Below are 57,671 nucleotides of genomic sequence, written 5' to 3' on the forward strand. Positions count from 1 at the left end.
CCTTTACGGAACCCAGGGAGATGAAGATTATACCAATCTTTTTGAGCAGGTAGGAGAGAACAGTGCAGAGGCTGTTTTTGAGATTCAGTATACCGGAGAAGAAGGTGCTGGTTTTGGATGTCTTCAGTGTAGTGAAGGTAACGTTGCGGTAGGATTCCAGGGAATTAGAAACTATTCCGGGCCGTTGTTCGAATCAGGATATAGTTTTAATGTTCCAGTTGAAGAAGTGTACAACCTTTTCAGCGAAGACGATATAAGAAGAGATTATTCCATTCTGGATATCGAGGCCTGGGCTGAAGAGACCGGAGCTACCTATATTGAAGGTTACAAGCATACCGGGTATTTCAACCGTAAATATCTTCCAAGAAAAAACGATAATGCCGGTGATCCAAACCTGACTCAACCTAATAACTACAGAGCCATTCGTTATGCCGATGTTCTGCTTATGGCAGCAGAGGCATTGAACAGAGGTGGTATCAATGATGAACTTGCCAGTACTTACCTGAATATGGTTCGTAACCGTGCAGGTCTTGATGATGTTGATGCAACCGGTTCAACATTAACAGAGCTGATCTTTCAGGAGCGCAGACTTGAAATGGTTGGAGAGGGTCACAGGTTCTTTGACCTGGTAAGAACCGGTCGTGCAGCAGAGGCTATAGAAGGTTTCCAAACCGGAAAGAACGAATTATTCCCGATCCCGCTGGAAGAACTTGAATTCTCTAACGGATTATGGGAACAAAATCCTGGATATTAAAAAAACAGCATTATGAAGAATACTATAAAACTATTTTTATTTATCACTCTCAGCGTCCTTTTCATAGGATGTGAGAGTGATGATGACCAGATGGTAGATTTGAGCAATCTGGCGGCGCCTTCCAATCTTGGAGCAAGCTTCCAGATCACTCAGGATAATTCCGGACTGGTGACCATAACTCCTAAGGGAGAAAGTGCCAACACTTTTGTGGTTGATTTTGGTGATGGTTCAGAAGTTTCGGCGGAACTTAAGCCTGGACAAACCATCGATCACGTTTTTGATGAAGGTGATTACGATGTGGTCGTTACGGGTAAGAATCTTAACGGGGTAACGGCTGAGGGAACTCAGGCGCTGACTGTTTCATTCAGGGCTCCTGAAAACCTGGAAGTGGATATTCAGAAGTCGGCAGACGATAACTATACTTACACAGTTTCGGCTACTGCAGATTTCGCTGCGATGTTCAATGTGTATTTTGGAGATGTGGAGGACGAAGAGCCAACTCCAATGATGATTGGAGAAACTGTTTCTCATACTTACGATGCCGTTGGTGATTATGATGTTAGAGTTGTTGCGCTTAGTGGTGGTGCCGCTACCACAGAGCTTACTCAAACCATTCAGGTAAGGGATCCTTTATTCCTGCCAGTAGACTTTGAATCTCCAACTAAAGATTACTCTTTCTACAACTTTGGAGGTGGCGATGGCCTTTTTGATCTGGTGATCGATAATCCCGATCCAACAGGAGTGAATACAAGTGATAAGGTTGCTGAGTATACAAAACCAGCTGGTTCTGAAGTATGGGCGGGAACTACCATTAACCTGGATGAGGCTATAGATTTCTCGTCACAAAAATATATCGCTGTTGATGTATGGTCTCCAAAGGCCGGAATTCCGGTGATATTTAAAATCGAAAATATCGATAATGCCGATCTTTTTGTTGAATCTGCCGTAAATACAACGGTTAGCAACGAGTGGGAAACACTCGTATTCGATATGACCGCGGCAGATATGTCTATTGATTATGCGAAGCTTGTATTGTTCTTCGATTTTGGAACTCCGGGAGACGATTCAACTTATTATTTCGATAATATTAGGCAGACCACCCTCGAACCTATCAAACTACCTCTGGATTTTGAATCTGAAAATGCAACCTACGAGTGGGGTGGATTTGGTGGAGCAACTGGCTCTGTAATTGATAATCCAGATATGTCTGGTATTAATACCAGTTCCATGGTAAGTACTTTAAACAAGTCTGATGGAGCTCAAACATGGGCAGGAATTTCACTTAACCTGGAAGAACCTGTAGACTTCTCTAACGGAACTACCGCAAAAATGAAAGTTTGGTCTCCAAGAGCGGGAACTCCTATTTTATTCAAATTAGAAAAATCTGATTCAGCTCCTGATGCTAACGGAAACCCTTCGGTTGTTGCTGAAGTTTTTCAATCTACAACTGTGGCAGGAGAATGGGAAGAGCTAAGCTTCGACCTTAGCACTTTTGGAGCATTTGATGCCTCTATAGATTATGACAGGGTGATCGTATTCTATGATTTTGGAAATACAGGTCAGGGAGAGGATTTCTATTTTGATGATATTAAAATAGGAGATACTTCATACATCTCTTTATTCAGTGAATTTGGCGATGATGTGACAGTTGATACCTGGAGAACAAGCTGGTCTGCGGCAGATTATGAAGAAGTTGAATTTGACGGCAGACTAACCAAGCATTATTCAAACCTGAATTTTGTGGGTATTGAAACTGTGGCGAATACTGTAGATATTACAGGAATGACTCACTTCCATGTAGATGTTTATACCGATAATGCTACCACATTCAGGGTTAAACTGGTAGACTTTGGACCTGATGGTGCTTTTGACGGGGGAGATGATACAGAGCACGAAGTTGTCTTTGAGAATCTTGCCCAGAATGAATGGGTGAGCCTGGATATCCCATTATCTCAGTTTGAAGGACTTGCAAATAGAGAAAATATTGCTCAGTACATCTTTTCTGCAGTACCGGCAGGAAGTGCAAACGTCTATGTAGATGAAATTTATTTCCATAACTAGAACAAAACGATAAAAATGAAAAACATATTTTTTAAACTATTATTCATGATCACTCTTTCGGCAGGATTTATTTCCTGCGAAGAGGATTATGATATCGGAGAGATCAATGCTCCTTCTAACCTGACCGTTACGGCAGAAGTAGTAGGGCAGTCTGATGATAATCCACGAGGCGATGGTAGTGGAATGGTGAACTTCACTGCATCGGCAACCGGAGCCATGACCTATAAATTTGGTTTGCCAGATGGTGATGAAGTAGTTCCAAGTGGTTCATTTAGCAAGCCTTTTTCATCTTCTGGAAACTATACAATTCCGGTAATTGCATATGGGCCAGGAGGAACATCCACCTCAACTACAGTTAACGTAGACGTATTTGTTGCATATGAACCACCACAGGATCTTATTGACAAACTTGTTGGAGACGGTTCTAAAGAATGGAGGATCAAAGCTTCGGCGCCAAGTCATTTTGGTCTTGGACCAGTTGGCGGATCGGTACTTGCTGAATGGTATGGTGCGGGACCTAACGAGAAGGCAACTGCAGGAATGTATGATGACAGGTATATCTTCAACGAAGATGGAACTTTCACGCACATCACCAATATTAATACCGAGGACGATTCAGGTACTGTATTCGGAAGGGTTGGACTTATTGATGAATTAGGATCCAGCGGAGGAACCGTTGAAGGTGCAGATGTTCTTAACCTGCCATATTCGGACTACACTGCTAATTGGGCTATTATCGCCCCTGGAGGTGTTGAGACGATTGCCCTTTCAGGTACCGCATTCATAGGATACTATACAGGGGGAGATCACCAGTACCATATTTTTGATAGATCGGTTCCCGGAGAACTAATCGTTCGAACTACCGATGGTAATAATGAATTCGACTGGTGGTTCATCCTTACTTCCGATGACGGAAGTGGAGCCGGCGATGGTGACGGAGGAGCAGAATTCCAGACTGAATTTGATGATCTTCTCTGGGAAGCTACTTTTGATGATGATACATCTCTTGATACCAGCGTATGGAACTACGAAATTGGAAACGGCGACAATGGTTGGGGAAACCAGGAAGCTCAGTATTATACAGAGAACAATACATCAATAGTTGACGGGAATCTTTTGATCACCGCGAAAAGAGAATCTGAAAGCGGATTCGATTTTACTTCATCTCGTATCACTACCAAGGATAATTTTGAATTCACCTATGGAAGGGTTGAAGCCAGAGCCAAACTTCCTGAAGGTGGAGGAACCTGGCCGGCGATCTGGATGCTTGGAAATAACTTCGACGAAGTGGGATGGCCCGCAACAGGAGAGATCGATATCATGGAGCACAAAGGGAACGATCCCGGAGTGATCCATGGTAGCCTTCACTATCCAGGTGCTTCAGGTGGTGATGCCGATACTGGAACCACAACAATCGAAAACCCATCGTCAGAATTCCATACCTATACCATGGAATGGTCTGCAGAAAGAATCGTATTTCTTGTAGATGGTGAGGTTTATCATACTTATGAGAATACCCCGGATTCTCCATACAATAAAGATTTCTTCCTTATCATGAATTTGGCTATGGGAGGAACCTTTGGTGGAGACATAGATCCTGATTTTCAGGAATCTTCTATGGAAATTGATTATATAAGAGTATTTCAGTAATCGTTTTGTTTTTGCTCAATTGTTAGATTTCCGGGGGTGTGATTGCTCCCGGAATTTACCCTTTTAATTATGAAAAAAATATTCAAGATCGTTACATTCCTTATTGTAGGAACCGGAAGCCTTTTTGCTCAGTCAGATGGGATTTCCAGTTCAGTGATGGATGTAGAAACCAAAGTAGACTCAGTATTGCAACTTATGACCCTTGAAGAAAAAGTGGGTCAGATGGTGCAGTATAATGGAAGCTGGGACTTAACCGGTCCGGCTTCGGGGACTGATAACAAACAGAAGGAAGAAAGGCTGAAAAAGGGTCTTGTGGGCTCCATGCTCAATGTCATTTCTGTGGATGCCACACGTGAAGCACAACGTTTGAACATGGAAAACTCCCGAATGAAGATCCCTCTTATATTCGGTTATGATGTGATACATGGTTATAAAACCATATTTCCTGTTCCCCTTGGAGAAACTGCTAGCTGGGATCTTGAAGCCATGGAGAAATCTGCCCGTATCGCAGCACTGGAATCGGTTGCTGATGGTATTAACTGGACTTTCTCTCCTATGATTGATATTTCAAGAGATGCACGTTGGGGCCGTATTATGGAAGGCTCTGGCGAAGATCCTTTTCTTACTTCCAAGGTTGCTGTTGCGAAAGTAAAGGGCTACCAGGGAGATGACCTTTCCCATCCCAGAACGATCGCGGCTACCGCTAAACATTTTGCAGGTTACGGTCTAGCAGAAGGGGGAAAGGATTATAACGCGGTTAATATTGGCGAGAATGAACTTCATAATGTTGTTCTACCTCCCTTTCATGCGGCTGCCGAAGCCGGGGTAGCTACATTTATGAACTCCTTCAATACTATCGATGGTGTTCCTGCTACCGGAAGTGAAAACCTTCAAAGGGATATCCTGAAAGGAGACTGGGACTGGAAAGGTTTTGTGGTTTCTGATTGGGGATCTATCGCAGAAATGGTTCCTCATGGTTTTGCACGGGATAAGGTACATGCCGCAGAGATTGCAGTAAAGGCAGGGAGTGATATGGATATGGAAGGTGGAGCCTATGTTGCCGGACTTCAAAAACTGGTAGAGGAAGGAAAAATCGATGAATCTTTAATAGATGATGCGGTGAGAAGGATACTTCGTGTGAAGTTCAAAATGGGACTTTTTGAAGATCCTTATCGATATGCAGATGAAGATCTGAATAATTCGATATCCTATGAAGAACATAGAAAAGAGGCCAGAGACATTGCCAGAAAGTCCATTGTGCTTCTAAAGAATGAGAATGACCTGCTTCCAATAGATAATTCAGTTAATAAAATTGCGGTTATAGGGCCCTTAGCCGATGATAAGGACAGTCCTATTGGTAACTGGCGTGCCCAGGGAGAAACCAATTCCGCTGTTTCAGTTCTGGAAGGATTGAAGGCCGCTGCAGCCGAAAATACTGAAATCACCTATAGTAAAGGAGTTACTTTGGGGGAGGGAGAACGCAGTTTCCTTTTTCCACTTGAAATTAATGAAACAGATAGATCGGGAATCTCTGAGGCTGTGAAAGCAGCCAAAGATGCCGAACTTGTGGTTATGGTTCTTGGGGAGGATGCTTTCCAGTCTGGAGAAGGCCGCAGTCAGGCATATGTAGGCCTTGCGGGACTGCAAATGGAATTGGTGAAGGAAGTTCAAAAAGTAAATCAGAACATTGTCCTGGTACTTATCAATGGCCGTCCGCTTGAAATTACCTGGGCTTCTGAGAATATACCTTCTATCGTGGAAGCTTGGCAGCTTGGTACCGAAAGTGGAAATGCCATTGCCGATGTTCTTCTGGGGAAATATAATCCTTCAGGTAAACTGCCGGTTTCTTTTCCACGTGCGGTGGGACAGGAACCATTATATTATAATCATTTGAATACGGGAAGGCCCTATAGCGAGGAGCATGTGACCTATGCACATTATACTGATATTGAAAATGGCCCTTTATATCCTTTTGGTTATGGTTTAAGCTATACCGATTTTGAATATGGAAAACCTGAACTTTCTTCTTCCAGTCTTAATACAGGTGAAACTGTGACGCTTAGTGTTGAGCTTACAAATACTGGAAACGTTAAGGGTAAGGAAGTGGTTCAGCTATATCTGAGGGATCTTGTGGCAAGTCTTGCCAGGCCTGTAAAAGAACTGAAAGGCTTTAAGCTTGTGGAGCTTAATCCCGGTGAGACCAGAACTGTGGAATTCCAAATTGATGAAGAAATGCTTAAATTTTACTCCGCATCTGGAAAATGGGAAGCCGAAACCGGGGAATTTGAACTTATGCTCGGTGGAAATTCTGAAGATGTAAAGTCAGTAAAATTAAATTACAGCAAATCATGAAAGAATTTTCAAAATTAGTACTGTCATGTGGATTACTTCTGGGAATTGTCTTAACAGGAAAAGCTCAGGAAAAGGTGATCTTCGAAGAAGATTTTAACGGAGATAGCCTGGACATGAGTTCCTGGAGCTACGAAGAAGGTGATGGATGCCCGGATATTTGTGGTTGGGGTAATAACGAGAGACAGGTCTATGACAGGGAGTTTGTGGAGGTTAAGGATGGTAATCTTGTGATTACTGCAGTTAAGAAGGCTGATGAGTATTATTCTGGAAAGATCATTTCCAAAGACAAGGTGGAATTCAAATATGGCGTGATAGAAGTACGGGCAAAGTTAGGAACCGGAAAGGGCATATGGCCTGCTTTCTGGATGCTGGGTGCAGATATCAGTGAAGTTGGATGGCCAGCCTGTGGGGAGATCGATATCCTGGAATACGTTGGGAAGGAACCCGGGATGGTCTTTACTTCTTTGCATACTCCTGCCAGTCACGGAGAAACCATCAATACAAAAAAGACCAGGATCGAAGATATCGAAGAAGGTTTTCACACCTATAAAGCCGAATGGACGAAGGATTATGTTGAATTCTTTGTAGACGGGAACCAGGTGTACAGGTTCACTCCGGAAAAGTATGATGATGAACATTATCCCTTCAGAAAGGATTTTTACTTTCTCATCAATATGGCTGTAGGAGGTACTTTTGGAGGACCGGAGGTAGATGATTCAATTTTTCCGGTCAAATACTATATAGACCATATTAAAGTAACCCGGTCGAATTAGTCAAAACAGGCGGGACCTTCTATCTGAAATTTGGGCTTGGATTAGCGTTTCTAATACTTATTTCAAAGGTTCCGCTTTAATTTAAATTTCTCTTCTCTATAAAGAACTTTTTCAGAAGGGATCCACATTCATTTTCCATCACTCCCGATTTCACTTCGGTCTTTGGATGTAACTCCACTCCAAATTTGCGGTATCCGCGGTGCGGATCGGAAGCTCCGAATACAAGTTTAGGGATCTGACTCCAATAAAGAGCTCCGGCACACATCTGGCAGGGTTCCATGGTGACATACATGGTGCAGTTCAGTAGATATTTTCCCCCAAGAAAATTTGCGGCAGCTGTGATCGCCTGCATTTCGGCATGAGCTGTAACATCATTGAGGGTTTCGGTAAGGTTATGCCCCCTGGCGATGATCCTGTCGTTTATCACTACTACCACACCCACGGGAATCTCCCCTTTTTCATAGGCCGCTTCGGCTTCTTCCAAAGCCTTTTTCATATAATATTCATCATTAAAAGGAGAAAGCATGTGTGGAATTTTCATGAAAGATATAAATTTTGAAGATTCCGGGCAGCAGTCATATCCCTAATTAAGATTTCATAATGTAACTTTGCCGGGTATGGCCGAAAAGATCCTGAAAAATATACACAGCCCGGCAGACCTGCGGAAGCTTTCTAAAGAGGAATTGAAAGTACTTGCCAAAGAACTGCGTCGCTTTATTATTGATATAGTAGCCACAAAGGAAGGGCATCTTGGTGCGAGCCTTGGTGTTGTTGAGCTTACCATCGCCCTGCATTATGTCTTCAATACACCTGAAGATCTGCTGGTATGGGATGTTGGTCACCAGGCCTACGGGCATAAGATCCTCACCGGGCGCAAGGATATTTTTGATACCAACCGGCAGCTGGGAGGTATCAGCGGTTTTCCCAAAAGAAGTGAAAGTGAATATGACACCTTCGGGACCGGGCATTCTTCCACCTCGGTTTCGGCGGCCCTTGGTATGGCTATCGCTTCCAATCTTAAGGGAGAAACCGAAAAACAGCATATCGCCGTGATCGGTGATGCCTCCATCGCCAGCGGGATGGCCTTTGAGGGTTTGAATCATGCCGGTGTCACTAAGGCAAATCTGCTGGTAATCCTTAACGATAATGCTATCGGGATCGATCCCAGCGTTGGAGCTTTAAAGGAATATCTCACCAAAGCCAGGGTGGGTTATAAACCTGCCAGTGATAATATTATTGAAGCTTTGAACTTCAGGTATTTTGGCCCTGTTGACGGTCATGATCTGGAAGGTCTTCTGAAGGTCCTCGGGGAGATGAAGCAGATAAAGGGACCTAAGTTCCTTCATGTGATTACAAAAAAAGGAAAAGGACTAAAAAAGGCCGAGGAAGACCAGGTAAAATATCACGCGCCGGGAAAATTTGAGCCTGAAACAGGAGAATTATTAAAATATGAAACCGACGGCCTTCCATTAAAGTACCAGGATGTCTTTGGTTTTACATTGGTTGAACTGGCCGAAAAGAATGAGAAGATCATTGGGATCACGCCGGCTATGCCTACGGGTAGTTCCCTGAAATATATGATGAAAGCTTTTCCCGAAAGAGCTTTTGATGTAGGGATCGCTGAGCAGCATGCGGTCACTCTTTCGGCAGGGATGGCTACACAGGGCTTTGTGGTCTATTGCGCGATCTACTCCACTTTTCTGCAAAGAGCTTATGACCAGTTGATCCATGACGTGGCACTTCAGAATTTGCCGGTGATCTTCTGCCTTGATCGTGCGGGCCTTGTAGGTGAAGATGGAGCCACCCATCACGGGGTTTTTGATATTGCCTATGCCAGGGCCATTCCTAATTTGATAATAGCAGCACCTAGGAATGAGGTCGACCTTCGAAACCTGCTTTATACGGCCCAGCTTGGACTAAAAAACCCAATGATTATTCGCTATCCCCGCGGCCGTGGCGTGTTGAAGGAATGGAGAAAACCTTTTGAAAAAATAGAGATAGGAAAGGGAGAATGTCTTAAAGAAGGTTCAGAAATAGCAGTGCTTAGTATCGGGAATATGGCAGGAAACGTTTCGAAGGCCATCGATGAAATTGGGGAAAAAGAGAAGATCGCTCATTACGATATGCGTTTTGTTAAACCGCTTGATGAAGAATTACTCAGAAATATTTTTAAAAAGTATCAGAAAATAGTTACCGCAGAGGACGGAGTCAAAAAATCTGGATTTGGAAGCGCCGTCCTGGAATTCGCTGCAGAGGCCGGTTTTCAAGGTAAAATATACACATTAGGTATTCCTGATGAATTTATTGAGCAAGGAAGTGTGATTCAATTACAAGAAATCGCAGGAATTCACGTTGAAGGAATAAGGCAAAAGCTGGAATCTATGATATGATTTTTTTATTTTTGCAAATCTGAAAACCTAAATTATTAATGAAGTTCCAAATCCTACTCTTATTTTTCTTCTTTACATCACTCAATTCTTTAGCTTCTGATTTTAAATATATTGCAGTAAATGATACTACTGCAACTGCTGCCAAGGATACTACGGTTTCCGATACCATGATGATGTACTGGACAGAGAAGAATACTTTCGGGGTTAATCTTAGCGAGGTGGCTTTCGTTAACTGGAATTCGGGAGGTAATAATTCGGTTTCTGCTTTATTCTTTTCAAGCTTTGAAAGGAACTTTGAAAAAGACCTTACCATGTGGAAAAATTCAGCCTCTCTGCGATATGGACTCAATGCACAGGAAGGTCGTGAAGTAAGGAAGACCGAAGATGAGATTCGGTTGAAATCTTCATTCGGTTTCAGAAAAGACAGTACCTCTAACTGGTATTATTCAGGAAAATTTAGCTTTAACACACAGTTTTCTAACGGATATAAATATCCAGATACCGAGGTGCCGATTTCAAAATTCATGGCACCGGGCTATACTTTTCTGGGTGCGGGTACCGAATACTCCGATCCCGTGGAAGATCTAACGGTGTATCTTTCTCCTATAACCTTTAAGTCTACCTTTGTACTGGACCAGCGGCTGGCCGATGAAGGGATGTTTGGGGTGGAACCGGCTGTTACCGATGAGCTGGGAAATATCCTGAAGGAAGGTGAGAATCTGCGAACGGAATTTGGTTTTCTTGTCACCAGCGGTTTCAGCAAGGAAGTTTTCGATAATATCGATCTTGATAATCAGCTGAGTTTATATTCAGACTATCTCAATAACTTCGGAAATGTTGATGTTGACTGGCAGCTGAACGTTAATATGAAGGTGAACGACTTCGTGAAGGCCAATGTGGGCTCACATATACGTTATGACGACGATGTGAAATTCAAGGAAGATACCAATGGCGATGGGAAACTTGAAACTTCCGGCCCCCGGCTTCAGCTGAAGCAGATGCTTGGTGTTGGAGTTGTTTACGAATTCTAGGTTATAAACTCTGTCCCTTATATTTTTTTACCGAAGCCACGGTCATCCCATCAGTGAGTGAAGCCGTATAGGAACAGATCCCTATCAGTTTCTCGTATACTGAATCATTATTCTGCAGATGTTGTAACTGTGGCACCGATTTCAAAACCAGTTTGGTGAAATTTGAATCTTCATCATTGTTTTCCGGTAGAAGGGCTTTGGTGTAAATGTCAAGAAGATAGGAAAGCATGCGATAGCCGGCAATTTCCTTGCTTATCACTTCCTCGCTCTGGTATATCTTTTCTATGCTTATCTTGATAATGTCTTTTATCTGGGCCTCATAACTGCTCTTGTCAAAAAGAGATTCATGGAATTCTCCCTTCAGGATCGCATCCTCATTTTTCAGAAATATTTCGGCCGCTTCACCAATAAGGGTGTTTATGGCTAAAGACCTGAGATAGGCAAGCCTGTCGGCTGTATTGGTAAGACCATTATATTTTGAGGTATTGATATTGTCCTTAACCAGTTTAATAAGGTATTCCAGGGCATAATCCTCGTCTATAAGGCCCAGGTTTATCCCATCCTCAAAATCGATGATGGTGTAACATATATCATCGGCTGCCTCTACCAGGAACGCAAGTGGATGCCTGCAATATCCAATGTCTTTTCCCTCTCTAGTCTTTTTAAGTCCTAACTCCACCGCTACCTCTTCGAAGAAGTCTCTTTCGCTTTGAAAGAAACCAAATTTCTTGTCCTCTATATTTCTTGAGGGTTTATGCGGGAGGGATTCTTTTGGGTACTTCGTAAATGCACCGAGAGTGGCATAAGAAAGTCTTAAGCCACCTTCGATTCCCGGGCGATGTTCGGTAAGTATTTTGAAACCGTTAGCATTACCTTCAAATTTCACGAGATCCTGAAACTCTTTTTCACTAAGCTGATCTTTAAAACGTTTTCCGTTCCCATGACTGAAGTATTCCCCAATGGCCTTTTCACCCGAATGCCCGAATGGCGGATTCCCGATGTCATGCGCTAAAGCTGCCGCAGCCACAATAGCTCCAAAATCGTTCATCTGGTATCCGAAAGTATCCCGAAGATGGGGGTGCTTTTCAAGCAGTTTCTGGCCGGTAAGTCGTCCCAAAGATCTTCCCACTACCGATACTTCAAGACTGTGAGTAAGACGGGTGTGCACAAAATCGGTCTTTGAGAGCGGGATCACCTGTGTCTTATCCTGTAGGCTCCTGAAAGCCGAAGAAAAGATGATTCGGTCATAATCTACTTCAAAACCCAGCCGGGTTTCGTTCTGTTCCTTTCTAAGTCTTTTATGTGTATCTCCGAATCTTTTAAGCGATAAGAGTTGTTCCCAGTTCATTTTAGTTGGTAGTTATCTGTGATCTGCAGTAGTGAATTTTGCTTGGCTAAAAATAAATAAAAAAGACGCCTTTGAAAACTTTCGGCCCTTCATCCTGAATTTATTTCGGCAAACAGAAAATTGAAATGAAAAAAGGGAAGTAATGCCTACTTCCCCCCTTCAATTCAAATTTGAATTAGCCAAAATTTTAAGATCCGCACATCAGGCAGTCGTCACCTTCACCTTCTTTGGACTGAGCGATGATGGCTCTGAGTTCCTCGGGTGTAAGGGCCCCCTCCTCTTCGCTTTGTTGAGAAATTACCGGTTTTGACTGAGCCTGCATTTTTTCAGCCGCTCTAGCCGGCGCCTGAGTTTCGGTCTTTACAGGTTCTTTTTTAGTTTCTTTTTGCAGCGTAAACTTAATGGCGTCCACGGCTGCTTTGGTGCGAAGATAATACATTCCTGTTTTAAGTCCGCTTTTCCATGCATAGAAATGCATAGAGGTAAGTTTGCTGTAGTTCGCATTTTCCATGAACAGGTTAAGGGACTGAGACTGGTCTATAAAATATCCTCTTTGCCTTGACATATCAATGATATCCTTCATGCTCATTTCCCATACGGTCTTGTAAAGATCTTTGAGATCCTGAGGGATGATATCTATATTCTGTACCGATCCGTTATTACGCATAATGGCATTTTTGACATCTTCTGTCCACAGGTCTCTTGCTACAAGATCTTCCAGCAGGTGCTTGTTCACCACTATGAATTCTCCTGAAAGTACCCTTCGCGTATAGATGTTTGAGGTGTAGGGTTCAAAAGCCTCGTTGTTACCAAGGATCTGGGAAGTAGAAGCCGTTGGCATTGGTGCAAGCAACAGGGAGTTTCGCACCCCGTTCTTCATTACCTGTTTTCTGAGTTTAGCCCAATCCCATCGTCCGCTAAGCTCCTCATCTTTGATTCCCCATAGATTATACTGAAATTCTCCCTGGCTTATAGGTGAGCCTTTAAAAGTGGAATATGGTCCTTCTTCTTTTGCCAGTTCCATGGAAGCGCTCACAGCAGCGAAATATAATGTTTCAAAGATCTCCTGGTTAAGCTTCTTTGCTTCGTCTGAAGTGAATGGCAGTCTTAATTTGATAAAAGTATCTGCCAGCCCCTGAACTCCGAGTCCAACGGGACGGTGGCGCATATTTGAATTCTCAGCTTCCTTTACAGGATAGTAGTTCCTGTCGATCACCTTGTTCAGGTTTTTGGTAACTCTTTTTGTGATCTTGAACAGTTCCTTGTGATCAAATTCTTCTCCCTTAACGAACATTGGCAGCGCGATAGAGGCAAGGTTGCATACCGCTACTTCATCTTCGCTGGTATATTCGAGGATCTCGGTACAAAGGTTAGAAGACCTGATGGTTCCAAGATTTTTTTGGTTGGACTTACGGTTGGCCGCATCTTTATAAAGCATATAAGGAGTTCCGGTCTCGATCTGTGATTCCATGATCTTTTCCCAAAGTTCGCGGGCCTTGATCGTTCTACGACCCTTATCTTCGGCCTCATATTTTTCATAAAGCTTTTCGAATTCTTCGCCGTAAGTATCAAAAAGCCCCGGGCATTCGTTAGGGCACATAAGAGTCCATTTTCCATCTTCCTGAACCCGTTTCATGAACAGGTCGGGCATCCACATGGCGTAGAAAAGGTCACGTGCACGCATTTCCTCTTTTCCGTGGTTCTTCTTGAGGTCGAGAAAATCAAAGATGTCGGCATGCCATGGTTCCACATAAATGGCGAATGAACCTTTTCTCTTTCCTCCACCCTGGTCCACATAACGGGCGGTGTCGTTGAAAACTCTTAACATGGGAACAATTCCATTAGATGTCCCGTTGGTTCCCGAAATATAAGAGCCTGTAGCACGTACGTTATGAATTGAAAGTCCAATCCCACCGGCCGATTGTGAGATCTTTGCAGTTTGCTTCAGGGTGTCATAGATACCATCGATGCTGTCATCCTTCATTGTTAGCAGGAAGCAGGAAGACATCTGTGGTTTTGGAGTTCCTGAATTGAAAAGTGTTGGGGTAGCGTGTGTAAAATACTTTTTAGACATCAGCTCATAGGTCTCTATGGCTGCATCCAGGTCGTCTATATGTATCCCTATGGAAACCCGCATAAGCATATGCTGTGGACGCTCGGCGATCTCCCCGTTAAGTTTCAACAGGTAGGATCTTTCCAGGGTCTTGAATCCGAAGTAATCGTATCCAAAGTCACGGTTATAAATGATCGTGGAATCCAGTTTTTCGCTGTTATCCATGATCACCTTATAGACTTCATCTGAGATGAGCGGAGCTTTTTCACCTGTTCGGGGATTCACATACTCATAAAGATCGGTCATTACCTCAGAGAAGGTCTTCTTGGTATTTTTATGCAGGTTAGAGACAGATATCCTCGCAGCAAGCTTTGCGTAATCAGGGTGGGAGGTCGTCATGGTAGCGGCGATCTCGGCAGCCAGGTTATCCAGTTCACTGGTGGTCACATTGTCATAAAGGCCTTCAATGACCCTCATCGCCACTTTTACCGGGTCTACCAGTTCGTTAAGCCCGTAGCAGAGTTTTTTAACCCTGGCGGTAATTTTGTCGAACATAACGGGCTCCTTCCTCCCGTCTCTTTTAACTACATACATACGCTACAATTTTAGGTCAGGAACACAGGAATCTTGAAATAAGGTACTGAGGGTCCCTGCCGGGAAAAAACCCGGAGTTGGAAAATCTATTATTTCGGGTGAAAAATTAAAGTTCAACATGCGCCGCGTTGGGGGACACGGCGCAGTTGCGCTTTAGAAATCAGCATCGAAGCTGATCTCATCTGATTCTTTATCTTTATTCATCACACCTGCCTTCTGGTACTCACTTACGCGTTTTTCGAAGAAATTGGTTTTACCCTGCAGGTTGATCATATCCATGAAATCGAATGGGTTGGCCACATTGTATACTTTTTCGCATTCCAGTTCTACCAGGAGCCTGTCTGTCACGAACTCAAGATACTGTGTCATTAGTTTGGAGTTCATACCAATAAGACTAACGGGGAGTGACTCAGTAATGAATTCTCTTTCTATATTCAATGCATCAACGATGATCTCTTTTATTCTTTCTTTTGGCACCTTGTTCACAAGGTGATTGTTGTGAAGGTGAACGGCAAAATCACAATGCATGCCTTCATCTCTCGAGATTAGCTCATTAGAGAAGGTAAGTCCAGGCATGAGTCCGCGTTTCTTCAGCCAGAAGATCGAGCAGAAAGCGCCAGAGAAGAAGATGCCTTCAACTGCTGCAAAAGCAATCAGTCTTTCTGCAAAAGAGTCTGACTCTATCCACTTAAGAGCCCATTCCGCTTTTTTCTTGATGGCAGGAAATACTTCAATGGCTTTGAACAGCTTGTCTTTCTCCTTGTCGTCTTTTACATAAGTATCGATAAGAAGCGAGTAAGTTTCAGAATGGATGTTCTCCATCATTATCTGGAAGCCATAGAAGAATTTGGCTTCAGAATACTGAACTTCATTCACGAAGTTTTCTGCCAGGTTCTCATTTACGATCCCGTCTGATGCCGCAAAAAAGGCAAGTATGTGTTTTATGAAATAGCGCTCGTCAGAATTAAGCTTGTGGTTCCAGTCGTTAAGATCCTGGTGAAGATCTATCTCTTCTGCAGTCCAGAAACAAGCCTCCATTTTTTTATACCAGTCCCAGATATCATGATGTTTTATCGGGAAGATCACAAAGCGATCTTTATTATCCTGCAAAATGGGTTCCGTCTGCGCCATATTAATTTGTTTGTTGGTCTTAGTTAGTTTTGGTGAAAAGTGTTTAACAAATATTTAAAAATGAGACATATAATGAAAGAATTTGGCGCAAACGTTTTCAACAAAGTTTTCAACACGCAGTTTTTCTTTGTTTTCATACTTTCCTGTTAAAACACATATTTAAATAACTGAAAAACAATTAATTATAAGTTGTTAATAATTTTATGACCAAAAAAATCAAAACTGTTATTCGGAGAGATTAACAATGCCTCAAAACAGTCTGAAACAGGTGGGGGAGAAGGCTTATTTATAAGTGAAAACCGGCAAATTATTGCCGGTTTTCCAGAAAACAGAATTACCTAATTCCTTGGTTGGTCCACCTATAAAATTTGTGGGTAGATAATCCAATTTTTAACTGATCTTTTAAACTTATCCGGGCCATAGGCCTGGATTATTTTTCTTCTTTACGGGGGATAAAAAAAGATCGGGGATCCTTTTCGACAATTTTCCTCTTCTGAGGATCGGAAGACATTAAATATAACAAATTCCAGGCAGAAAATTTAATTTAAGACCTGGAAATTGATCTATTTGGAGTCTTTGGGTTTAGACATGCTTGCAGCCACTTCTTCAAGTTCTTTATACCAGTCTTCGCCATATTTTCTGATCAGGGCGTCCTTTACGAATTTATAGATAGGTACCTGGAGCTCGGCTCCAAGGCTGCAGGCGTCATCACAGATCTCCCAGCGATGGTAATTAACCGCCGAAAATGAAGAGTATTCCTGTATCCTTACAGGGTAGAGATGGCAGGAGACCGGCTTTTTCCAGTTTATTTCCCCTGCATTATATGCTTCCTCTATCCCACAAAGCGCTGTGCCTTTATCGTCAAAGGTCACGTAGGCGCAGTCGGCATCATCGATCAAAGGGGTCTCTAATTCCCCATTCTCACGGGTGATATATACTCCCTGCCTTTCAATAGCTTCAATACCTTCTTTTCTAAGGTAAGGTTTCACTTTGGGGTAGATTTCTTCCATAATAGCCTTTTCTTCTGGCTCCACAGGAGCGCCCGCCTCACCGTCTATACAGCAGGCTCCTTTGCAGGCTGAAAGGTTGCACACAAAATCATATTTGATGATCTCTTCAGATACTAAAGTTTTTCCAAGTTGAAACATGTTGCAAAGATAAATTTCTGCCTCTTAGAACGAAGAAAAATGGGATAGAAAATTCACATAAATTTAACCTGGTATCCCGATTGTCAATCAGATAAGTTGAAGTACTTTTGCCCGCAATTTTAAAACGGGGTGCTATGTTTAACGTGCTGGATTTTAGGGAGGTATTTACCGCCGGGATGGTGCTTTTTGCAGTGATCGATATCATTGGAAACATTCCGATAATTATCGATCTCAGGGCTAAAGTGGGACATATTCAAAGTGAAAAAGCCTCTATTGTGGCTGGGATCATTATGGTTGTCTTTTTATTTGTGGGGAAGGAAATCCTCAGGCTTATCGGGATCGATGTAAATTCCTTTGCCGTTGCGGGTTCGTTTATCCTGTTCTTCCTGGCCCTGGAGATGATACTCGGGATAAGTCTTTATAAGGATGATGCGCCAGAGACGGCTTCTATAGTGCCGCTCGCGTTTCCGCTCATTGCGGGTGCCGGTACAATGACCTCGTTGGTTTCCTTGCAGGCTGAATATGAAATGGTAAATATCATTGTGGCTATCATTATCAATATTATCTTTGTGTACGCGGTCCTGAAATCTTCGGCCAAGATCGAAAGGTTTCTGGGTAGTCAGGGAATTAATGTAATAAGAAAGGTTTTTGGTGTGATATTGCTCGCTATCGCAGTGAAGCTGTTCGCCGAGAACATTCAGAGCCTTTTTTCATGAAGTATTTTATTTATACCATAATATTTTTAGCCCTTGTATTTATTGGGATAAGTGTGAGCGTACTCGATTTTCAGAATCTTACTGAAGGAGATAGCGGTAATGCCCTTGTTGTGATACTCGCAAGTCTTTGCGTGATCGCATTGATGGCGATCCTGCTGGTTTCAAGGAGCATATCTAAAAAGCATAGTTAGAAGTTATGGATTTCGATGTGCTTATAATAGGGGGAGGGGCTGCAGGAATGTCCTGTGCCCTGGTCATAGGTTCGGCTATGGAAAAACCCTACGCAGAAAACAAAAAGGCGGGAATTATCCTGCATCAGAAAAGTTCGCATTTACAGTCGGCACTGCTTAAAAATGTCTTTGGGATAGAACCTGGGACCCATGGAGGTGAGCTGCTTAAAAAAGGCATGTCGCATCTGGAAACCTTGTATCCCCAGGTGAAGACAATCACAAAGGAAAAGGTGAAGGAAGTGGTGGAGTTGGATGAAGGCTTCAGGGTGATCACCAATAAAGCGGAGTATACTTCGGCTAAAATTGTGGTGGCTGTTGGCTATACAAGTCCTTTCCGGATATCCGGACTGGAAGACTATCTTATCCCTCATAAAAAGGCCAAGCTTTCCAAGAACAGGATACAGCTTAAGAACGAGGATCATCTGGTAAAACCGGGACTTTATGTGGCCGGTACTCTGGCGGGATGGCGTAGCCAGTTTGCAATTGCAAGCGGTAGTGGTTCTGCCGTTGCGACAGATATACTTAGCGTTTGGAACGGTGAGCACACCAAGGTGCACGATAAATTAATCGAAGAAAAAGAATAGAAGGCTTAAAGGGACGCTGATCACTGCGAAGACCATAAAGCTTTGCTGGAGATTTCTAAGAATAAGGGCTCGTTTTAACTGCCTGGTGAATTGCGGATCGGTATTGAGCCTTATTTGTTTCTTCAGAAGTTTTCTGGATACATTGGAAGAATTTATAAGTATATCTCTTTGAAGAAAAAGAGAGGTGCTGTTATCCATAAGCCGGAAGGCAACCGCAATTATAAAGAAAAGCAGGGGGGTAAATGGCCAGAGAGTTGACAGATATGCAATGAATTTTTCCACTGGAAAACCAAATTATCAATTTCCCTGTGACAACTCGATTACTTTCTCAATTATTCGATCATCTTCATTTAAATACCGTTCAAATGCATTAGTTCCGAAAAGTTGCTGTGCCATTTCGGCTTTCAAATATTTCTTTAACAGGGGTTTGTGTTCCTCTCCGTTGAGGTTCACTCTTACACCCATCTGTCGGAGATAACGGTCAAAACCATCTATCATCTCCTGGGAGATCTCTATCTTTTCCTTGTACTCACTCTTAGGAATTGAATTGTAATATTTACGGTCTTTTTCAAGCAGATCAAAGACGTAACGACTCATATAACCGCCACGCAGCAGGAAGGTTAGCTTTTCCTTTTCAGAATCGGTGTCCTTTGGAACAAAGACATCGGGAATAATACCTCCACCACCATATACTACCTTTCCACCGGGAGTTACATATCTAAGCGAATCGTTCACCTCAATACTATCTTCATTGTTCAGTTCCCCGTTCTTATACCTGCGCATATAGTCGTTAAAATAAGATTCATTGCCATTGTTGTAGGGCTTCTGAATGGATCTTCCCGTGGGGGTATAATACCTGGCGATGGTAAGTCTCACCGCACTGCCATCTCCCAGTTCCATCTCGCGTTGTACAAGTCCTTTCCCGTAGGAGCGTCTTCCCACTATGGTGCCCACATCATTATCCTGAAGTGCTCCGGCAACTACTTCGCTGGCAGAGGCTGAATTCTCATTGATAAGCACGAAGACTTTTCCGTTCTCGAATTCTCCTTCCCTTTGTGCATAGGTTTCTTCAATGGCCCCGCTTTTATTCTTGGTGTAGAGGATAAGGTTTTCATCCTTAATGAACTCATCGGCAATATTGATGGCTTCTGAAAGGTATCCGCCGGGATTGTCACGCAGGTCCAGGGCGATCTGTTTTGCCCCTTTCTTTTTAAGCTCTTTTATGGCATCGTTGAATTCCTTATAGGTGGTCTCGGCAAAGCGGTTGATCTTGATATATCCCAGGTCTCTGGTAAGCATATATGCGGCATCCACACTTTTAAGCGGTACCTTGCCGCGCTTTACCCGGAAAGTAAGCAGGTCTTCAATTCCCTTTCTGAGAACTTTAAGGGTGACCTTTGTATTTTCCTTTCCTTTTAATTGTTTTGTGATGGAGTCATTACTTATTCCGCGGTTAAAAAGTTTGTTCCCGTTGGCATAAAGTATCCTGTCGCCACCACGGATCCCGATCTTCTCGCTGGGGCCACCTTCCATGGCCTTAATCACTACTATAGTGTCCTGAATATTATAGAAGCTCACACCTATCCCCACAAAATCGCCTTTCATATTTTCGGTGACATTGGCGTATTCGTCTTTAGGAATATAGACGGAGTGCGGATCGAGATTCTCGAGTATCTTGTTCACCGTAAGATCTACGATGCTATCGGTATTCACATCGTCTACATATTCATAGTCGATATAATCTATTAGCCGGTTTAACTTTTGCTTTTTAGGATTGGCAGAAAATAGCTCGTCTGAAGGGTCAAAGTTGAGCCTTGCGCCAAGGATAAGCCCTATGGCACAGGCGATACTCAGTATAAGAGGTGTGTATATTTTATTTCTTCCTTTCAATCTTCCAGTTCAGTTATCTGTTCAAGTTCCACGCCCGCTTTTTCGAGGAAGTTAAGGCCTGAATTGTCCTTGTAATCTATCTGGTATACAAGTCTTTTTATACCAGATTGGTGTATTAGTTTACTACATTCCTTACAAGGCGACATGGTAATATATAAAGTGGCGTCTTTACAGGATTGTGTAGAGCCTGCCACCTTTAGTATCGCATTGGCCTCTGCATGCAATACATACCATTTGGTGTATCCTTCATCATCCTCACAAAAATTTTCAAATCCGGTGGGCGTTCCGTTATAACCATCAGAGATGATCATTCTATCCTTTACAATTAACGCGCCAACCTGTTTTCTATTACAATGGCTTAATTTACTCCATTCTCTGGCAATTCTCAAATAAGCCTTGTCGTATTTAAGTTGTTTTTTCTTATTCATCTAAACAGTAAAAAGTCTCAGGGCAGAAATTAATAATGAGCTGCAAATTAAAAGATTATTGTCAAAAATGCAGCTTAAAAATATTTAATTCTACAGTGCCTGGTAGCTTGCCTGAAGTATGGGCAGAATGATCCCTATCACGATAGATGCGCTAACCAGTATCCAGTCCCTTCTTGAAACGTTAAAGATATTCTGGCATATAAAGCTAACGATCATTACCGAAAGTACCACGATCACCTGTGCTAGTTCTATTCCCAGGGCGAATTCTACCAGTGGCCAGAACTTCGCTCCCGCTCCCGCGGCGATCATTTTGAAGTAGGATGAAAAGCCTAGCCCGTGGACAATCCCGAAGAAGATCGTTGTGAAATATAGCAAACTGTAGTTGTTATTTCTGAGTTTTTTCCCCGCGGTGGCAATATCAAAGATGGCTGTAACCAGGATGGTCACCGGGATGAGGAACTCCACATAATCGGTCGCGACCCTAACGATCTCGTATACCGAAAGAAACAGGGCCAGCGTATGTCCCAGGGTGAAAAGGGTGACGAGCCATAAGACCTTTTTCCAGGAAGTGAAGCCATAAGCGGCCACAAGAACCACCAGAAAAAGTACATGATCGTATGCCTGCCAGTCCAGCACGTGGTCCAGCCCAAGCCTGAAGTAGAGCCAAAATTGGGACATAATAGGGTTTTATATAGGAAAGACCCGAATTTACAACATATTAACTTAATTGCAAAGGGCGTAATTAGGCCGTTTTCGGGAATACTTCAGAATCAAATGTTTAGAAAAATACCTTTTTAGTGGTATTTCCCGGAAGCATTTGAGATAGTACCTTAGCCTTTCCAAAAAGGTGATCCCTGGAAGGTGACGGAAGAGTTAGAATTTTGGGTAGGGTCAAAATTCTAAATCGTTTTTTTGTTGGGGTAAAAATCGATATTAATAGATCAAATTTCCGAAACTGACCAAGATCACTTCGAACCTCCGGAATTATTTCCGGAGGTTTTTTTTATGTTCTTTCCGGGATACATTATATAGAGGCGACTTATTTTAAACCACTTGAATTTTTAATGAAATTGGTATGAATACCTAAAAAAAGGTATTTTTCTTATATTGCTGTCTGTTAAGAAAATCCTAAATATGAGTAAAGATTTCCGGGAGATCGCTGAATACTGGAAAAAGGAATATTCCAGTCAGATTACTGAGAATAAGGAATACAATACATCAGAACAATTCAGGAAAATGGCGGCATTCTTTGCGCCGGGCAATTCGTATTATTATATAGTGAATTTTCATAACCTGCATCTTGAGATGGTTTCAGATTCTGTTAAGGAATTTGTGGGGATAGACAGTGATACCGTTACCATGCAGGATCTGCTGGGTACAGCTTTGCCAGAGGAAATTGGTTCTATTCAGGCAAAAGAGAACGTGATAAGGGACTTTTTTATGAGGCATCTAAAAAAGGAGTCCTCCTCAGATTATAAGGAAGCGGTTCTTTCTTATAAGTTGATCTATACTTATCAGATGCGCGATCCTGAAGGTAAGATAAGGACCATACTGCACCAGGCTACTCCTTTATCTGTAATCGAGAATGGTAACTTTCAGCATGTTTTTAGTGTGCACTCAGATATCTCACATTTAAAGGTGGTTAGTAGTGGGGATGTTTCTTTTGTTCACTTAAAGGGCGGGAAGTCATATTATAATATCGATTGTGAGTACGGGAAGTTTGATCCCAAATTCTCTGTATTTGAAAAGCAAAGTCTTACAGAAATACTTTCGGGTAGGGAAAAGGAGATCGTGAGCGAGCTTGCCCGCGGGCTGAGTGCCGATGATATCGCAAAGGAGCTGAATCTTTCACCCCACACTGTTAAGACCCACAGGAAGAACATCCTGCAGAAGAGCGGCTGCTCGAATACCGCGCAACTGGTGGCAAAATGCCTTACCGGCGGCGTGATCTCTCCCAGTTTGAATTAAAATATAATATCAGGGAACTATTCGTAAAAAGCATCTGAAATTTTATCTTTACTCTCCGAAAAAAACCTATTGCCATGAGTAAGGAACTCGAGAAGATCACAGATTACTGGAAAGAAATGTACTCCAGCCAGGTGGATGAGTATAGGCCTTTCGAGATCTCTGCTGATTTTAAGAGGTTTGCTTCCATGTTTGCTGTGGGAAACTGCTATTTATACATTGTGAATCTTCATGATTTTGAACTGGAATATGTTTCAGACTCGGTAAAGCTTTTTATGGATATGGATACCGGGGATATCCTGCTTAAGGACCTTTTGCAGACAGTGGTTCCCGAGGAGATTGATAACCTTAATCTGAAGAGCAGGGTGATCAGTGATTTCTACACTTCTTATCTGGAAAAAGATGAGGTGCTGGACTACAAGAACATGTTTACCTATCGCATGAAAGATCACCGGGGACAGGTAAGAACGATGCTTTACCAGGCGATCCCGTTGAATGTCCTGGATAATGGGGCGCCAGAGCATGTACTATGTATAAATACAGATGTCTCCCACCTGAAAGTAAGCAGTACGAGCAGCGTTTCTTTTATCAATATGAACGGCGGAAAATCATACTTCAATGTGGAGGTTACAAAAGGGAGTTTCGATCCCAAAAACTGCGAAAGAGCCGAAAAAGATCTTTCATCGCTTTTTTCTGAAAGGGAAATTGAGATAATCAATGAACTGGCCGGCGGTCTAAATGCCCAGGACATTGCCGCTAAACTTAATCTTTCCCCTCATACGGTTATGACCCATCGTAAAAATATCCTGCAGAAGAGCGGTTGTGCAAATACCACACAGCTGGTGGCCAAATGCCTTACCGGTGGCCTGATCTCTCCCGGTTTGAACTAAATAGAAAAAGAAGGGGATTTTTGCTTTTTTAGAGGAAAGGGTTAGTGAAGTTAAAAAGGAAATCTTAGCTTTATAGAACATTTTTTTTCCGGGCCATCCGGATGCTAAAGGAAAAGAAATGAACTTATATAACGGGTTGGCCACAATTATTACAGACAGGCGTGCAGATAATTTGCTGTATCTTTTAAACCAAGATCTCTTAACCTATCAAGAATTTCAAATTCATCTAAGTCAGGATTCGTCCTATTTATAACAAGCTTTCGGAAAGCTTCAACTGCTTTTTCAGGATTCAAATCAATTATATCAGTTAAGAAATCATCACTAGATTTAGCACTTAAACCAAATGATGCCAGATAATCTTTAGGAAAATCCTTCAAATTTTCAGTCACAATAATATTCGCGTTGGTTTTAATAGCTGCAGCTAAAACATGTCGATCTTTTTCATCAGGTAAGTCTAAGCTTTCTATGAGTTGCTCATAATTATTAACCATAGCATCTGGGAATGCTCTATTAGCAACATTGATTCGTTTAAGCCTTTCCTCTTCTGGAATACCTTTCCTCTCCATTACATTATCCCACTCGTCAAAAATATGCTGACTCCATTTGGGAGTAAATAATTCGTAATAAGCAAACCAAAACATTAGATCTCTAACTAGTAGAGGATAAATTACATTGGTGTCCAAAACACAAATAAAGCGAACACTATGAATCATATAATCCAGATTCTTCGTCCGACTTCATCATTTGAATAATTAGATCTTCCTGTTCTTTCTTCATTTGATCCTTATAATTAGAAACATCCTCAAACTTAACCCTTCGATGTTTACCAATTTTTGTAAATGGAATTTTTCCCTCCTCTAATAATTTTACAAAATGAGGTCTAGAACAACCTAAAAATTCTGCTGCTGCCTGAGTTGTCATTTCTGCAGCAATCGGAACTATGGAAATTGGTTTTCCATCTCCCATTGCTTTTAGAATTTTAGCCAACAATTTCAAGGCTTTTAGAGGAATTCTAATTTTTTCTCTAGTTTCTTCTATTTCAATTTCAGGAGATTTATCTTTAATATCTTTCAATACTGCCTCTAGTGCATTATAAGATTCAAATGCTGTAGATTGTTCTTCCTTCGAAGGCCTTTTTATATTGTTTAATTCTTCCATTGCTCTAGTTGATTGATTTGATACAAATTTAAACGAAATAAACGAAACAATCGAAATAAAAGAAAATATTTAACAAATAACTGTGGCCAACAGCTATTCATCTCAAATTCCGGGTATTGTCAAAAAAGTGTAATTTTAGAAACCAGGAGAGAAATGGTTAATCCGACAAGTCCGCGTCCCTACTCCCGCAACTTGCGATAACCGCAAACCGTTGCAGTCAATATTAAAACAGAAAAATGCATAAAAGAATTTTTATCCTTTCATTATTAATGTTATTCACGAGCATTGGATATGCTCAATCAGAAAATATTAAAATAAAGTCAGACAATCTTGAAGAATCGAATTATCTAAAAATGGATGATTTTTATCTGACCCATTACCTATATATCGATTTATTCTTGAGAGAAAATCTGTTTCCAGATGCCAGTCCGGAAGATGTTTCTACTATACTTCAGGCTATAAAAAAATATGTTTCAGTAGAACAACCTTTGGAAATTGAAATTGATAAACCTGGTAAAAGAAATTATATAATCAAAATGGCGGTTTTAAAGAAAGATGACGGAACTGAATTATTAATTGCGTTTACAAACTGGAGTGCGAAAAAGAGAATTTTTGAAAAGGAAATAAAAATAGAGAACGATTCCTACACAAGATGGTATTTTCTTAATGGTTCCAAAATGACTTATCGAAAAGATATGTCTGACCAAAATAATTATTCGACTATGTCTAAATCCGACCTGGCCAATGCTTATCTGCTTGACGAATTAGCAGAGAATGATACTGTGATAGAAAGTACAATTGACGAGGTTCTAGAGGACAGTGATTTGACAGTATCAGATAATATTATGGCTAATTTAATTCTCCTGAAATACCAAATATTCCAAAGAGATACTGAGAACGTAATAAGACAGAAAGAATATTTAAATGAATTATTTGATAGCAATAAATCTGAACCTAGTCTAAAAGGCTTAGAGATGGCATTTAATGCAACAAAATTTCAAATAGAGTTAATGCAATAAATACTGCATGCATAACTCAAATAGGCGTAGGCGGCACCTTAGAAAGAAAATAATTAATTTGACCAACACCAGGTTTAAGCCTACAGCCCTGGAGTTATCGGGACTGCATCCTAAATATGCCGGCTGATGTTGTGTAAGGCCGTTCTATGCAATTTTATATGAGAAAATTTTTACTTCAAATCTTAATTATCAGCTTAATTACAGGTTGTAAAAATGATAAACCTGATTCTGAAAGATTGACCCGAATTTCTCAATCAGAAAAAGAAGAAAAATATCCTTACCACCTATTTTCATTAGATAATAACATTACATATAGAAATGATAAAGGTGATATCCTTCCGCTAGATTCGGTTAAAAGCCTTACTAACTGGAATAAAAAATGGGCACAGGATCTTTATGAAAATGAGAATGGTGAAATTGAAGAAATAGTTCTTCGTAAGCCTACAAAAGAAGACCTTGAACTAAAAAAACGGATCCAGGAAAAATTAGAGAATAAAGCAAAGGTGAATTTGAGGTATGTACCGATAGATTGCGCGAATCTATCAGTTCTACTTACACAAATTGATTCAGCTGATCAGGAAATGCGAAATAGCGGGATATATGATCCGGAGGCGGATAAAGAAAACCTGAACTTAGTCATAAACATATTAAATCAATGCGGAATGCCAAATTGGGAACAAGTTCCCAGATACCAGTTCTCAACAATTTGGTTAGTAATTCAACATTCAAGCAAAGAAGTAAGAAAGACTTATTTCCCAATTTTAAAACAATCTGCTGAAAATGGTGATTTACGAAAAAAAGATATTGCAATGATGGAAGATAGAATGCTGATGGATTATGGTAAACCCCAAATTTATGGAACACAGGTCTATAGAAAATCTAGTTCTGAACCATGGAAACTATATGATTTGAAAAATCCAGAAATGGTCAATATAAGGCGAAAAGAAGTTGGACTTGAACCTTTAGAACAATATCTAGAGAATTTTGGGATAGATTATCAAATTGAGCAGGAGTAATAAAACAGCGTAGAACAGCGATTAACGAAGCCAATATGCGGTTTTCCAGGAAAAACGATAACTTAGAACTCCAAACAACAAAACAATAAGCCGACAACTCCGCGTGCTAAATTCCGCACACTGGCGTTAATCGCAGCCGTTGTAAGCAATTTTTCAATAAAAATTTTAGAATAATCAATGACCTTTAAACAGAAAATTTCAAGTGCTAAATGGATTCAAATTCTAATATTCTACATTTTAGCCTGCCTACTGACATTTATTTTTACAAAATTCCCAAACTTTATAAAAAATCTTTGGATTTCAATATTCAGCTTAGAAGCACCATTTAGCTGGAATCACGGGATAGGATTATTACTAGCAACCTTATTATGCTATTTAATTTTTAAAGGTAACAACCGAACTTCAATATTAGGAAGTAAACCAGTAAAAAGTCTACTTATAGCCGCTTTATACCTAATATTTTATAGTGTATTTGGGTTGTCAAATAATTTTGGAATAAATCAGCACGTATGGGCATTAATATTTTGCTCCTCAATGTTGGTATATAATATTTTCGAAGAAACTGCCTGGAGAGGATTTTTGCATGATAGATTAGCAAAAGTTCCAACTTGGCTGAAAGGTATTATAACCGGAATTTTATGGGGTGTATGGCATATATTTATTTTCGAAAATTTTAATCAATTTGGCGGCTTACAAAATTTCGTAATGCTAACTATATTAGTATCAATTATTATGGCTTATGCTGTTAAGAAAACAAATTCTATACTAGTTGCTGCTTCGATTCACGGTCTAATGATTTTGAGAAATAATTATGTCACAATAATCTGTTTAGTACTCTGGACGGTTTTAATAATTACTTGGGAAAAAGATAATTTGATGATTCGAAGAAAAACTGCTTACAACAACGTGTAACGCAAATGGCGGGTTGTTTAGAAAAGAACTAAATTAGATTCAATAATAAACAAAACCGTTAAACCGGCATCCCGATAGCTATCGGGACCGCGTCCCTACTCCCGCAACTTGCGATAACCGCAGCCGTTGTGCGTCATTCCCAAAATATGTTGATTAAAAAATATACATCTGATTGGATTACAAATTTTGCGCATTTAAAACGTGAAATTGAAAAGGCTTTAAATGGAATTGAATATAGAATTGAACACGTGGGAAGTACATCTGTTCCAAAGTTGGATTCGAAAGATATAATTGACATTGATATCATTTACGAACGGGAATCGGAATTTGAAAAAATAAAAGCTGGGCTGAACAAAATTGGATATTACCATAATGGGAACCAGGGTATAGAACGTCGTGAGGTCTTTAAGCGAACGGAAAATCAAGCGAACGAAGTCTTAGATAAGATAGCTCATCATCTTTATGTTTGCCCAATTAACAACAAAGCTTTGGAAAGACATATCCTATCTCGAAATTTTTTAAGAAAAAATGATTGGGCTAGAATAAAGTATCAGGAGATGAAATATCAGCTAGCTGAAAAGGCAAATCAGAATAAAAAACTGTATGCAGAATTAAAAGAAATGAATATAAATGAATTTATTGACGAAATAATAGAAAAAGAAAAAACGAACGCACAACAACGGCTATAATTCAGCGTGGCAATAGTGCAAAAACCGGAAGTAAAAACATTAAATTAGCTTGATTTTTCTGCGGAATAGCCCTACGGACGATTCCACGCCGAAATCATAGCCAAACCCTTGCCCACAATTTTAGAGTAACATCTGTGTTTAGACAAATCTTGTATCAGACCATTATTAATAAAAAGATTAGATTGAACTTCTCAATCTAATATTTTTTTCCTAGCCTGAAGTAAATCAAGTAATTAATAAAATTCAAACCAAATCGATAAATTAAATTTTCTATTCAGGCAACCTTTTCAAGTATATCTGCGTCTTATTAAATACAAACCATTGTTAACTTTTATTTCAAAAAATGAAGCATCAATTATTATTATCAGTTCTATTACTTTTTTTATCTCACTATTCGTTTTCCCAAAAATTCAATACTGAAGCAGTAGTTAAATTTTGGGAAATAACAAGTATTTTACAAGAAGATCGAGAAATCCCCGATTCTATATGGGAATCATATAGTAACCTTCCAGGAGTTAAAAAATACATTACTAACAATCGAAGCGAGGAGAACCTTAAGGCTCACAGAAAATATTTAGAGTTATTTTTCAAGCCTTCCCTGTCAGATTCACTGGCAGAAATGATTGGCGACGAAAAATTAAAAAATGATGATATTTTTCAAAACATGAAATATCTAAAAGAAAACGAGGAGAAGCTCAAACTATTTACTCATGAAATTACTTCTCCTACATATTTGGATTCTGCAATTGAACTAACGAAAAAGTATTTACCGGCGGGCAATAAAAATACAAGTATTGGAGATCTTAATATTTATATTCAACCTATTACTTATGATGCGGCTGTTCAGGGGAAAGACATGTATTATGGACTTTCGATTGTTCACGACTTCGATAAATTTCAAATAGGTACTGTCGCTGCTCATGAATTACATCATGTACTTAGAAACAATAAAGAAATTAAAAATTCACTTTCCGAAAAAGATTCTGCTAGTGTCTGGGTAATCAGTAAAATTAATAATGAAGGAAGCGCAGATCTTATTGATAAGGTTTTAGTAGTAGAACATGAGAATGATCTCTTCCTGGGGTCTCTTTTTAATCAAATTTTACTTCAAAATATTGATCCTGTAATGGTAGAAATAGATAACGCACTATCATTAAATAGCAGAAAAAATGAAAAGTTTGTAACTGTAAAAGATTTCAACAAGATTATAAAATATTTTAGTGGACATATCCCTGGTTTTTACATGGCTGAGGTAATTAAAAGGAATGGCTATGAGAAACAGTTAATCGAAGGTTGTGAGAATCCATTTAACATTTTTTACCTATATAATAAAGCTGCAAAAAATGATCCTGGAAAACCTTTCACTTACAGCCAAGAAACAATAGAGTACCTTAAGAATTTGGAAAGGAAAGCTTATGATAGTCCATCTACAACCATAAACTAGGATAAGAATCTTTTGACTTTTTTAAGAAAGCCGAAATAGTCATTTTCGGCTTCTCTTATCCTCTTTATATAAAAACTATGCAAGGAGAGTTTCAAAGTTTAGTGAATTTAAGCTATAGAAAAACTGTGCCTAACAATGCACAACTCAAATAGCCGGCAGCATTAGAAAGAAAATAATTAACTTCACCAACAAGAGGGTTTAAGCTGACATCCCGATAGCTTTCGGGGCCTTGTCCTCACTCCCGTGAATTACAATAAGCGAAACCGTTGGCACACATTATTAAATGAAAGCAAGAACTATAAACATAATTATCCTGGTTGTGATATTTATAAGTTGCAAAAACAAGACAACTGGATCTGAACAGGTGGATAATAAACAGACTTCTGAATTAAAGGAAAACATCGAACCTGAATTCATAACCCAGCCTGGATCAACAGAATTAAAACCGGAATCAACTGACAAAATACCTGAATTTCTGGCTGCGAAATATTCCAGGGTTTATGAATACAATGGAACGGATTCAAGACAATTGATCGGAATTAATTTTATCGCAAAGGACAGTATTGGCTATTATCTAATTTCAGAATCCTTGCCATGTGACACAGAATATCACGGAAAAGCATTCAATCAGAATTACGGACTGGATCCGGAAATCGATGAAGATGAAGATGGAATTTCTTACCCTGCATTTCAATACTCAGATAACCTGCAGGATCATGTGATCTATATACGAGTTGCTTTGGATTCAAGTAAAGTGAAAATAGAATATACAGGCAAAGAAGCAGATGGGACAGATTGCGTGCCCAACACGCTAAGCATTATGGAAAGAATAAAATAAAATGTGCCCCAAAGTCGAGTCCTCCTGTAACTCCTTATAATCCTAACCGTTGGCAAAAATTTTAAATGAAAGGAAAAGATTTAAAAATTGAATCCAGGATTAATACCAGATGGTTTATAACCATATTCGTATTAATCTGGACAATTTTATGTTTGATTATGATTGGTGTCTTAACCTATGCTTTTTTCACCTCTCCTTCAAGAATTGACGGATTTTTAATACTGGTTTTGATCTTTTTGATGGTCTCAGTGTTCATAGCATCAAATTATATTTCCTGGCAATTAAGGGGAAAGGAAACTTTAACCTTAAATGAAAAGAAGATGATGTTTAGGAATGAATATACTTTTTTTAAAAATAGATTCGATCTGGATATCGAGCTGATTGATAAAATTCAGGTAATTGATAATGATGAGTTCGTCAGTAAATTTTGGGGTGTGTCTGGCGGAAAAATAGTCATTGAATATTTAGGTAGAAATAAAAGATTCGGAAAAGATATTTCAATTAAAGAGGCTGATAAAATTGCAAACCAATTACGGAGTAAATTAAAAACTAATACATACAAGGCTTATCAATAATACTAACCGGCATCCTGATGTCTGTTGGGATGAATCCTCCCTTAAAATGTTTAACCTCTAATTTAAATAAGTCAAAAATAGAATGAGAAGAATTACTATCCTGTTACTTGCGGTTATAAGCCTGTTTTCCTGCAGGGAAAGAACACAGCCGGAACCTGAAATGGCAACTAAAAAGATCGATCAGGGTTTAAAGGAAAAGCTTGAAAATATCCTGGTACTGGACCAGGGAGTTCGGGAGCTTCTGCAGGATGACCTTACCGAAGAGGAAAGAAAGCAGATCCTGGATAAGATGGACCTGTCTGAACAGGTCCTTGAGAACGGGGTATTCTATTTAATGCAGCAAATTGACAGTGTGAACCTGGCTGAGGTGGAGAAGATCATAGATGAGCATGGATACCCGGGAATCGATGAGGTGGGAATGCCTGCAAATGAAGCCGTTTTCTACGTTATACAGCATTCAGGCAAAATAGATGAATACCTGCCGCTTATCAGAAAGGCTGCCGAAAACGGCGATATTTCAAAAAAGAAACTGGCCATGATGGAAGACCGGCATCTTATGCGTAATGGCAAGGAACAGATCTATGGCACCCAGATCAAGGGATTGAACCGGAACGGGGAATGGTTTCATTTTGTCTGGCCAATAAAGGATCCCGATTCTGTAAATGCGCTAAGGAAAAGAATAGGCCTGGAAAGTATGGAAGAATATGTCAGGAAATTTGACATAGAATACAAGGTAATGACCCTGGAACAGCTAAATGAATTTCAGTAAACCGGCTACTGTGGTGCAGCTTGAATTGCGTGTAACCGGCAGGAAATGCCGCCAATTTTAGGGAGAAAGCCTTTCAATTTATATTTTTGATCGCATTCTAAAAAAGTTCACTATTGCTAAAGCAGTATTACAATCAATTTTATTAAAATGAGAACTATAATTTCCTTTCTGTTATTTCTAACCGCATTGAATATTTCTGGCCAGGAAATGAACCACGAATTAAAAACTGAACTTGACTCCATCATGTATAAGGATCAGGAGCTTAGAAAGCTTTTTTCCTCAATCATGGAAGATGAAAAGAAAGCGATCCTGAAGGATTTTGGATATACATGGGAAGAATTCGATGAGCAGGGCTGGGAGATCGTAAAGAAACAGGACAGTATAAATATAGACAGGGTGAGCGAAATAATCTCCCGCTATGGCTATCCCGGGAAAAGCCTGGTCGGGGAGCCTACCAATAAGGCTGCCTGGTTCGTGATACAGCATTCGAATAAAATTGAGGAATACTTCCCCCTGATCCGTAAGGCGGGAAAGGAAAATGAAATCCCGCTCACCCTGGTGGCGATGATGGAAGACAGGTTGCTGATGTATAAAGGGGAAAAGCAGAAATACGGCACCCAGATGAAGAGTGGTATAATAACGGATCCTGAAACAGGAGAAAGAAAATGGCAGTTCTATATATGGCCGGTGGAATCTCCTGAACAGGTGAATGAGCTGAGAAAGAGCGTAGGCTTTGAGACTACCATTGAAGAATATGCACGCTCCAGCAATGTGGAATATAAGGAACTGAGCCTGGAAGACGTTCAAAAGTGATAACCCTACAGGTAAGTAAGGGTTATGATCTATAAACACTAAACAATTTATTATTTGAGAACCTCAGGCATCTTAATCCAATTCCTGTTATCCATGATCACGAAGAATATTCTGTATATAATTCAGAAATACAACGATACTGAAAGTATAAATTAAGACAGTCGACGGAGGATCCCGAAAACCAAACCCGCTGATATTTAATTTGATTGGTTATTATTGTATTTCCAAACCTTAACAGATGAACATGGAAAAACCTGCAGAAAGCTCAAAGAGGAAAAAATTGATACAGGCTGCCAGCTTCGCTATCACTTTTGCCATTGCTTTTTTCGCGGTTCAGTATTTCTTTTTCGGTAATAAGAGTGTGGAGGAACAACTGAAAGCCGCCGAAAAGCAGGTGAATGCAGTCGCTCCCAAAATGATCGATGGATATTCCAGGCTGGATAGTGCATCTGCGGTTGGTGACAGGATGTTTAAATACCATTATACCCTGGTGGAATATTTCAGGGAACAGGTGAACGTGGATACCGTAAACAAATATATTCGTCCCGGGATCATCGAGAACGTGAAGAACAGTCCCGATATGAAATACTTCAGGGATCATGAGATCACCATGAGCTATAACTACTATGATAAGGAGGGTGAGTTTGTGATGGAAATAGAGGTCACCCCGGAGATGTATTAAACTCCTTACGGTGGTCTGATTTTACGGAATCGGTTTCCGGCCTCCCCTTTTTTCAAATAAATTATTTAAATTCACTGTAAAATCTGGGGCCTATCGCGTTGGGGATTAATTATTTATCATCCGGTTCAGGGCTCTGCACATATAGTGATGAAAGCAGTTACACGTTCCCGGTATGGCCCGCCAGAGGTTTTAAGCATCAGCGAAACCGAAATCCCAAAGATAAAGGAAAACGAGATCCTTGTAAAGGTTCATGCCACTACGGTTAACAGGACAGATTGTGCCAACATAACCGGAAAACCTTATGTAGTACGAATCTTTACGGGCATTACTGCACCCATGAGGAATGTTCCGGGGACCGACTTTGCCGGGGAAGTGATGCAGACAGGAAAAGAGGTGGCCGACATTGAACCCGGTGACCGTGTATTTGGATTCGATGATAACGGCCTTTCTTCCATGGCCGAATATATGAGCATCCCCGTTAGTAAGACCATTCGGCATATTCCTTTAGGGTTTTCCTATAGAGATGCGGCGGCTTCAGTGGAAGGTGCTCATTATGCCATCAACTTTCTGAACAAGGTGAAACTGCGTGCCGGTGAAAAGGCAATGGTGAATGGCGGTACCGGGGCCATTGGCTCCTCCCTTATCCAGTTGCTTAAATATCACGGACTGGAGGTCGTCGCAACAGGACCGGCTGAACATATTGAAACTTTGCGTTCACTGGGCGCTAAAAGAGTGATAGACTATAAGACCCAGGATTTTACCCGGGATGAGGAGAAGTTCGATTACGTCTTTGATTCGGTAGGGAAAAGCACTTTCGGGGAATGTAAAAGGCTGCTGGTAAAGGACGGCATTTATATTTCTTCAGAACTCGGGCCTTATTCCCAGAACCCATTTCTGGCGATCAGCACCACTTTCTCAGAAGGAAAGAAAGTAAGGTTTCCGCTGCCCGTAAATATTCCTGAAAGCCTTAAGATAATTTCAGAACTTATCGAAAGCGGTAATTACCGGCCGCTTATAGACAGGAGTTATCCTATGGAACAGGTGAAAGAGGCCTTTGAATATGTGATGACAGGCAGGAAGATCGGGAATGTAATTCTCAATATCAACCACTTCTGAACGAAATAGATGGCATGTTTCTTATCATAGATTCTGAAATGGGTTAAACTGAACTGCAAATTGATTAATTTTAATAGGATCATATAAGCCTGAACCTATGAAGGCAACAATCACTTCAATAGAACTAAAAAGTCCGCTTAACTTCTTCAGCCTTTCCTGGCAGGCGAGGAAGATCATACAGCAGCTTGAGAATAGCGGGAATCTTGACTTTAAAAAACGGGGAGCATGGAAAAAACATTATACCATGACGCTCTGGCCCGATGAGGAGAAAATGAAAAACTTTGCCAGGAGCGGGGCTCACCTTGAGGCTATGAAAAAGAGCAGTGAAATAGCCCGGGAGATAAGGACCATTACCGTAGACACTGAAGAGTTGCCAAGCTGGGAGGAGGCCAGGGAACTTCTTGGCAAGGGGAAGATTGTCGTTTACCCCTAAATTTCGATAATATGGGAAGGTTACATCTTTTTGAATTTGAGGATCAGGAATGGTTTCCCCGGTTTCTAAGGAGCTATGGAACAGATTACCTAAGGTTTCTGGAGGTTAGAATGAAGGTCTTCCAGCCTGTTATTCCCATAATCGTAAAAGCACTGGATGCCGGAAATACTAAGGTGATCGTAGACCTGGGCTCCGGAAGCGGGGGTCCGCTTGTATGGCTCAATAGCAAAATAAAGAAAAAAGTTCCGGGCCTTAGGATCATCCTTACTGACTATTATCCTAATCTCCCGGCCTTCTCGGGGATCTCAGAGACTGCAGATAATTTTTCCTATCATTCCGGGCCGGTCGATGCGCGGAATGTTCCAAAACAGCTGCCAGGACTTAGAACGCTTTTCCTGACCTTCCATCATTTTAAAAGAAATGACGCCCGAAAGATATTGCAGGATGCCATAGATAGTTCCCATCCAATTGCCATATTCGAAGGGCAGGAGCGAAGTGTCCTTAGCCTGCTGGGCATGCTCTTTTCTCCGCTAACGGTTCTTTTCACAACGCCTTTTATCCGTCCGTTCCGGATTAAGAGGATCATATTCACCTATTTGATCCCTGTTGTACCCCTATTTGTTCTTTGGGACGGGATCGTATCTTCCCTGCGCACCTATTCCGTTAAGGAGATGAAGGCTTTGGTTAAGGAACTTCAGAATAATGATTTCGACTGGGAAACAGGAAAGCTGAGATCCGGCCCGGTTTCGATACTTTATATGATTGGCCTTCCCAAAAATTAATATATTTTAGTTCTTTTGAGAGAGAAAATTTAAAAATGGCAGATCATTATTCATATAGCGACCTTGAACTGGAAGAACAATTCAGGAATTGTGAGTTTCCCGCTCCGCTTTTCAGTCATGAGGCTCATTTAAGAATTGCCTGGATACACCTTACTAAATACGGGCCGGGGAGGGCCGTAAAAAATATCACCTGTGAGTTAAAGAGGTATGTCGCTTTCCTGGGCGCGGAAGATAAATACAATGAAACTCTTACGGTAGCCGCGGTTAAAGCAGTCTGGCATTTCATGTTGAGGTCTGAAACCAGCAGTTTTAAGGATTTTATCACTGAGAACCCGAGGCTGAAAACCAATTTCAAGAACCTGATATCACAGCATTACTCCACCGATATCTTTAATTCCCCTGCTGCTAAAAAGGAATTTCAGGAACCTGAATTGCTGCCATTTGATTAGCTCCCCATGTTTAAAAAGCTCAACTTTTTTCTGCTTCTTATAGCGGCCCTTATTTTTTCAGCCTCCGGCTTTGATGAAGCTGTTCAGGCTGAGCCTTTACTGCTTATCAAAAATGCCAATCTTATCGATGGAACCGGGAGACCGATGAGAAGGGGCATTCATATCGTTGTTGAGAACGGGAGCTTTAAAGAGATAGGAAAAGACATTAAAGTTCCGGGGAATGCGAGGGTTATAGATGCTTCACGAAATACTATTATTCCCGGGATCATAGGTGCACATAATCACATGCACATTCCAGGCAACACATTTCTCGGCGAGGCGGGCTCAAAACTTTACCTGGCTTCGGGAGTAACCACAATTCAGACCTGCGGCTCGGCTTCGCCTTTTAAGGAATTGGAACTTTCAAAGGAAATAGAGAAAGCTATCACGATCGGGCCTGAGATTATCCCCAGCGCTCCCTATTTTACTGGGCCGGGTGGCAATCCTAATATGATAATCCCGCGTAGTGAAAAGCATCTTAAGGATACGTTGAATTTCTGGCTGGATAAAGGGATCAAATGGGTAAAGGTGTATCGTAATATCAGGCCTTCAGATCTTGAAATAATTATAAAAGAAGCTCATGAGGCCGGAGCAAAAGTGAGAGGTCATCTTTGTTCTGTAACTTTTGAAGAAGCTGCTTTGATGGGGATAGATGTGATTGAACACGGGCTCAATAGTGCCAGTGATTTCAGAACCCATAAAGCTAACGGGAAATGTAGTGGGGGAAGAGAGTATATGGATGAGTTGGATACGGGCTCTGAAGAAGTGAGAAAGCTTTTGCAACTGCTTATAGATAATGATGTCTCTCTCAACTCTACACTTGCAATTTATGAAGCCAGTATTCCGGGAAGGGCTTTTGCAGAAGATAGAAGCATCAACCTGATGTCTGAAGACCTTCGCGAAGCTTATAAAAACAGAATGAAAAATCACAGGGAGTCTGAGGCTGATGGAAGGATTAGGCGGGATCGTTTAAAAAGGATCATGGCCTTTGAAAAGCTCTTCTATAAGATGGGAGGAAATCTTACTTCCGGAGTGGATGCCGGCAGACATGTGCTTCCCGGGTTTGGGGACCAGAGGAATTTTGAGTTGCTTATCGAGGCAGGTTTTACTACTGAAGAAGCTATCAAGATCATGACAGGAAATGGTGCGAAAATGCTTTCCCGGCATGAAATTGGAACCATTGAGGCTGGTAAAAGGGCCGATTTTGTGATCCTGAAAGGAGATTTAAGTGAGCAGGCTTCCGTGATAAAGGAGGTGGAAAATGTTTATAAAAATGGAGTAAGGTATGATCCTGAACTGCTCCTTGAGGGACTTCAAATAGGAAGAGAATAGACTTCTTTAAGAAATCTGAATTCAATAAAACAAAAAAGTCCTGCTTCTGGCAGGACCTGGATAAATTAAGTTTCAATTTTCTTATTGAACAGCTGGCACTTCTTCTGCAGCAGTTTCCAAAGAATCTGCTTCAACCTCCATTTCAACCTCAAGGCTGTCTTCAACCTCTGTAGTTACCTCTGGGGTAACCTCGGTGTTGATAGCAGTTTCTTCAGTTTGTTCCCCGGTAACTTCAGTATTCTCGTTACGGCAGGAAGTCACAGTAATCATTGCAAGTGCAAGAGCACCAAAAATCAGTTTTTTCATTTTTATGATTGGATTAAAAAACGGGCGAATATAGATCAAATTCCGTTTCAATAAACAAATCGAATAAAAAATAAAAAAATTATTTCAAACTCTTGTCATACAGGGAAGTAGGGCGTTATAATAAATTTCAATTCTCCTTCTTATGGAATTTTACAGGTCGGAGCCCCTTGATTAAAAAAATAACGAATAGGCTTTCTTCAGCAACCTGCGACCTCCCAAAAGGTTAAGCTGCCATCTGTATATTGGTTGGGGAGTAAGGCTTACAAGTGCACTGATAATAATGATATTTTTCACTATATACTGGCCAAGAAGTGAGAAGGTATAAAGGCCTTCACCGAAAATTTTTTCAGGAAAAAGAAAAAATGGGGTAAAGGTGAGTATCATATGTAATAAAGCAATGCGAATGGCCAGTCCCCTGTAAATATTAAAAAGTAACATGATTCCCAGGGCCGTTTCCCAGATCGCTAAAAGTATAAATCCTACCTGCAAGGGTATAAGTCCGAATGTTAGCTGGAATATGGTTTCTTTCGCGATATCCTCGGCAGGGCTAAGATTAGGGAAGAATTTAAGAGCACCGAAGATAAGGTATATAAGGCCAATGGATAACTGCAGGGTATTATATTTTTTTCTCATAATGAACAGGAAAAACCGTGAAAAGATCAAGAAATATATTAAAAAGATAATTGAAATGCATTTTTATGGGGATTTTTTTAAGGGCTGAAAAATTAAAGTATGTGATGGATCAAAAATTATGCGGTTATTTGAGTATTATGGCTGCCGGAGTATAATTTTTTTTTATTTTTGCCATCCAATTATGCTCGAGTGGCGGAATTGGTAGACGCGCTGGATTCAAAATCCAGTTTCTTCGGAAGTGCGGGTTCGATTCCCGCCTCGAGTACTTAGAAACCCCTGTAAACTCAATGTTTATAGGGGTTTTGTCATTTTAAAGTAACGGAATAGTAACAGAAAATTTAAATATTGGAGATATTTATTGTATTTGTTTCAAGATTGAAGTTAATATTAAGACGGAGGATCCTGCTCTCTTGATTTATCACATAATAATAAATCAACTCAAGTTATTTATTTAAAATTTGTAACTATATATTAATCATAATATGATTCTCTGAATGGTTTACAGTCTGAAATTTAATAAAATAAAACAGATATTGATATCTTCAAAATTACAATCTTACGTTATTAAAATCCCTGGATCCTAACATTTTCAGCATTTTAATATGGCCTGCAATAGCCCCGAAAAAGCTTTTGTTAAGGTGATACGGTAAATTAAATTCCAAAGCAGTCTTCTTTACGATACCTGAGATATTCTTGTAATGAACATGGCAGATATTAGGAAATAAATGATGTTCTACTTGATAGTTTAATCCTCCTATTAGCCACGAAAAAACCTTGCTTTTAGGAGAAAAATTACTGGTTGTATTTAATTGGTGATGGTACCAGTCCCCGGCAATGATATTTCTAGTATCAGGTTCAGGAAAATCTGTATCTGGAAGAATATGTGCCACCTGAAAAACTGTACTAATTAAGAGGCCTGTGACCAGGTGCATAAATAGAAATGCCAGCAGAATGATCCAGGCGGGTTGTGGCACCATGATAAGAGGCAGGATTAACGCATATGAAAAGTAAAGTAGTTTCCATCCTATTATACTACTAACCGCCTTACGGAATTCATTTTTTTTATTAAGAAAACCCATATTTTTAAAACGGGTTATCTTAACGAAATCTTTGGCGGTAATCCAAAAAATGGTGGAAAGAGCATAAAAAAACCATACATATAAATATTGAAATTTATGAAGCTTTAACCTCTCCGATTTAGGTGAAAACCGCAAAAAAAATGGCTGATTTATATCATCATCGGCACCGTCTATATTCGGGTAGGTATGATGCAGAACATTATGCTGTATTTTCCATACCCCGGCATTCGCTCCAATAAGATTAAAAGTATAACCCAATATTTTATTTGTTGTTTTATTCTTTGAATAAGAACCATGTATAGCATCGTGCATAATGCCCATCCCAATGCCAGACATTCCCAAACCACTGGTGATATATAAACCGATAAGGAGCCATGGATTACCAATGTAACCCGTATTTATTATGATAAGCGGCACAAAAAAAAGACTCAGCATGGTAAGTGTTTTTAATCCCATACTCGAATTTGCATGGGGATTGAGCTTATTTTTTTTGAAATAAGCCTTTACTCTTTTTCGCAACGTACGCGAAAATTCTGTACTTCTTTTTTGGGAAAATCTTGGGGCATTCATAACGATAACATTTCAAAATACAGCCTGGCCGTATCAAATTTATTTACATAAAGAGGGTGTGCTCTTATTAAAGGAAGGCTTGAAAAATTTAAATTTTAGGATCCCGTTTTTCAGAAATTAAACAGGGAAAAAGGAGTAATAAGCACCTTGTATTATAAAACAATCAACCTGGTATTAGCTTTTGTAGCCTCCAGAATTTCAAATTGAGCTTTTAGAAATTCACGATAATTTAAAAACTCCTTTTTTGAGATGTCTTTGTTCTTATAAGTTAAAAACAAGGGAGTTTCAAGTAAATTCTCGTAAATTTCAGGGTACTTTAATTGAAATGAAAGGGTCAAATCAAATATTTCTTTCAATAGTCCGTCCCGGTTGCTTAAGCTTTTCATGACCTTAATCTTTACATTACAATATATTGACTATTGATTATATCAACTTGTATTTATACCAGGTAGAATTATATAAATCCCACTTTTTGTTTCTTTTTCGGGCAGATTAAATATCCCAAAATCAATTTTTTATGATCATTTATATTAAATATATGGTAAGTCTACGATGCAAATTAGTGGTTAAGGAGGAGTTGAAAAAACTGGGGCTGCATTATATAAATGTAGATCTGGGGACAGTTGAAATCTTAGAGGATATTACCCAGAAGCAAAAAAAGGAATTAAAAAAGAACCTTTTGAAATATGGTCTGGAACTGCTGGATGACCGAAGAAATATCTTAATTGAAAAGATCAAGTCGGTTATTATCGAAATGATCCATTATTCAGACGAACTCCCAAAAGTAAATTATTCAGATTATATCAGTGAGCAACTGGGCTATGACTATACCTATCTATCCAATATCTTTTCCGAAGTAAAAGGCATTACCATTCAGCAATTTATAATTATACACAAGATCGAACGGGTGAAGGAGCTTTTGCTTTATGACGAATTAAACCTTACCGAGATTTCCTATCAACTTCATTACAGTAGTGTATCGCATTTATCCAATCAATTTAAAAAGATAACTGGTCTTACCCCTTCGTATTATAAAAAAATTAAAAAGATGCGTCGCAGGAATCTCGAAGACCTGTGAATTGTACAATCTTAATGATTTTGGGTGTAACCCCGTCTTATAGATAAACATGAACTTGCAGGAGCCATTGAAACGTTAAACTGTTTAATTTGGGGAGCAAATGTTAGGACATGTAGGTATCTTGACATTTGTATGGAAGAGTCTTATGATAAAATCATAGGGCTTTTTTATTTGAGAATGTCAATTGTAGTAATTATGCAACTTTGACCAAGCATAGTATAACGCTTCATACAGATTTTATACTCAACTTTAGTAGCTCCCCTTTCTTAGTTATTCTTATAAATATATTGCTATGGAAAATGTTGAGATCGAAAAATCGAAGGTTTTCATTATTGTTGAAATTATTGAATATATCCCAAATTCGATAGTTATAAAAACGATCATAAAGAAGACCACGGGAAATGTAAGTGTCGTTTCCTTTGATTCGGGTGAAAATCTGACTGAAAAGACTTCACCCTTCGATACATTTATTCAGATCATAGCAGGGAAAGCTGAAATTTGGATCAATGATATTTCTCAAATTATTGAGACGGGTGAATCCATTATTATTCCTGCCCATAGCCGTAGTTCCATAAAAGCAAATGAAAGGTTTAAAATGATATCGACTATCATAAAAAGTGGCTATGAATAATGGAATAAGCACAGAGATCAGTTAACCAAAATAAAAATGTGATGGGATTATCGAGAAAAAATATTGCCGTAATCACTGCCCATCCAGATGATGAAACCTTATGGTGCGGGGGAACTATTTTAATTAATCCAAATTGCAACTGGTTTATCGCCTGCCTGTGTAGAAAAAATGATAAAAACCGGGCTCCGAAGTTTTATGAGGTTTTAAAAATATTGAACGCCAGGGGAGTGATGGGGAACCTGGATGATACCCCGGAACAACAACCTTTATCACTTAAGATTGTAAAAGAAGTGATTGTAGGCTTACTACCCTCAAAGAATTATGACCTCATTATTACTCATGATCCTTCGGGTGAATATACCAGCCATAGAAGGCATGAGGAAATTAGTAGGGCGGTCATTGAATTATGGTATAAGAATAAAATTTCAACAAAAGAACTCTGGACCTTTGCCTATGAAGACGGGAATAAAAAGTACCTATCCAGGAAGAAGGACTCAGCTAGTATTCAGGTAAAGTTAACCGAAGAAATTTTTGATCTTAAATATAAACTCATCACCGAAATCTATGGCTTTCCTCCAGATGGTTTTGAGGCACTAACCACTCCGAAAGAGGAGGCTTTCTGGAAATTTAAAACACCGGTTGATGCTTATATCTGGCTTAGAAAAGATGAGATTTTAAAATAAAACTATGAAGGTCCTTGTATTATACGATTATCCCCCGTCTCCTGGTGGCCTTGCTACCCAGGGCGATCTATTATACCAGGGCCTTCTTGAATTAGGGGTTGATGCCCATGCGGTCAATTTTGAATCGGCGCAGGAAAAGGAATGGTATTATCGCTGGTTTAAGCCAGATGTTGTCGTAGGAGTTGGATATTGGGGACATACCCCTCAGCTCGTCCTGCACCCGAAACGTTATGGAGTTTTACCTGTGCCCTGGCTGGTAGCCGATGGCTATATCGCCAATTATCAGGAAGTATTAAATGATTTACCTCTTATTTTAGTCACCTCTCACTGGGTAAAGGAAATGTATGTTCGGGATGGTATTCATCCAGATACTATTGAAGTGCTTCCGGTAGGGTGCGACACCAACTCTTTTACACCATTTGAAAAAAATAACCCGAAAATATTAGCCGTAAGGGAATCACTGGGTATTTCTCCGGAACAATTAATGATCTTAACGGTTGGAGGTGATGCAGCTTCTAAGGGCGCCCAAGAGGTCATGCAGGCACTATCTATAATAGACACCAAAGCTCCAGATTGGAAATACGTGTGTAAAGTATGGCCTCAGCCCAGAACTAAAGCTCAGAATCTTATCGATTTGGAAATGGCCAGTCAGTTGGGTTTGGATAAAAACATCATCTATGCCACTAACAAAATTTCCAGAAACTTTATGCCTTATCTCATAGGAGCCTGTGATATTTATGCAGCGCCGTCCAGGCTTGAAGGATTTGGAATGCCCCAGGTAGAGGCGGGTGCCTGCGGAAAACCCGTTATAGGCATTCAAGCTATGGGAATGCTGAATACGCTAATTCATGAAAAGACGGCTTTTCTGGCGCAAGTAGCCAGGAAAATCGTGGTAGATGAAGTGATACTAGGCAAAGAATCTGGTTTTGAGAAAAAACATACCGTTCAATTTGATATTCCCAGGACCGTGGATTATCGCGCAAATATCCAGGATATCGCGGGTCATTTACTCACCCTTATGGAGGATGAAAAGTTAAGGGAAGAAATGGGTAGAAATGCCAGAGAGTATGTGATATCGAATTTTGGTTACCGGGTAGTGGCTCAGAAATTCCTCAAAATCATCCATGAAAAACTAGGAATTAATTAGCAGGAAATGACTACAGAAAACAAAGATTTAATTGATTCTGCTAAACAATCGGCCCTGGAAGTTCTCCTACATAACGCAAAAGGGCCATATCAGGATTTACCAAGAACTGCAGGCTGGGGTTATCCCGAACCCTATACTCGTGACCTGTTGATTTCAATTTTCGGCATAGCCGTTTCAGGAAATAACATACTCCTTAAAAGCATGCGCAGGGTCCTGGAAACTCTTGCTGAAAACCAATCAGAAAAAGGACATATACCATCCCTTGTTCACGATAAGGAAGATCGCGGGGCGAGTGACACCACACCATTATTCCTTATCGCGGTGGCGATTTACAGGGAAGTAATGCAAGAACCAGATTTTTTGAAGAGAGCAATAGAAAAGGCACTATTATGGATGGAATACCAAAGTCCATCTGATAGAAGTCTTATAGCTCAGCAACCTACCAGTGACTGGCGTGACGAACAGTGGGTTACGGGTTACGGTCTTTTTGTAAACACTCTTGCCTACATGTACCTGAGGTTATATGGAAATCATCAAAGGGCTCAAAATATCCGTGAAGAAATCGGAAAATTCACGATAACCAATGAAAAACATCATCAACATGTTCATGAAGGCCTGGTGGTGAAACATAAACCATATTACGCTTTCTGGTCTTATAAAATATATAGCAGTGAACGTTTCGATCTGTTAGGAAACAGCCTTTCTATTTTGTCTGGTATTGCGTCTTCTTCCCGAGCTGAAGCGATGACATCATGGATCGAGAAGGAGTGCGCAGCGATGATGGAAAAAGGAGAATTAGCCCCTGGACTTACTCCAAATTTTTTTCCTTTCATTAAACCAGGAGAAATTGACTGGCATCCCCGATATGAAGAATTTAACCAGCCTGGTGAATATCATAATGGTGGAGCCTGGCCCTTTATTTCGGGATTTTATATAGCCGCATTGGTAGCTACCGGAAAAATTAAACTGGCTGAAAGAAAATTACTTGAATTGACGAATACTATTAAACTTAGCAGGACAGGGGAACTGGAATTCGGTTTTAATGAATGGTATAAGGCACAGGATGGTGAGCCCAGGGGGCAGGATTGGCAAACCTGGAGTGCTTCAAATTATCTATACGCCGTAAAATGTGTGGAAGAAAAACATACGCCATTCTTCGATAGAATAAGGGAGATGAAATGAAAAAATTATCCCGAAAACTGTGATATATGTAAGTTAATATCAGGATTCTATAGTTGTTTCAATTTATTCTGATGTAGCTTAAGTAATTGAATTTCAGTTAATATAAAGCAATAAAACGATGAAACGGAAAAAAGTATGGTCGAAGACAGATAAAACAAAACCGACACTAAATTTAAAAGAAAAAAGAGCCGCGAAAGAGGCTAAACGTAGAGAAAAAGACTGGAATCAAGGTCTGCTTCATTAGATGAACCTGAAAATATAGAGAACGAATGAAGCTGGCATATATTGGAACATATCCTCCTAGGGAATGTGGCATAGGAACTTTTACTCAAAATCTAACAAAATCTATGTTAGGTATGGATAAACAGGCCGGGCCGCAAAATGAGATCCTGGTTGTCGCTATGGACGACAATGACCAAAAATATGCCTATCCTCCCGAGGTAAAACTCAGCATCCGACAGGAACAGCAAACCGATTATCTGGAAGCCGCAAATTTTATAAATCTTAGCGGATCTGACGTCTGTATTCTCGAACACGAATTTGGTATTTATGGAGGTTTAAGCGGAGTTTATATTTTACCACTTTTGCATCGTCTCGATATTCCCATTATTGTGACCTTGCACACCATCCTTGATTCGCCTTCCTATAACGAAAAGGCGATCCTAAAAGAGATCTGTAAAATGGCAGATAAGATTGTGGTGATGAGTCAAAAAGCCATCGTTTTTCTTACCCAGATCTATGAAGTTCCCCAGGAAAAAATCGTGATGATTGAACATGGGGTTCCAGATATTCATTTTGATAAACAAAAGTCAAAAAAAGAATTTAAGCTTCAGAAAAAGAAGTTGCTGTTAACCTTTGGCTTTATTGGCAGAAATAAGGGAATCGAAACCGTGATCAAATCTTTGCCGGGTATTATTGAAAAACATCCCGAGGTATTATATATCGTACTGGGAAAAACCCATCCAAATGTTCTGCGACATGCCGGAGAAGAATATCGAAATCACCTGCTTCTTTTAATCAAAAATTTGAACCTGCAATCCCATGTACTTTTTTTGAACGAATTTATTGGAGAGACCGATCTTTTTAAATATTTGGCTGCCAGTGATATTTACATCACTCCCTATCTTCATGAAGCTCAAATCACCAGCGGAACACTTTCCTATGCCATGGGAGCTGGTTGTGCAGTAGTTTCCACACCTTACTGGCATGCTGCAGAATTGCTTACGCAAGAACGTGGAAGGCTCTTCGGTTTTAATAACCATGAGGAGCTTACCGGAATATTAAATCAGCTGCTGGATCATCCGGAAACACTAAAAAAAATACAGGCAAATGCCTATGAATATGGAAAAAATATAATCTGGCCTAAAATTGGTAAAAAATACCTGCAGCTTTCTAAGGCTATACTTGCTTTTCCAAAACAAGAAATAGAAAAAAAAGAGACCCCTATAGATCTCCTATTACTGCCCCCTTTTTCGTTGATGCATATTAAGAGATTAACCGATGATACCGGGATTATCCAGCATGCCAAATTCGGGATTCCTAATCTTAAAGAAGGCTATTGCCTGGACGATAATGCCCGGGCCCTCTTAATGGTTCTAATGACCTATAAGCAGAAAAAAGATGAAACGGCTTTGGAATTCATGCCTATTTACCTGAGCTACATTCATTACATGCAAAATAAGGACGGTACTTTCAGGAACTTTTTAAGTTTTAATCGAAATTTTCTTGATGAAGTGGGATCTGAAGATTCCTTCGGGAGAACGATCTGGGCTTTAGGCTATCTCATAGGAAATGCGCCAAACGACGCTTATTACCAAACCGGAAAACTGGTGTTTTTTGATGCGGTTCCAAATTTCGAAAAACTTCAATCTATTCGAAGTATTGCCAATACGATCATCGGTATTTGTTATTATTTAAAAACCAATGCTTCAGATGAACATATGCTGGAGATTTTAAAGAGCCTAACGGCGAAACTCATTCAGCATTACGAGGATAATCATTCCGAAAACTGGAAATGGTTTGAATCTTTACTCGCTTACGATAATGGGATTTTACCTTTGGCGCTGTTGCATTCGGCACAAATAATTCACGACGACAAAGTGACTGAAGTCGCTATGGAAACGATGGATTTTCTCGTTGAGCATACTCTAAAAGACGGAACACTTTCTGTGATTGGCAATAAGGACTGGTATTACAGGGATGGGGAACGGTCCTTCTTCGCGCAACAGCCGATAGATGCGATGGCCATGGTGCTCATGTTTTACCAGGCCTTTTTACTAACTGGAGAGAAGGAATACCTGCATCTGCTTTTTACCTCCTTTATGTGGTTTCTGGGTGAAAATGACCTGCGCATGAGCCTTTATGATTTTGAAACCAAGGGCTGTTGTGATGGTTTCGAGAATTATGGAATTAACCGAAACCAGGGAGCTGAAAGTTCATTGGCTTACCTCATTTCACATTTAACCGTTTTACAAGCTTACGAAGTGTTTTACCAGGTGGATGTTTTGGAAAATTCCGAAATGGAAAAAGCTTTACATAATTGATCTAAAAGATGAAAATTGCTGTTCTATCTTCCATTGCGTGGAGAACACCTCCCGAAAATTATGGTCCCTGGGAACAGGTGGCTTCTAATATCACCGAAGGCCTGGTAGCTAAAGGTCACGAGGTAAGCCTTTTTGCCAGTGGCAATTCTATTACCACTGCCAAATTGCGGTCGGTTTGTAAATTGCCTTTTAACCAGGATTCTTCCGGAGAACCTAAAGTTTCAGAATGTCTTCACATAAGCCATTTGATGGAAAATGCAGCCGATTTTGATATTATCCATAATCATTTCGATTTTCTTCCGCTTACTTATTCCAGGTTGATAAAAACGCCCATAATCACAACGATTCATGGGTTTTCTTCTCCTAAGATCATTCCCGTCTATAAAAAATATGATGCTTCGGTTGCTTATATTTCCATTTCAGATTCCGACAGGCATAAAGAATTAACCTACCTGGATACTATCTATCATGGCATTGATCCTAAACTTTTTACTTTCAGAAAAGACAAGGAAGATTACCTATTATATTTTGGGAGAATACACCCCGAGAAAGGTCTACATAAAGCCATTGAAATTGCTGAAAAATCTGGATATATTTTAAAAATTGCAGGACTTATTCAGGATGAAAATTACTTTAAAACAGAAATAGCCCCGAAAATTGACAACGAACAAATTCAGTTCCTGGGGAATGTGGGAAAGGAAAAAAGGGATTTGTTACTGGGAGGCGCAAAGGCTTTACTACATCCCATCTCCTTTGAGGAACCTTTTGGTTTAAGCGTGCTGGAAGCCATGATGTGCGGCACTCCGGTAATTGCTTTCTCCCGAGGCAGCATGCCCGAACTTATTAAAGATAATTTTTCCGGCTTCCTGGTGAAAAGTGTCTCTGAAGCTGTCTTAGCCGTGAAAAATATTGAAATGATAAATCCTGAAGATTGCAGGACTCATGCGGAAGAAAATTTTGGTTTGGAAAAGATGATTAATTCTTATGTGGAAGCTTACCAAAAGGTACTTGAAAACTATTAAAATTTAGTTTATCAACGCGGTAAAAAGTTCTTCCAGGTCAACGACGGCATAGGTTGAAGAATAATCGGAGACAGCATAAGGCAGAATTAGATTCTTATTATGAATAATAGATCCACAGGAATAGACCACGTTAGGCACGTAACCATTTCTTTCCTCCTCCAGGGGCATCAATAAAGGTTCTTCCAAACGTCCAATTTCTTTAGTAGGATCATCCAGGTCGAATAGGGAAGCTCCAATACTGTAACGGCGCATCGGGCCGACTCCGTGAGTAATAAAAAGCCAGCCTTTTTCAGTCCATAACGGAGAGCCGCAGTTACCAATCTGGGTAAATTCCCAGGGAAATTTTGGTTCCTGGATCAATTTTGGATTATTCCAGAGCGTAGCTCTGTCAGAAAGCATTAAGTAATTATTCACTCCGTCTATCCTGGATAGCATGGCGTATTTTCCCTTGATTTTCTTCGGAAACATAGCTAGGTTCTTATCCTGTGCACCACTTCCTCTAAGTGGCATGACCCTGAAGGTGTAAAAATCTTTGGTTGAAATTAGCTTGGGCATAATGGTATGCCCATTAAAAGCTGTATAAGTAGCATAGACCCTGGTAGAGCCATCATCTTCAAAGAACCTTACGAATCGGGCGTCTTCTATTCCCCGGCTCTCAGATTCGGAAATAGGAAAAATCACTCTTTCAGTTATATCAGAATCTTTATGAAACTGAATATCATAAAACGAGTCTACCAGCCAGGTGATTTCTTCCAAGGCCATTCTTCTGGAGGCGGTTATATCCTGATCTTTAAGTATGTTTTTTACTGAATTCTTGAGTATTTCATATTCAAACCTGTCAGGCAGATCATTCATGATGGTCATAGAGTATTTCTCCGGAATACCCATTTCTTTAAGTCTTCTCAAAAACCTATCCTTATCATAAAGCTTCTTATGAGAAATTTCGGCCATATCTATATGATCTCCCATTTTTGATAAATGAAGATCATTATTCGCGTCCAGGATAGCCCTTCTGAAAACAATCGATGAAATATGGCCTTCCCCGGTTGCCCTGAAGGAAATAATCACTCTTTTTTCGTCCTTTTTAAGATAAGACTGGTCAAAATCCTCGATGATAGAAGGATTGAAAAAAGCGGCAGATTCAATAGAATATTCCATGGTACAATAAGAACCTAGGAGCATCTTGCAATCATCTGAAAGGGAATCAAAGTTTATATTCATCTTTTCAATGACACCGCGAATATTATTACAATGCTTAAAGAAAAGACGTGAAATATTACGATGCCTACTGGCAAATTCCCTTAAGGTTTGTTCCAGGGCATGACTAACCTGGATATCCGTCATTTGGTTAATGCGAGAAACCAGGTTACGCGTCCTTAGATCACTGTTGATAAAATATCGCGCCACCACCCGACTGGAATCGGGTAGAAAATTGACTTTTTTTCGAAGAACAGTAACTCTCACCGGTATATATATCTGAAAATTTTAAAAGATTATGGAGGTACGATCATGGCATGAGTCATGGAAGTAGCAGACAAAATCAAAAGATTCCAATCTAAAGTTAAATACTACTTGCCTTGAATAGTTCTATTTCCCTTTCAAAATAAACTTCTTCTTTTTCTTCAGGATGGCCTACAACATCACAATAATATACCCTCCTGGCAAAAATTCTAACCGCCAGTGGTTTTGACCTATTGTTTTTTGCACAGACTACATCTCCTTTTTGGAATAAATCACTCATGGTTTTTAATTTTTAATTAGCTCCAACAGAATTGTAAATAACAACAGATCGCGTTATTATTAATAAATAAACGCATTAGCTTCCTGCTTTGTTTCTACGGAGTAAAGGGTAAGCTATAACTTATGTTGTGAAATAAGTTATAAAACGGGAACGTAGTGTTGTATATGTTACAGAAGTGATTTTTAAAATCGTAATGCTAGGTTTCTATTTATTAACTTCGCACCTCTTAACAATCGTTGTGTTAGTTTTCTATAAGTTTCTGGGTTCGATTCCCCGCCTCGAGTACAGAAAACCCCATCAGATCCTGATGGGGTTTTTTATTTTTTGTCCCCCGAATTAAGGGGTCTGTCAAATCATTTATAAAAAAATTAAATTTTGTGAGGATATTAATTAAAATTTTTAAATTAGAAGCATTCTTTTTGAAAATTATAAATCTATGTCCTTTCAAATTATTGAACAGTCCCCAAAATATGATGTCTGTATCGTTGGATCAGGTGCCGGAGGAGGGATGGCCGCAAAGATCCTGGCCGATAAAGGTTTTAAGATCGCCCTTGTAGAGGCCGGTCCTAATTTTGATCCTGCTAATCCCCAACAAAGAACTCAGTTAAGATGGCCCTGGGAATCTCCAAGAAGGGGCGCCGGAACCATGAGGCCCTTTGGTGATTTTGATATGGCCTATGGAGGTTGGGAACTCGATGGGGAACCTTATACGCGCGCCCAGGGAACCGAATTCGACTGGTTTAGATCCCGTATGCTGGGGGGACGCACCAATCACTGGGGAAGGATCTCCCTTAGGTTTGGACCTTTGGATTTTAAAAGAAAGGATTTTGACGGGAAAGGAGATAACTGGCCAATTGGGTACGATGACGTTAAGCCTTACTATGATAAAGTAGATAAACTGATAGGGGTATTCGGAACCCGGGAGAACATCCCTAACGAACCGGATGGTTATTTTTTACCTCCTCCGAAGCCAAGACTACATGAGTTATATTTTCAAAAAGGAACCTCGAAGATTGGGATCCCGATGATCCCATCCCGACTTTCGATCCTTACCAAACGAGTTAATAAGAAAAGAGCGGCCTGTTTTTACTGTAATCAGTGTTCACGGTCCTGCTCGGTATATGGTGATTTTTCATCATCCTCAGTCCTGGTGAATCCGGCAATGGAAACGGGCAAGGTAGACCTTTATACCAACGCGATGGTAAGGGAAGTGATTACAGATGGTGAAGGAAATGCGACCGGCGTACATTATATCAATAAAGAAGACCTTAAGGATTACAGGATTAAGGCTAAAGTCGTAATTCTAGCGGCAAGTGCCTGTAGTTCGGCAAGAATACTGCTCAATTCAAAATCTTCAGTCCACCCTAACGGCCTGGCTAATTCCAGTAATGTTGTGGGTAAATATCTGCACGATTCTACCGGATCTTCCAGGATGGCGTTTATGCCTTCACTTATGGACAGGAAACGCTATAATGAAGATGGGGTAGGCGGAATGCACCTTTATACACCATGGTGGCTCAATGATGATAAGAGCCTTGGCTTTAGTCGCGGTTATCATATTGAATACTGGGGTGGTATGGGAATGCCAGCCTATGGATTCGGTTTTAATATGGAAAACCTGAATGGAATGGTACCGGGTATAGATGGTGAAACCAAAAAAGCCGGAGGTTATGGTGTAGAGCTAATGAAAGATGTGAAACGCTTTTATGGTTCTCTTGTCGGTATGGCTGGAAGAGGAGAAAGTATTCCGCAGGAAGAAAACCGTTGTGAGATAGATAAGGAAAAAGTAGATAAATTTGGGATCCCTGTTCTTAAATTTCATTATAAATGGACCGAAGAGGAAGTAAAACAGGCGGCCCATATGCAGGATACCTTTGAAGAGATCATCTCCAACATGGGTGGGATGGCGCTTGGAGAGAAGCCCGGAAAGGATTCCAGCTACGGCCTTGAGAATCCCGGAAGGATTATTCACGAAGTTGGTACCACGCGTATGGGATCTGACCCAAAGAAATCTGTACTGAATAAGTATAATCAGGCTCATGATGTTCCGAATCTCTTTGTGATGGACGGAGGCTCGTTTGTTTCCCAGGCCGACAAGAACCCAACCTGGACCATCCTGGCGCTTGCCTGGAGGGCTTCAGATTATCTGGCAGATGAAATGAAAAAAGGTAATATTTAAATAGCTTGTTATGGATAGAAGAGAATCACTCAGAACACTTTTGATAGGAGGAGCAGGTACAAGTTTGTTATTAAGCTGCAGGCTTGATGAAGACACCGATGTAAGTAAACTTACCGATATTAAGGAAAGGGAATTCGATTATGGCCGTACCCCGGCGGAAGAAGCCCGCGATGAAGCTCTTCTTGAACAGGATTTCTATACCGATGAGGAAATGAAGACCATAATCGTGTTAAGTGATATCATTATGCCCGGCGACGGATCCAAACCAGCCTCGGAAGCTGGCGTGCCTGAATTCATCGAATTTATCACCAAGGATATTCCCTCTCACCAAACTCCTATGCGCGGTGGCCTGAGATGGTTGAAGAACGAAAGCTATAAAAGATATGAAAAGGATTTTGTTGATTTAAGCAAAGAGCAACAGATCGCGATCATTGAAGATATTGCATATCCTGAAGATGTAAAACCCGAATTTACGCAGGGTGCCCAGTTCTTTAGCAGAATGAGGAATCTTGTTACTACCGGATATTTCACCAGTAAGGAAGGGGTAGAATATCTTGGTTATATGGGTAATAAGCCAAATGTATGGGATGGGGTGCCGGCAGATGTCTTGCAAAAACACGGGATGAAGTATGACGAGAAGATCCTTTCCCGATCTATAAAACCGGAAGAAAGAAATGATATCGAAGATTGGGAGGGCTATGAAATATAGAAGCAAATCCTTTTAGGATCATGGAATCCATTCAACTTTACTCAATGTAAATTTTTAAGAGCGATTAAGGGAAGAGAGCAGCTATCATAAAGCCATATTTAAAAATACTCCTGGATCTTTTGAAGTAATTTTTTCCGTGAAAGGGGTTTTGAGATATAATCGGTACAGCCTGCTTCTAAGGCCTTCTGTTTATCGGATGAGAAAGAATAAGCCGTCTGGGCAATAATTATGATATCCTTATTGAACTCCCTGATCTTCCGGGTAGCTTCAAAACCATTCATTTCCGGCATCTGCATGTCCATTAGTATCAGGTCCAGATCTGGATTCTTCCTGCAGGTCTCAACAGCTTCAAGCCCGTTTCCGGCTTCCTTGATCTCCGGAATAAAATCTTTGATAATTTTCCTTACGAAGAGTTTGGATATACTGTCATCTTCAACGATCAGCATTTTAAGGTTTTCCAGTTCTTTTGGAATGCTAACATGTTTTTGTGATATGCTTTTCTTCGTCTTTTCGGGAACACTTTTCTGGGGAATCGTAAAGTGAAAACTGGAACCCTCGCCTTCCTTACTATCAACCCAGATCCTGCCGCCCAACATTTCAACATATGCCTTCGTGATAGATAATCCCAAGCCGGCTCCCTGTATGGCCTTTCTGTCTGAAATTGCGGCCTGTACAAACCTTTTAAAGATCGCTTCCTGACTATCCTTTGGAATGCCTATACCGGTATCTTTAACAAAGAACTCAAATTCCCCTTTTTTCTCATTTAAAGTGTAACCGAATTCAATACTTCCCTCGGGAGTGTATTTAATGGCATTGCTAACCAGATTTGTTAGAATGGCATATAGTTTCTCACCATCGGTGATGATTGTCACCTTTTCATCTGGCAGGGGCATTTCACAGTTTACCTTGAGATCTTTGATTTCAAAATCTGGTTTAAAAAGTCGGTATGCATATCTTATCTTCTCGTTTATGTTAGCCTCTCTAAGATGTAATTCAACCTGGTTGGATTCGATCTTGGAAATATCAATGATATCGTTAATGATATTTAGCATGCGGGTCCCGCTCTTTCTAATAATATCAATATACTCCCTTTGTTCTTCAATACTTAGATCAGCTTCCTGAAGTAATTCCGAAAACCCAAGAATGCCGTTCATGGGGGTTCGTATTTCGTGGGACATGTTGGCAAGGAAAGCCGATTTTAGTCGGTCACTATCTTCAGCTTTCTTTATAGCTTTTTTTAGTTCCCGGTTTTTTTTCTCTATCTCAAAGTTTTTTTGTTTTAAAAGCTCTTCCCTTTTTTTTAAATCCGTGATATCGTGAACAGACCCTACCAGCTCAATACATTTTCCGTTCTTATCAAAGATTGGAGATACCGTAACCTGACCAGTAAGTTCACCTGAGGGATAATTAGATACTTCCTCCCATTTCACAATCTTTCTTTCCGTAATCGCTTCATTATACTTTTTAATTACTAGTGAGAGTGAAGGTTCAGGAATGACTTCGCTTACCAGCTTTCCGATCACTTGTGTTTCCGTTAAACCTGTAACAGCAAAAAAAGCCTTATTGGCCAAATTGAAACGGAAATCTCCATTTTCTTCTACATTTAGCTGGAAGATCACGTCTTCTACCGTATTGTATATAGACATGAGATGCAATTCGTTCTTCTCTTCCTTTTTCTTTGCTAAAGTCAAATCCAGTTCGGTTCTGGTGTTTTTAAGCACCGTATTCTCCAATCTGGATTTTAAAGCCTTATAATCTTTTTGCAGGACTTCGAACTCCTTGAGGAGTTCTTCCCTAGTTTTACTGTTATTCATTTTTTAATAAATCATAAAAAGGCAGGATGTTGATCAAGCTTTCCAAGATGATCCTGAATTATGAAAAAATCTTTTTCCTGGCATTTATAATTGTTCAGAATTGAAAATAGATTTTATAAAACTACCTTAAAATCCTCTTTAATTCTCTATACAAAGGGTTAAAAATTTAGGTTTGAGGACTTTCCATGTTTTTTCTTCAAAGGAAAAATTCTACCTTAAAAAGAAAAAATGGAACATATAGTCAGAATTCAGTCGGTTGGTGATGTGACCCATAATGTAAAGCGCTTTAGGACAGATAAGCCCTCGGGCTACAGTTTTACTCCGGGACATGCCACAGAGGTATCAATAAATAAAGAGGAATGGAAGGATGAAAAAAGGCCTTTTACCTTCACCAGTCTAAACCAGGATCCTTTTCTGGAATTTACCATCAAGATATATCCAGACCATAACGGCGTGACCGAACAACTTGGAAAGTTGAAACCGGGAGATGAGCTTATAGTGAGAGATACCTGGGGTGCCATAGAATATAAAGGCCCTGGATATATAATCGCGGGAGGTGCCGGTATCACACCTTACCTGGCTATATTAAGGGATCTTCAGCGAGAAGGAGACGTAAAGGGGAATACTCTTTTCTTTTCCAATAAGACCGATAAGGATATCATTCTGAAAGACGAACTGGATGGGATGCTGGATGAAAATGTGAAATATGTAATTACCGATCAGGAAGATACCGATTATATAAATGCTTATATAGATAAGGACTTTTTATTGAACAACGTGGAAGATTTTGATTCACGCTTTTATGTATGTGGGCCTCCTGAAATGACCGAGCAAATAAGTGAGATACTTGAAGAACTTGGAGCATCGGCCGATGCAGTTCAGTTAGATGACCAGTAAAAAAATCACTTCATTTCAAAAGCCCGTACATATTTGATCACTTCAGCAAGAGATCTTATTCCCAGTTTTTTTTTGATGTTTTTCCAGTGGGTGCGCAGGGTTTGAATTGAAATATATAGCTCATCAGCTATTTCCTGTTGTTTTAATCCTTTTGAAAGGACTACGAGGATCTCTTTTTCCCTTTTAGTAAGCCTGGAATAATTGTCTATGTTAGACTTAATAAATTTGTTCTCTTCAAGAAGGTTGTTGAATGATTTTATGGTATTGACGATATCACCGGAGGGCCTTTTAATTTTAATTATGGAATTTCCGTCATCATCTATACCTTCAAATAAAATGGTTATTTCTGAATTTTGGTGGTTCTCAGTGTCAGTTTCATCAAGCCATTGCCTGGCCTCTTTTTCAGATGCAAAATGATTAGGGCTAACAACCGAGCTCATTTCCTCAAAGGAATTCATAACACTTAGGTGTACCAATACATCTTTTCCCACCACAAAGGCTACCTTTTTATTACCATATTCCACACAGGGAACATTTACATTCTCTTCAATCCATTCATCAATTTCCTTGTTAAGAGGGAGAGAGAAGTTTTGCTGCAGCCATAAAGCCTGAGATGGCCCATGTTTTTTATAATAGCTGGTAAATGTGAGAAGTTCTTCTTTTAAAATATCAAAAGAAGGGGGTGAAGCTTTCCAGAACTGTACAAAGCGATCACTTTCTTTTTCATGCTGAATGATGAGATAATCACTTTCGTATATTTTCATTGAGCAATAATGATTTAGATTTTTTCGGTGCCTTTAAGCTAATAAAAAATATATAAAAACCTTGAGAATATTTAAATATAGGGGCTTTTATTCAAATTTCTATTATGAAATTATTAAAGAAAAATCACATAATGTCATGTAAGATTGACTATTTGTAAATAAAACTTGACATACTTAATTTTTTGTATATCTTTGTGTAAAGTTTACTTTACTAAAAATCAAATACACTTTACTATGAAGAATCAAAATGATACTTTAGCTGCCAGATGTAAAAGGAATACAATTCACCTTGGCATTTGGACCGGCGCATGGGTGCTAACACTCGCTTTAGTGGCTTTTGGCCACAAATTTCTTTGGAATGAAGATACCACCATATCTGCCATCATGATATTCATAAACCTTGCTGTAGGTGTGGGAATGATCATTGCAAACATCAAACATCTGAATGGTCTTGATGAGATGCATCGAAAGATACATCTTGAAGCCATGGGAGTTACGCTGGGAGTTACACTAATTACAGGACTTGGTTACTCGATGCTGGACATTACTAATGTAATCTCCTATGATGCTGAAATATCCTATCTCGTGATGATCATGGGAATCACCTACATGTTTGCTGTATTAATCAACAATTTTCGG

Annotated in this window: 57 protein-coding genes and 1 tRNA gene (2 of these 58 cut by a window edge); 39 read left to right on the forward strand and 19 right to left on the reverse strand. The window is 40.0% G+C overall.

Annotated elements, in window-relative coordinates; translation table 11 throughout:
* The 5 genes from NE848_RS10575 to NE848_RS10595 form a co-directional block, all read left to right on the forward strand.
* Nucleotides 1–754: the 3' portion of a RagB/SusD family nutrient uptake outer membrane protein gene (locus NE848_RS10575; RefSeq protein ID WP_252113287.1), read on the forward strand. It extends 725 nt beyond the left edge of the window; the window shows 754 of its 1,479 coding nt (coding positions 726–1,479); the start codon falls outside the window, past its left edge; its stop codon occupies nucleotides 752–754.
* Between the two features lie 12 nt (nucleotides 755–766).
* Nucleotides 767–2,815, forward strand: a complete 2,049-nt coding sequence (locus NE848_RS10580; RefSeq protein ID WP_252113289.1) for a hypothetical protein — start codon at nucleotides 767–769, stop codon at nucleotides 2,813–2,815.
* A gap of 15 nt (nucleotides 2,816–2,830) precedes the next feature.
* A complete protein-coding gene (locus NE848_RS10585; protein ID WP_252113291.1) occupies nucleotides 2,831–4,465 on the forward strand; it encodes a glycoside hydrolase family 16 protein in 1,635 nt (544 codons plus the stop codon).
* A gap of 69 nt (nucleotides 4,466–4,534) precedes the next feature.
* Nucleotides 4,535–6,817, forward strand: coding sequence for a beta-glucosidase BglX (bglX, locus tag NE848_RS10590; protein WP_252113293.1), 2,283 nt, complete (start codon nucleotides 4,535–4,537; stop codon nucleotides 6,815–6,817).
* Nucleotides 6,814–7,590, forward strand: coding sequence for a glycoside hydrolase family 16 protein (locus NE848_RS10595; RefSeq protein WP_252113295.1), 777 nt, complete (start codon nucleotides 6,814–6,816; stop codon nucleotides 7,588–7,590). Before bglX ends, NE848_RS10595 begins: the two co-directional genes overlap by 4 nt.
* A gap of 76 nt (nucleotides 7,591–7,666) precedes the next feature.
* Here NE848_RS10595 and NE848_RS10600 read toward each other — a convergent pair whose 3' ends face one another.
* Entirely contained in the window at nucleotides 7,667–8,116 is a 450-nt protein-coding gene (locus tag NE848_RS10600) for a nucleoside deaminase (protein WP_252113458.1), read from the reverse strand.
* A gap of 91 nt (nucleotides 8,117–8,207) precedes the next feature.
* On the opposite strand from NE848_RS10600, the gene NE848_RS10605 reads away from it, so the two are divergent.
* Entirely contained in the window at nucleotides 8,208–9,980 is a 1,773-nt protein-coding gene (locus NE848_RS10605; RefSeq protein ID WP_252113297.1) for a 1-deoxy-D-xylulose-5-phosphate synthase, read from the forward strand.
* A 38-nt stretch (nucleotides 9,981–10,018) separates the two neighbouring features.
* Nucleotides 10,019–11,011 (forward strand): DUF3078 domain-containing protein, encoded by a 993-nt coding sequence (locus NE848_RS10610; RefSeq protein ID WP_252113300.1) that lies wholly within the window; start codon nucleotides 10,019–10,021, stop codon nucleotides 11,009–11,011.
* Between the two features lies 1 nt (nucleotide 11,012).
* Here the strand turns inward: NE848_RS10610 and dgt are convergent, their stop codons facing one another.
* From dgt to NE848_RS10630, 4 genes are all read right to left on the reverse strand, one after another.
* Nucleotides 11,013–12,359, reverse strand: coding sequence for a dGTP triphosphohydrolase (dgt, locus tag NE848_RS10615; RefSeq protein WP_252113302.1), 1,347 nt, complete (start codon nucleotides 12,357–12,359; stop codon nucleotides 11,013–11,015).
* 187 nt (nucleotides 12,360–12,546) lie between these two features.
* Complete coding sequence (locus tag NE848_RS10620) at nucleotides 12,547–15,006, reverse strand: ribonucleoside-diphosphate reductase subunit alpha (RefSeq protein WP_252113304.1); 2,460 nt, start codon at nucleotides 15,004–15,006, stop codon at nucleotides 12,547–12,549.
* A gap of 153 nt (nucleotides 15,007–15,159) precedes the next feature.
* The gene (locus NE848_RS10625) at nucleotides 15,160–16,137 is read right to left on the reverse strand and encodes a ribonucleotide-diphosphate reductase subunit beta (RefSeq protein ID WP_252113306.1); all 978 of its coding nucleotides are present in this window, start codon (nucleotides 16,135–16,137) and stop codon (nucleotides 15,160–15,162) included.
* A 563-nt stretch (nucleotides 16,138–16,700) separates the two neighbouring features.
* Entirely contained in the window at nucleotides 16,701–17,285 is a 585-nt protein-coding gene (locus tag NE848_RS10630; protein ID WP_252113308.1) for a DUF3109 family protein, read from the reverse strand.
* 134 nt (nucleotides 17,286–17,419) lie between these two features.
* Here NE848_RS10630 and NE848_RS10635 point away from each other — a divergent pair, with 134 nt between their 5' ends.
* From NE848_RS10635 to NE848_RS10645, 3 genes are read left to right on the forward strand one after another with little or no spacing between them, the layout of a single operon-like run.
* On the forward strand, nucleotides 17,420–18,001 hold the full coding sequence (locus NE848_RS10635; protein WP_252113310.1) for a MarC family protein: 582 nt from the start codon (nucleotides 17,420–17,422) through the stop codon (nucleotides 17,999–18,001).
* Entirely contained in the window at nucleotides 17,998–18,192 is a 195-nt protein-coding gene (locus NE848_RS10640; RefSeq protein ID WP_252113312.1) for a hypothetical protein, read from the forward strand. Before NE848_RS10635 ends, NE848_RS10640 begins: the two co-directional genes overlap by 4 nt.
* Before the next feature lie 5 nt (nucleotides 18,193–18,197).
* Complete coding sequence (locus NE848_RS10645) at nucleotides 18,198–18,815, forward strand: FAD-dependent oxidoreductase (protein WP_252113314.1); 618 nt, start codon at nucleotides 18,198–18,200, stop codon at nucleotides 18,813–18,815.
* On the opposite strand, the gene NE848_RS10650 is transcribed toward NE848_RS10645, so the two are convergent.
* From NE848_RS10650 to NE848_RS10665, 4 genes are all read right to left on the reverse strand, one after another.
* Nucleotides 18,795–19,097 carry a hypothetical protein gene (locus NE848_RS10650; protein ID WP_252113316.1) on the reverse strand — a complete coding sequence of 101 codons (303 nt, stop codon included), beginning with the start codon at nucleotides 19,095–19,097 and terminating at the stop codon, nucleotides 18,795–18,797. The two genes, NE848_RS10645 and NE848_RS10650, sit on opposite strands and share 21 nt — an antisense overlap.
* 15 nt (nucleotides 19,098–19,112) lie before the next feature.
* A complete protein-coding gene (locus NE848_RS10655) occupies nucleotides 19,113–20,705 on the reverse strand; it encodes a S41 family peptidase (RefSeq protein ID WP_252113318.1) in 1,593 nt (530 codons plus the stop codon).
* On the reverse strand, nucleotides 20,702–21,133 hold the full coding sequence (locus NE848_RS10660) for a deoxycytidylate deaminase (RefSeq protein ID WP_252113320.1): 432 nt from the start codon (nucleotides 21,131–21,133) through the stop codon (nucleotides 20,702–20,704). Before NE848_RS10660 ends, NE848_RS10655 begins: the two co-directional genes overlap by 4 nt.
* 90 nt (nucleotides 21,134–21,223) lie before the next feature.
* Nucleotides 21,224–21,811: a HupE/UreJ family protein gene (locus tag NE848_RS10665; RefSeq protein ID WP_252113322.1), complete on the reverse strand. Its 588-nt coding sequence runs from the start codon at nucleotides 21,809–21,811 to the stop codon at nucleotides 21,224–21,226.
* Nucleotides 21,812–22,267: 456 nt separating this feature from the next.
* Between NE848_RS10665 and NE848_RS10670 the strand changes: the two genes are divergently transcribed.
* Both NE848_RS10670 and NE848_RS10675 read left to right on the forward strand, forming a co-directional pair.
* Nucleotides 22,268–23,101, forward strand: coding sequence for a response regulator transcription factor (locus NE848_RS10670; RefSeq protein ID WP_252113324.1), 834 nt, complete (start codon nucleotides 22,268–22,270; stop codon nucleotides 23,099–23,101).
* Between the two features lie 74 nt (nucleotides 23,102–23,175).
* Entirely contained in the window at nucleotides 23,176–23,988 is an 813-nt protein-coding gene (locus NE848_RS10675; RefSeq protein WP_252113326.1) for a response regulator transcription factor, read from the forward strand.
* A gap of 149 nt (nucleotides 23,989–24,137) precedes the next feature.
* Here the strand turns inward: NE848_RS10675 and NE848_RS10680 are convergent, their stop codons facing one another.
* Nucleotides 24,138–24,701: a PIN domain-containing protein gene (locus tag NE848_RS10680; RefSeq protein ID WP_252113328.1), complete on the reverse strand. Its 564-nt coding sequence runs from the start codon at nucleotides 24,699–24,701 to the stop codon at nucleotides 24,138–24,140.
* A complete protein-coding gene (locus tag NE848_RS10685; RefSeq protein WP_252113330.1) occupies nucleotides 24,691–25,146 on the reverse strand; it encodes a helix-turn-helix domain-containing protein in 456 nt (151 codons plus the stop codon). Before NE848_RS10685 ends, NE848_RS10680 begins: the two co-directional genes overlap by 11 nt.
* A gap of 236 nt (nucleotides 25,147–25,382) precedes the next feature.
* Here NE848_RS10685 and NE848_RS10690 point away from each other — a divergent pair, with 236 nt between their 5' ends.
* The 15 genes from NE848_RS10690 to NE848_RS10760 all read left to right on the forward strand — a co-directional run bounded on the left by NE848_RS10690 (nucleotide 25,383) and on the right by NE848_RS10760 (nucleotide 38,054).
* Nucleotides 25,383–26,165, forward strand: a complete 783-nt coding sequence (locus NE848_RS10690) for a hypothetical protein (RefSeq protein WP_252113332.1) — start codon at nucleotides 25,383–25,385, stop codon at nucleotides 26,163–26,165.
* 158 nt (nucleotides 26,166–26,323) lie between these two features.
* The gene (locus NE848_RS10695) at nucleotides 26,324–27,181 is read left to right on the forward strand and encodes a DUF6624 domain-containing protein (protein ID WP_252113334.1); all 858 of its coding nucleotides are present in this window, start codon (nucleotides 26,324–26,326) and stop codon (nucleotides 27,179–27,181) included.
* Nucleotides 27,182–27,358: 177 nt separating this feature from the next.
* Nucleotides 27,359–28,093, forward strand: a complete 735-nt coding sequence (locus tag NE848_RS10700; protein ID WP_252113336.1) for a CPBP family intramembrane glutamic endopeptidase — start codon at nucleotides 27,359–27,361, stop codon at nucleotides 28,091–28,093.
* Nucleotides 28,094–28,239: 146 nt separating this feature from the next.
* Nucleotides 28,240–28,782, forward strand: a complete 543-nt coding sequence (locus tag NE848_RS10705; RefSeq protein WP_252113338.1) for a GrpB family protein — start codon at nucleotides 28,240–28,242, stop codon at nucleotides 28,780–28,782.
* A 343-nt stretch (nucleotides 28,783–29,125) separates the two neighbouring features.
* Nucleotides 29,126–30,226 (forward strand): DUF5700 domain-containing putative Zn-dependent protease, encoded by a 1,101-nt coding sequence (locus NE848_RS10710; protein WP_252113340.1) that lies wholly within the window; start codon nucleotides 29,126–29,128, stop codon nucleotides 30,224–30,226.
* 283 nt (nucleotides 30,227–30,509) lie between these two features.
* Nucleotides 30,510–31,064 (forward strand): hypothetical protein, encoded by a 555-nt coding sequence (locus NE848_RS10715; protein WP_252113342.1) that lies wholly within the window; start codon nucleotides 30,510–30,512, stop codon nucleotides 31,062–31,064.
* 65 nt (nucleotides 31,065–31,129) lie between these two features.
* Complete coding sequence (locus NE848_RS10720; protein ID WP_252113344.1) at nucleotides 31,130–31,639, forward strand: hypothetical protein; 510 nt, start codon at nucleotides 31,130–31,132, stop codon at nucleotides 31,637–31,639.
* A gap of 82 nt (nucleotides 31,640–31,721) precedes the next feature.
* A complete protein-coding gene (locus NE848_RS10725) occupies nucleotides 31,722–32,408 on the forward strand; it encodes a DUF6624 domain-containing protein (RefSeq protein ID WP_252113346.1) in 687 nt (228 codons plus the stop codon).
* A 147-nt stretch (nucleotides 32,409–32,555) separates the two neighbouring features.
* Nucleotides 32,556–33,221 carry a DUF6624 domain-containing protein gene (locus NE848_RS10730; protein WP_252113348.1) on the forward strand — a complete coding sequence of 222 codons (666 nt, stop codon included), beginning with the start codon at nucleotides 32,556–32,558 and terminating at the stop codon, nucleotides 33,219–33,221.
* A gap of 238 nt (nucleotides 33,222–33,459) precedes the next feature.
* A complete protein-coding gene (locus NE848_RS10735; protein ID WP_252113350.1) occupies nucleotides 33,460–33,903 on the forward strand; it encodes a hypothetical protein in 444 nt (147 codons plus the stop codon).
* 147 nt (nucleotides 33,904–34,050) lie between these two features.
* On the forward strand, nucleotides 34,051–35,019 hold the full coding sequence (locus NE848_RS10740) for an NAD(P)-dependent alcohol dehydrogenase (protein WP_252113352.1): 969 nt from the start codon (nucleotides 34,051–34,053) through the stop codon (nucleotides 35,017–35,019).
* 97 nt (nucleotides 35,020–35,116) lie between these two features.
* On the forward strand, nucleotides 35,117–35,452 hold the full coding sequence (locus NE848_RS10745) for a DUF3291 domain-containing protein (protein WP_252113354.1): 336 nt from the start codon (nucleotides 35,117–35,119) through the stop codon (nucleotides 35,450–35,452).
* An 11-nt stretch (nucleotides 35,453–35,463) separates the two neighbouring features.
* Entirely contained in the window at nucleotides 35,464–36,234 is a 771-nt protein-coding gene (locus NE848_RS10750; RefSeq protein WP_252113356.1) for a hypothetical protein, read from the forward strand.
* 35 nt (nucleotides 36,235–36,269) lie between these two features.
* Nucleotides 36,270–36,683 (forward strand): hypothetical protein, encoded by a 414-nt coding sequence (locus NE848_RS10755; RefSeq protein ID WP_252113358.1) that lies wholly within the window; start codon nucleotides 36,270–36,272, stop codon nucleotides 36,681–36,683.
* Nucleotides 36,684–36,689: 6 nt separating this feature from the next.
* Nucleotides 36,690–38,054, forward strand: a complete 1,365-nt coding sequence (locus tag NE848_RS10760; protein ID WP_252113360.1) for an amidohydrolase family protein — start codon at nucleotides 36,690–36,692, stop codon at nucleotides 38,052–38,054.
* An 81-nt stretch (nucleotides 38,055–38,135) separates the two neighbouring features.
* Here the strand turns inward: NE848_RS10760 and NE848_RS10765 are convergent, their stop codons facing one another.
* The gene (locus NE848_RS10765) at nucleotides 38,136–38,360 is read right to left on the reverse strand and encodes a hypothetical protein (protein WP_252113362.1); all 225 of its coding nucleotides are present in this window, start codon (nucleotides 38,358–38,360) and stop codon (nucleotides 38,136–38,138) included.
* 171 nt (nucleotides 38,361–38,531) lie between these two features.
* Nucleotides 38,532–38,993, reverse strand: a complete 462-nt coding sequence (locus tag NE848_RS10770) for a hypothetical protein (RefSeq protein WP_252113364.1) — start codon at nucleotides 38,991–38,993, stop codon at nucleotides 38,532–38,534.
* 183 nt (nucleotides 38,994–39,176) lie between these two features.
* Between NE848_RS10770 and NE848_RS10775 the strand changes: the two genes are divergently transcribed.
* Nucleotides 39,177–39,258 (forward strand) — tRNA-Leu (locus NE848_RS10775).
* A gap of 283 nt (nucleotides 39,259–39,541) precedes the next feature.
* On the opposite strand, the gene NE848_RS10780 is transcribed toward NE848_RS10775, so the two are convergent.
* Both NE848_RS10780 and NE848_RS10785 read right to left on the reverse strand, forming a co-directional pair.
* Nucleotides 39,542–40,528, reverse strand: coding sequence for a fatty acid desaturase family protein (locus NE848_RS10780; RefSeq protein ID WP_252113366.1), 987 nt, complete (start codon nucleotides 40,526–40,528; stop codon nucleotides 39,542–39,544).
* Between the two features lie 266 nt (nucleotides 40,529–40,794).
* Entirely contained in the window at nucleotides 40,795–41,028 is a 234-nt protein-coding gene (locus NE848_RS10785) for a hypothetical protein (RefSeq protein WP_252113368.1), read from the reverse strand.
* A gap of 131 nt (nucleotides 41,029–41,159) precedes the next feature.
* Between NE848_RS10785 and NE848_RS10790 the strand changes: the two genes are divergently transcribed.
* The 7 genes from NE848_RS10790 to NE848_RS10820 all read left to right on the forward strand — a co-directional run bounded on the left by NE848_RS10790 (nucleotide 41,160) and on the right by NE848_RS10820 (nucleotide 48,928).
* Nucleotides 41,160–41,720 carry a helix-turn-helix domain-containing protein gene (locus NE848_RS10790; RefSeq protein ID WP_252113370.1) on the forward strand — a complete coding sequence of 187 codons (561 nt, stop codon included), beginning with the start codon at nucleotides 41,160–41,162 and terminating at the stop codon, nucleotides 41,718–41,720.
* A gap of 292 nt (nucleotides 41,721–42,012) precedes the next feature.
* Nucleotides 42,013–42,351, forward strand: a complete 339-nt coding sequence (locus tag NE848_RS10795) for a cupin domain-containing protein (RefSeq protein ID WP_252113372.1) — start codon at nucleotides 42,013–42,015, stop codon at nucleotides 42,349–42,351.
* 41 nt (nucleotides 42,352–42,392) lie between these two features.
* On the forward strand, nucleotides 42,393–43,034 hold the full coding sequence (locus NE848_RS10800; protein ID WP_252113374.1) for a PIG-L family deacetylase: 642 nt from the start codon (nucleotides 42,393–42,395) through the stop codon (nucleotides 43,032–43,034).
* Nucleotides 43,035–43,038: 4 nt separating this feature from the next.
* Nucleotides 43,039–44,181: a glycosyltransferase family 4 protein gene (locus tag NE848_RS10805; protein WP_252113376.1), complete on the forward strand. Its 1,143-nt coding sequence runs from the start codon at nucleotides 43,039–43,041 to the stop codon at nucleotides 44,179–44,181.
* A gap of 6 nt (nucleotides 44,182–44,187) precedes the next feature.
* A complete protein-coding gene (locus tag NE848_RS10810) occupies nucleotides 44,188–45,363 on the forward strand; it encodes a glycoside hydrolase 100 family protein (RefSeq protein ID WP_252113378.1) in 1,176 nt (391 codons plus the stop codon).
* A gap of 269 nt (nucleotides 45,364–45,632) precedes the next feature.
* Nucleotides 45,633–47,906 carry a glycosyltransferase family 4 protein gene (locus tag NE848_RS10815; RefSeq protein ID WP_252113380.1) on the forward strand — a complete coding sequence of 758 codons (2,274 nt, stop codon included), beginning with the start codon at nucleotides 45,633–45,635 and terminating at the stop codon, nucleotides 47,904–47,906.
* Between the two features lie 8 nt (nucleotides 47,907–47,914).
* Nucleotides 47,915–48,928 carry a glycosyltransferase family 4 protein gene (locus NE848_RS10820; RefSeq protein ID WP_252113382.1) on the forward strand — a complete coding sequence of 338 codons (1,014 nt, stop codon included), beginning with the start codon at nucleotides 47,915–47,917 and terminating at the stop codon, nucleotides 48,926–48,928.
* 3 nt (nucleotides 48,929–48,931) lie between these two features.
* Here NE848_RS10820 and NE848_RS10825 read toward each other — a convergent pair whose 3' ends face one another.
* Both NE848_RS10825 and NE848_RS10830 read right to left on the reverse strand, forming a co-directional pair.
* Complete coding sequence (locus tag NE848_RS10825) at nucleotides 48,932–50,392, reverse strand: glycoside hydrolase family 130 protein (RefSeq protein WP_252113384.1); 1,461 nt, start codon at nucleotides 50,390–50,392, stop codon at nucleotides 48,932–48,934.
* 97 nt (nucleotides 50,393–50,489) lie between these two features.
* Entirely contained in the window at nucleotides 50,490–50,669 is a 180-nt protein-coding gene (locus tag NE848_RS10830) for a hypothetical protein (RefSeq protein WP_252113386.1), read from the reverse strand.
* A gap of 436 nt (nucleotides 50,670–51,105) precedes the next feature.
* On the opposite strand from NE848_RS10830, the gene NE848_RS10835 reads away from it, so the two are divergent.
* Complete coding sequence (locus NE848_RS10835) at nucleotides 51,106–52,848, forward strand: GMC family oxidoreductase (RefSeq protein ID WP_252113387.1); 1,743 nt, start codon at nucleotides 51,106–51,108, stop codon at nucleotides 52,846–52,848.
* A 10-nt stretch (nucleotides 52,849–52,858) separates the two neighbouring features.
* Nucleotides 52,859–53,557 (forward strand): gluconate 2-dehydrogenase subunit 3 family protein, encoded by a 699-nt coding sequence (locus tag NE848_RS10840; RefSeq protein WP_252113389.1) that lies wholly within the window; start codon nucleotides 52,859–52,861, stop codon nucleotides 53,555–53,557.
* A 98-nt stretch (nucleotides 53,558–53,655) separates the two neighbouring features.
* Here the strand turns inward: NE848_RS10840 and NE848_RS10845 are convergent, their stop codons facing one another.
* A complete protein-coding gene (locus NE848_RS10845) occupies nucleotides 53,656–55,371 on the reverse strand; it encodes a hybrid sensor histidine kinase/response regulator (RefSeq protein WP_252113391.1) in 1,716 nt (571 codons plus the stop codon).
* Nucleotides 55,372–55,599: 228 nt separating this feature from the next.
* On the opposite strand from NE848_RS10845, the gene NE848_RS10850 reads away from it, so the two are divergent.
* Entirely contained in the window at nucleotides 55,600–56,268 is a 669-nt protein-coding gene (locus tag NE848_RS10850) for an FAD-binding oxidoreductase (RefSeq protein WP_252113393.1), read from the forward strand.
* Nucleotides 56,269–56,273: 5 nt separating this feature from the next.
* On the opposite strand, the gene NE848_RS10855 is transcribed toward NE848_RS10850, so the two are convergent.
* Nucleotides 56,274–57,032 carry a response regulator transcription factor gene (locus tag NE848_RS10855; protein ID WP_252113395.1) on the reverse strand — a complete coding sequence of 253 codons (759 nt, stop codon included), beginning with the start codon at nucleotides 57,030–57,032 and terminating at the stop codon, nucleotides 56,274–56,276.
* 234 nt (nucleotides 57,033–57,266) lie between these two features.
* Here NE848_RS10855 and NE848_RS10860 point away from each other — a divergent pair, with 234 nt between their 5' ends.
* Nucleotides 57,267–57,671 carry the 5' portion of a hypothetical protein gene (locus NE848_RS10860; RefSeq protein ID WP_252113397.1) on the forward strand. The gene runs 9 nt beyond the window's last position, so the window shows 405 of its 414 coding nt (coding positions 1–405); its start codon is at nucleotides 57,267–57,269; the stop codon falls past the right edge of the window.

This window comes from Gramella jeungdoensis, assembly GCF_023805255.1.
GTDB lineage: Bacteria > Bacteroidota > Bacteroidia > Flavobacteriales > Flavobacteriaceae > Christiangramia > Christiangramia jeungdoensis.

Bases quoted from the DNA above. Each gene is read 5' to 3' on its own strand.
- NE848_RS10675 (WP_252113326.1), top strand. From the start codon at position 23,176: ATGAGTAAGGAACTCGAGAAGATCACAGATTACTGGAAAGAAATGTAC.
- NE848_RS10640 (WP_252113312.1), top strand. From the start codon at position 17,998: ATGAAGTATTTTATTTATACCATAATATTTTTAGCCCTTGTATTTATT.
- NE848_RS10785 (WP_252113368.1), bottom strand. From the start codon at position 41,028: ATGAAAAGCTTAAGCAACCGGGACGGACTATTGAAAGAAATATTTGAT.
- NE848_RS10720 (WP_252113344.1), top strand. From the start codon at position 31,130: ATGAAAGGAAAAGATTTAAAAATTGAATCCAGGATTAATACCAGATGG.
- NE848_RS10740 (WP_252113352.1), top strand. From the start codon at position 34,051: ATGAAAGCAGTTACACGTTCCCGGTATGGCCCGCCAGAGGTTTTAAGC.
- NE848_RS10835 (WP_252113387.1), top strand. From the start codon at position 51,106: ATGTCCTTTCAAATTATTGAACAGTCCCCAAAATATGATGTCTGTATC.
- NE848_RS10800 (WP_252113374.1), top strand. From the start codon at position 42,393: ATGGGATTATCGAGAAAAAATATTGCCGTAATCACTGCCCATCCAGAT.
- NE848_RS10765 (WP_252113362.1), bottom strand. From the start codon at position 38,360: ATGAAAAAACTGATTTTTGGTGCTCTTGCACTTGCAATGATTACTGTG.
- NE848_RS10670 (WP_252113324.1), top strand. From the start codon at position 22,268: ATGAGTAAAGATTTCCGGGAGATCGCTGAATACTGGAAAAAGGAATAT.
- NE848_RS10820 (WP_252113382.1), top strand. From the start codon at position 47,915: ATGAAAATTGCTGTTCTATCTTCCATTGCGTGGAGAACACCTCCCGAA.
- NE848_RS10695 (WP_252113334.1), top strand. From the start codon at position 26,324: ATGAGAAAATTTTTACTTCAAATCTTAATTATCAGCTTAATTACAGGT.
- NE848_RS10645 (WP_252113314.1), top strand. From the start codon at position 18,198: ATGGATTTCGATGTGCTTATAATAGGGGGAGGGGCTGCAGGAATGTCC.
- NE848_RS10815 (WP_252113380.1), top strand. From the start codon at position 45,633: ATGAAGCTGGCATATATTGGAACATATCCTCCTAGGGAATGTGGCATA.
- NE848_RS10665 (WP_252113322.1), bottom strand. From the start codon at position 21,811: ATGTCCCAATTTTGGCTCTACTTCAGGCTTGGGCTGGACCACGTGCTG.
- NE848_RS10795 (WP_252113372.1), top strand. From the start codon at position 42,013: ATGGAAAATGTTGAGATCGAAAAATCGAAGGTTTTCATTATTGTTGAA.
- NE848_RS10605 (WP_252113297.1), top strand. From the start codon at position 8,208: ATGGCCGAAAAGATCCTGAAAAATATACACAGCCCGGCAGACCTGCGG.
- NE848_RS10855 (WP_252113395.1), bottom strand. From the start codon at position 57,032: ATGAAAATATACGAAAGTGATTATCTCATCATTCAGCATGAAAAAGAA.
- NE848_RS10810 (WP_252113378.1), top strand. From the start codon at position 44,188: ATGACTACAGAAAACAAAGATTTAATTGATTCTGCTAAACAATCGGCC.
- NE848_RS10700 (WP_252113336.1), top strand. From the start codon at position 27,359: ATGACCTTTAAACAGAAAATTTCAAGTGCTAAATGGATTCAAATTCTA.
- NE848_RS10585 (WP_252113291.1), top strand. From the start codon at position 2,831: ATGAAAAACATATTTTTTAAACTATTATTCATGATCACTCTTTCGGCA.
- bglX (WP_252113293.1), top strand. From the start codon at position 4,535: ATGAAAAAAATATTCAAGATCGTTACATTCCTTATTGTAGGAACCGGA.
- NE848_RS10705 (WP_252113338.1), top strand. From the start codon at position 28,240: ATGTTGATTAAAAAATATACATCTGATTGGATTACAAATTTTGCGCAT.
- NE848_RS10660 (WP_252113320.1), bottom strand. From the start codon at position 21,133: ATGAATAAGAAAAAACAACTTAAATACGACAAGGCTTATTTGAGAATT.
- NE848_RS10790 (WP_252113370.1), top strand. From the start codon at position 41,160: ATGATCATTTATATTAAATATATGGTAAGTCTACGATGCAAATTAGTG.
- NE848_RS10630 (WP_252113308.1), bottom strand. From the start codon at position 17,285: ATGTTTCAACTTGGAAAAACTTTAGTATCTGAAGAGATCATCAAATAT.
- NE848_RS10680 (WP_252113328.1), bottom strand. From the start codon at position 24,701: ATGATTCATAGTGTTCGCTTTATTTGTGTTTTGGACACCAATGTAATT.
- NE848_RS10780 (WP_252113366.1), bottom strand. From the start codon at position 40,528: ATGGGATTAAAAACACTTACCATGCTGAGTCTTTTTTTTGTGCCGCTT.
- NE848_RS10710 (WP_252113340.1), top strand. From the start codon at position 29,126: ATGAAGCATCAATTATTATTATCAGTTCTATTACTTTTTTTATCTCAC.
- NE848_RS10845 (WP_252113391.1), bottom strand. From the start codon at position 55,371: ATGAATAACAGTAAAACTAGGGAAGAACTCCTCAAGGAGTTCGAAGTC.
- NE848_RS10750 (WP_252113356.1), top strand. From the start codon at position 35,464: ATGGGAAGGTTACATCTTTTTGAATTTGAGGATCAGGAATGGTTTCCC.
- NE848_RS10830 (WP_252113386.1), bottom strand. From the start codon at position 50,669: ATGAGTGATTTATTCCAAAAAGGAGATGTAGTCTGTGCAAAAAACAAT.
- NE848_RS10620 (WP_252113304.1), bottom strand. From the start codon at position 15,006: ATGTATGTAGTTAAAAGAGACGGGAGGAAGGAGCCCGTTATGTTCGAC.
- NE848_RS10730 (WP_252113348.1), top strand. From the start codon at position 32,556: ATGAGAACTATAATTTCCTTTCTGTTATTTCTAACCGCATTGAATATT.
- NE848_RS10770 (WP_252113364.1), bottom strand. From the start codon at position 38,993: ATGAGAAAAAAATATAATACCCTGCAGTTATCCATTGGCCTTATATAC.
- NE848_RS10600 (WP_252113458.1), bottom strand. From the start codon at position 8,116: ATGCTTTCTCCTTTTAATGATGAATATTATATGAAAAAGGCTTTGGAA.
- NE848_RS10685 (WP_252113330.1), bottom strand. From the start codon at position 25,146: ATGGAAGAATTAAACAATATAAAAAGGCCTTCGAAGGAAGAACAATCT.
- NE848_RS10595 (WP_252113295.1), top strand. From the start codon at position 6,814: ATGAAAGAATTTTCAAAATTAGTACTGTCATGTGGATTACTTCTGGGA.
- NE848_RS10805 (WP_252113376.1), top strand. From the start codon at position 43,039: ATGAAGGTCCTTGTATTATACGATTATCCCCCGTCTCCTGGTGGCCTT.
- NE848_RS10840 (WP_252113389.1), top strand. From the start codon at position 52,859: ATGGATAGAAGAGAATCACTCAGAACACTTTTGATAGGAGGAGCAGGT.
- NE848_RS10625 (WP_252113306.1), bottom strand. From the start codon at position 16,137: ATGGCGCAGACGGAACCCATTTTGCAGGATAATAAAGATCGCTTTGTG.
- NE848_RS10850 (WP_252113393.1), top strand. From the start codon at position 55,600: ATGGAACATATAGTCAGAATTCAGTCGGTTGGTGATGTGACCCATAAT.
- NE848_RS10690 (WP_252113332.1), top strand. From the start codon at position 25,383: ATGCATAAAAGAATTTTTATCCTTTCATTATTAATGTTATTCACGAGC.
- NE848_RS10735 (WP_252113350.1), top strand. From the start codon at position 33,460: ATGAACATGGAAAAACCTGCAGAAAGCTCAAAGAGGAAAAAATTGATA.
- NE848_RS10635 (WP_252113310.1), top strand. From the start codon at position 17,420: ATGTTTAACGTGCTGGATTTTAGGGAGGTATTTACCGCCGGGATGGTG.
- NE848_RS10610 (WP_252113300.1), top strand. From the start codon at position 10,019: ATGAAGTTCCAAATCCTACTCTTATTTTTCTTCTTTACATCACTCAAT.
- NE848_RS10725 (WP_252113346.1), top strand. From the start codon at position 31,722: ATGAGAAGAATTACTATCCTGTTACTTGCGGTTATAAGCCTGTTTTCC.
- NE848_RS10745 (WP_252113354.1), top strand. From the start codon at position 35,117: ATGAAGGCAACAATCACTTCAATAGAACTAAAAAGTCCGCTTAACTTC.
- dgt (WP_252113302.1), bottom strand. From the start codon at position 12,359: ATGAACTGGGAACAACTCTTATCGCTTAAAAGATTCGGAGATACACAT.
- NE848_RS10755 (WP_252113358.1), top strand. From the start codon at position 36,270: ATGGCAGATCATTATTCATATAGCGACCTTGAACTGGAAGAACAATTC.
- NE848_RS10580 (WP_252113289.1), top strand. From the start codon at position 767: ATGAAGAATACTATAAAACTATTTTTATTTATCACTCTCAGCGTCCTT.
- NE848_RS10760 (WP_252113360.1), top strand. From the start codon at position 36,690: ATGTTTAAAAAGCTCAACTTTTTTCTGCTTCTTATAGCGGCCCTTATT.
- NE848_RS10715 (WP_252113342.1), top strand. From the start codon at position 30,510: ATGAAAGCAAGAACTATAAACATAATTATCCTGGTTGTGATATTTATA.